The sequence below is a fragment of the Crystallibacter permensis genome, assembly GCF_025960875.1.
Classification (GTDB): domain Bacteria; phylum Actinomycetota; class Actinomycetes; order Actinomycetales; family Micrococcaceae; genus Crystallibacter; species Crystallibacter permensis.
Genome location: NZ_JAODLR010000009.1, coordinates 57,672 through 115,342 on the forward strand (window position 1 = coordinate 57,672; position 57,671 = coordinate 115,342).

Below are 57,671 nucleotides of genomic sequence, written 5' to 3' on the forward strand. Positions count from 1 at the left end.
GGCGAAGACGAAGCCGCCATCCGCCAGGACGTCCTGAAGGGCGCCATTGCGGTGAAGCAGGACGAACAGCTGGACACCGTGATCGAGGAAATCTTTCCGCGCGGCGCGGCGATCGACCGCGCCGTGGAAATGGCCACGGAGGCAGATACCGTCCTCGTTGCCGGCCGCGGACACGAGGTCTGGCAGGAGGTCAAAGGCGTGAACCTGGCCCTTGATGACCGGGTGGAGCTGCGGCTGGCGTTGCGCCGGCATGGATTCTATGCCCTTGGTGCTGACGCGGTAGAGTCCTAGATCGTCATGATTGAACTTACTGCAGCCGAAATTGCGGCAATTACACGCGGGCGCATCATTGGGGAACCGACAGATGGTTCGGCGGACACCGCCGCTGTGACGGTTAATTCCGCCGCAACGGATTCGCGGGAAGTGATTCCCGGAGCACTGTTCGTGGCGAAGCCCGGCGAGAAGACCGATGGCCACCTGTTCGTTCCCCGGTCCTTTACCGCCGGCGCCGTGCTGGCGCTGACCGAACGCGAAATAACCGACGACGCCGGCCGTCTGCTGCCGCAGGTCATCGTGCCTGACGCGGTGGAGGCCATGGGGGCCATCGCCGCTGACGTCGTGGCGCGGCTGCGTGCCCACGGACCGCTGTCGGTTGTCGGGATCACCGGCAGCGCGGGCAAGACCACCACCAAGGATCTGCTCGCGGGCATTCTGGCCCAGGCCGGTCCCACCGTGGCCCCGGTGGGCTCCTACAACGGCGAGGTCGGCGTGCCGCTGACCATTTTCAACGCCGACTTCGACACCCGTTACCTGGTGGTGGAAATGGGAGCCACCGGGCTGGGACATATCACGTACCTGACCGACATGGTGAAGCCTGACACCGGCGTCGTACTTGGTGTGGGTACAGCCCATGCCGGCGAGTTCGGCGGCGTAGACAACATCGCCCGCGCCAAGGGTGAACTGGTTGAAGCGCTCGGAGCCGATGGGACGGCCATCATCAATGCCGACGACCCGCGGGTACGCCAGATGGACGCCCGCACCACGGCGAAGCTGCTGTATTTCACCGCCGACGCCGGGTTCTCGCCGGCCGCTGCGGACGCTGAAGTTTTGCGTGCCACCGAGGTGCGCACCAATGCCGCCGGGCACCCGGAACTGACGGTCCGCTTCCCGGATGGAACCGAAAGCCGGATTGTTTCCGGGCTGATCGGCATCCACCATGCCACCAACCTGCTGGCAGCGGCCTCCGCAGCCTGGTCGCTCGGCATCAGCGCCGAACTGATCACCAGCGGCCTGAACGGCCGTGGCCCGGCCTCCCGTTGGAGGATGGAACGCACCGAGCGGCCGGACGGTGTGACGATCATTAACGACGCCTACAACGCCAACCCCGAATCGATGCGTGCCGCCCTGCGGACCCTGGCCGAACTTGGCCGCGGCGAGGGGCGGCGTACCTGGGCGGTACTCGGCGAGATGCTGGAGCTGGGCGAGGATTCCATCCACGAGCACGATGCGATCGGGCGGACTCTGGTCCGTTTGAACATCGCCAAGCTGATCGTGGTGGGCACCGGGGCTCGAGCCATGCACACCGGAGCCGTCATGGAGGGCTCCTGGGGCGATGAGTCCATGTTCGTCGAGACGCCGGAAGACGCCTACAAGGTGCTCCAACGGGACCTGCAACCGGGCGACCTGGTGTTGTTCAAGTCTTCCAACGGGGCCGGGTTACGGCACCTGGGAGACCGGGTAGCCTTGCGTGAGCCATCCCCAACTGCCCCGCCATCCGGCGTGGCAGAAACACCGATTCCTGCAGAGGGAGGTATCCAGTCGTGATTTCCCTGCTTATCGGCTCGGCAATGGCTCTGGTGCTTGCCCTCGTTGGCACGCCGCTGTTCATCAGGCTGCTTGTCAAAAGGGGCTACGGCCAGTTCATCCGCGATGATGGTCCGACCTCCCACCACACCAAGCGCGGCACGCCGACTATGGGCGGTACAGTCATTGTCGGCTCCGTCGCCATCGCCTATTTCGGCACGCACTTGCTCGAATGGATGATGAACCAGAACCACCCCGGTCCGACCGTTTCCGGCGGCGTACTGCTGCTGCTGATGGCCGGTATGGGCCTGATCGGTTTCCTGGATGACTTCCTGAAGATCTCGAAACAGCGCAGCCTGGGGCTCCGGGCCTGGTCCAAGATTGTGCTCCAGGGCATCGTCGGCGTGCTGTTCGCCATCCTGGCACTGAACTTTCCGGATGAGGCCGGGCGCACTCCGGCGTCGATGAACATCTCCGTGGTCCGGGACATACCGTGGCTGGACCTGGCCGCAGGCGGCACCGTGCTCGGCACCATTCTGTTCATAATCTGGTCCAACCTGATCGTGACCGGAGCCACCAACGGCGTGAACCTGACCGATGGGCTCGACGGACTGGCGGCCGGCGCCTCCGTCATGGTGTTCAGCGCCTACATGCTCATGGGTATCTGGCAGTTCAATCAGGCCTGCGGTTCGATCAAGGTGGCGGGGGAGGTTTGCTACGAGGTCCGGGACCCGATGGATCTTGCCCTGCTGGCCGGGTCCCTCTGCGGCGCCCTGATCGGATTCCTGTGGTGGAACACCTCGCCTGCCAAGATCTTCATGGGCGACACCGGATCGCTGGCCCTTGGCGGCGCCATCGCCGGTTTCGCCATCCTCTCGCGCACTCAGTTGCTGCTGGTTGTACTGGCAGGCCTGTTTGTCCTGATTGCCCTCTCGGTCATCATCCAGGTTGCGTTCTTCAAACTCAGCGGCGGCAAACGCGTCTTCAAGATGGCACCGCTGCAGCACCATTTCGAACTCAAAGGCTGGGCCGAGGTGACAGTGGTGGTCCGGTTCTGGATCATCGCCGGCCTGTGCGTGGCTGCAGGACTGGGAATCTTCTACGCTGAATGGGTTGTTGGGCTGTGACCATGAACGAACGGCTGGATTCGCTGACGTCCTGGGACGCCGACTGGTCCGGACTGCGGGTGGTAGTCACCGGCATCGGCCTGTCCGGCTTCTCCGCGGCAGACACGCTGATTGAACTCGGTGCCAAGGTGGTGCTGGTCGATGCCCAGGACACCGAGGAAAACCGCGCCAAGGCGGACACGCTGAACATTGTCGGTGCGCATCAGGTACTGCTGGGGCCCGGGCACACCCAATCGCTTCCGCTGGTTGACGGCGAAGCGGCCGAGCTCGTGGTTACCTCGCCCGGCTGGAGTCCGCAGCAGCCCCTGTTGGCCGCTGCCGCAGCAGCAGGGATCGCCATCTGGGGCGATGTGGAGCTTGCCTGGCGGGTACGCGAGCGAGCCGGGCGGCGGACCGCCGAATGGGTTGTCATTACCGGGACCAACGGAAAGACCACGACGGTGGGCCTGGCAGCGTCGATGCTGCAGGCAGCCGGGCTGCGGGCCATCGCTGCCGGCAACGTGGGCACCCCTGTGCTGGACGCCATCCGGGACCCGCTGGGCTACGACGTGCTCGCCGTCGAACTCTCCAGCTTCCAGTTGCACTGGTCCTATTCGCTCTCGCCGTTGGCCAGCGTCTGCCTCAACGTTGCCCAGGACCATGTGGACTGGCACGGCTCGTACGAGAACTACCTCGCGGACAAAGCCAAAATCTATGCGAATACCAAGATTGCCTGCGTCTACAACGCTGAACAGCGTGAGACCGAGGCGATGGTGGAAGAGGCCGACGTCGTGGAGGGCTGCCGTGCCATCGGCTTCACCACCGGCATGCCGGCCGTGAGCATGGTCGGCGTGGTGGAGAATCTGCTCGTTGACCGCGCGTTTATCGAAGCACGTAAGGACTCGGCCGCCGAACTGGCGGCGTTGACGGACCTGGGCGAGCTGGCCCCACGGCATCTGGTTGCCAACGCGCTGGCGGCCGCAGCACTGGTCCGTGCCTACGGGGTGGAACCGGCCGCGGTCCGCGACGGCATCCGCAACTACAACCCCGGCGCGCACCGAATCCAGAAAATCGCCGACATCGATGGAGTGCTCTGGGTCAACGACTCCAAAGCAACCAACCCACACGCGGCGGCGGCTTCGCTGGCGGCATTCTCCTCGGTGGTATGGATCGCTGGCGGATTGTCCAAGGGCGTGGACTACAGCGAACTCGTCGCTGCACACAGCAAACGGCTGAAGGCCGTCGTCGTTATTGGCCAGGACAGCACGGAACTACTGGCCGCGTTGGAGCGACACGCACCGGATGTTCCGGTGATCACGGTCCCGGCGCGAGACACTGATAACGGACAGCCCGTGGGCGGAGGCGAACCTGTCACCGGCGGGAAGATCATGGCTTCAGCTGTGGCCGCGGCAGCACGGATTGCCGTAGACGGGGATACCGTGCTGATGGCTCCGGCGGCTGCCTCCATGGACCAGTTCACGTCCTACGCCCATCGCGGCGATGCCTTCATCGAAGCGGTCCATGGCATCCAGGAAGGTCAGGCGTAGAGCCCGTAAGGAGCAGTAATGGTCAACACGCCCAACCGGGAAACATCCCGGAAACCGGCGTCGAAGGCGTCTGCCCGGCCGGCCGGTGCCGCTGCCGGGAAGCTCCGAAATCCGGAGGAAGACCCCGAGGGCAGCAAAACCGGGCTGCGGGTCAAAACCAAGGCACTGCTCGACAGGATTGAAGGAACCGGTCAGGAACCGACGGGTTTCAGCTACTACCTCATCCTGGGTTCGGCTTTTGCCTTGACCGCCATCGGCCTGCTGATGGTGCTTTCATCCTCCGCGGTGGAGTCAATTGCCGACGGCGAATCCCCGTTCGAATTGTTCGTCAAGCAGGGAATTTTCGCCGTGATCGGCCTGGTGCTGATGCTGCTGCTGTCCAGGTTGAACGTGCCCACATTCAAGAAACTCGGCTGGCCTGCGCTGGCACTGGCGCTGGCGCTGCTGGTACTGGTGTTCACGCCCCTGGGTATCGACGTCAATGGTAACCGGAACTGGATTCAGCTCGGACCCGGCGTCACGGCACAGCCATCGGAGGCGGCCAAACTCGCACTGGGTCTTTGGATGGCCTGCGTACTGGTCCGCAAGGGCCCGTTGCTCGGCGAATGGAAGCATGCGGTGGTGCCCGTACTGCCGGTTGGCGGCCTGGTGATTCTGCTGGTGCTTCTTGGCAACGACCTGGGCACGGCCATGATCATCATGCTGATTATTGCCGGCGCGCTTTACTTCGCCGGCGCCCGGATGAAACTCTTCCTCGTGGCCGGCGGCGCTGCCGTGGTGGGCGTGCTGCTGCTGGCAATCACGAGTCCCAACCGCGTCGCGCGCATTACCATGTGGCTGGACCAGAGCTGCGAGGTCACCACAGGACTTAATATGCAGTCATGCAACGGGCTGTTCGCGCTGGCGTCGGGCGGCTGGTGGGGCGTGGGCCTCGGACAGAGCCGGCAGAAGTACAGCTGGATTCCCGAGGCGCACAACGACTACATTTTCGCCATCATCGGTGAGGAACTGGGCTTGCTGGGCACCCTCGTTGTGGTGGCCCTCTTCGGCATTCTGTCGGTAGCGATCGTGCGCACCGTCATGCGCCATGACGATCCCTTCGTCCGCATCTTCGGCGGCTCCATCATGGTCTGGATCATCGGCCAGGCGTTCCTGAACATGGGTGTGGTGACAGGGCTGCTGCCCGTCGTCGGTGTTCCGCTGCCGTTCATTTCCTACGGTGGCTCGGCACTGACCATCACACTTGCCGCGGTCGGGGTACTGTTATCTTTTGCCCGGCCTGATGCCCGGGCGGGCAGGAACCGAGCCAGGAAACGAGCCAGAAACCTGGCACAGCGGAAGGCCCCGGAGCCAGCCGGAAACATCAGCAAGTAATGACCGAGGCAGAAGGTACCAGTACTTTTATGAAGACCCATGAACCGTCCGTGGTTCTCGCCGGCGGCGGCACCGCCGGACACATCAGCCCTCTGCTGGCCATCGCGGGAGCCATCCGGGAGCTCGCACCGGACGCCGGAATTCTGGCCGTCGGCACGGCTGCAGGCATGGAAACCAGGCTGGTTCCCGCAGCCGGCTACGAGCTGGCCACGATCGAGCGGGTTCCATTCCCCCGGCGCCCCTCGCTGGACCTGCTGAAGCTGCCGTTCCGGTTCGGCACCGCGGTGAAGCAGGCCCGCCGCATCATCGAACGCGCGGGAGCCGATGTCGTCGTCGGTGTTGGCGGGTACGTCAGTACGCCCATGTACATCGCAGCCAAGCTGGCCAAGGTGCCGCTGGTCATCCATGAGGCGAACGCCCGCCCGGGGCTGGCCAACCGGGTCGGGGCCCGGCTAACCGATGACGTGGCGGTGGCGTTCCGGAGTACCAAGCTGCCTGACGCCACTTGGGTTGGGATGCCCATGCGCCGGGAGATTTCAAGCCTGGACCGGGCGGCCACGCGTGCCGCGGCGAGGGACCGGCTGGGCCTGGAACAGGATAAGCCGACGCTGATCGTCACGGGCGGTTCCTCCGGCGCCGCCAGCATCAACCGCACTATCCGGGCGTCGTTGGAGAAGTTTGCGGCGGCGGGTATCCAGACCCTGCATATAACGGGCAAAGGGAAAGAGCTTCGCGAGCCCGACGGCAGCTTGGTCAGCGTTCCCGGTTATCACCAAGTCGAATTCGTGGACGGCATGGAAAACGTCTACGCCGCAGCGGACCTGCTGCTGGCCCGGGCCGGCGCAGCGACTGTCTGCGAGATCGCCGCCGTCGGCCTGCCGGCCGTTCTTGTCCCGCTGCCGCATGGCAACGGCGAGCAGGCACTGAACGCCGCGGACCTCGTCGGGGCCGGGGGAGCGGTGATGGCCAAGGACGCCGACTTCACGCCTGACTGGGCAACGGCAGAGCTGCCTGCGCTGCTGCAGGACCACAACAAGCTGCAGGCCATGGCAACGGCGGCTGCCGGGCTGGGCATCAGGGACGCAGATACACGGATGGCGGAAATGGTTTTCCGAGCCACAGGGAGGCAGCAGTGAAAGCGGTTGATTTCCATACAACCCGGGAGCTTGCCTTTGAGGACCTGGGCAGCGTCCACTTTGTCGGACTGGGCGGTGCGGGCATGTCCGCGATCGCCCGTATCCTGTTGGCCCGGGGCGTTAATGTCTCCGGTTCCGACAGCCGCGACTCCAAGGTTCTGGGCCAGTTGAAGCAGCTGGGGGCGAAGGTCTACATCGGACACGACGCAGCCAATGTAGCGGACGCGGACACCCTGGTCGTCTCAACGGCCATCCGTCCCGATAACCCCGAGCTGCAGGCGGCGGTCTCCGCGGGGCTGAACATCATCCATCGTTCAGTCGCGCTGGCCGCTTCGATTGGGTCGCAGGAGCTGATCGCCATTGCCGGCACACACGGCAAAACAACGACGACGGCGATGGTCACCGTCATGCTGCGGGCCGCGGGCAAAGATCCGTCGTTCGCCATCGGCGGGGACGTGGCCGCGCTCGGGGTCAATGCCGCCTACGGTGCCGGTGAACTGTTCGTGGCCGAAGCTGATGAATCGGATGGCTCTTTCCTGAACTACCGTCCGAAATTCATTGTGGTCACGAATGTGGAGGCCGACCACTTGGACCACTACGGTTCTGCGGAATCCGTTTACGAATCCTTCGACACGTTCGCTGCCCTCCTATCGGAGGATGGAACACTTATTGTCTGCGTAGACGACCAGGGGGCGCGCAATTTGGCGGACAGGGTCCGGGAATCCGGTGCCCGGCACCGGATCCTCGGCTACGGGTATTCGCCTGACGCCGACGTGCGGATTGAAGAAAGCGGTTTTTCCGCCGGGACCAGCAGTAGTTGGATTGTCATCGACGGGCAGCGGCACGAACTCCGGCTCCAGGTGCCCGGCGCACACAATATCCGCAATGCGACGGCCGCCTTCGCCGTCGGGCTTTGCACCGGGGTTGAACCGGTCGCTGCGGCGGACGGACTGGCGGGCTTCACCGGAGCCGCACGCCGTTTCGAGGCGAAGGGCGAGGCGGACGGTGTCCGGGTATTTGACGACTATGCCCACCATCCGACGGAAGTGCATGCGGCGTTATCGGCGGCGAAAAAGGTTGCCGGCGGCCATGGAGTCCATGTGCTTTTCCAACCGCACCTTTTCTCCCGGACGCGGGAATTTGCCGCCGAGTTCGCGGAGGCCTTGTCGCTGGCGGACTCGGTGACTGTGCTCGATATTTATCCGGCACGTGAGGATCCCATTCCCGGCGTGACCAGTGAGCTGATTACGTCCCGGCTCCAGCGGCCCGGCGGGTATGAGCAAGACCCGGACCGGGCGCTGAGATCCGTGGTCGACCGGGCTCGGAAGGGCGACATCATCATGACCGTGGGTGCCGGGGACATCACTCAATTCGGCCCACAGTTGGTCGACCGCCTCACCCAGCGGACTGCGGACGGCGCGGCTTGATGGTTAGCAGGAAGCCGCGCAGACCCGTGACTCCTGCTGGCTCCCGGAAAGAGGCTCCGCTGTCCCATCCGGTCGAGTCCGTCAGACGGGAGGACGAGGCGCTTCAACGCCCGGTTTCCGGTGCTGCCGAACGGCACGCGGCTACCCAAATAGCGCGCGGAAACGTGCGGGTCAATTCGGGCAAAGTCGGTGTTCTGCCGGCGGAAACGGGCACGAAGGCAGCCCCAGCGGCAAAAGCGGCACTACCGAAGGGGCGCAAGAAGAGCCGTGCCACGTCCGGCGCGGCTGGATCCGGGTCCGTTCCGGAACCGAAGGATGGGCCTGCTCGCAGTACAACAGTCGTAGCATTTCCGGAACCTCCTGGCAGGAAACTGCGCCGCCGGATCTGGATCGGTGCTGCAGCAGCAGCGGTAATGGTGGTGGCCCTGATCCTGGTACTGGTGTTCTCGCCGGTCCTGGCGATCAAAACCATTACGGTCACCGGCACAGATTTGACGTCGAAGAAAACGGTTGACGAGGCACTTGCGCCGCTGAAAGAGCAACCGTTGCCGCAGGTTGGCGACGACGACGTGCGGCCGCTGCTCGAGGGGCTGCCTGCCGTTTTGGACGTTACTGTCGAAGCTCGGCCGCCGTCGGAACTTGCCGTGGAAATCACGGAACGAATTCCTGTAGCCGTCCTGGAAACGGGCAAGACTTTCGCTTTGATCGATGCAGAAGGCAAGCGGATCGGCTCGGTGAAAGAGCGCAAGTCCGCCGAACTGCCCTTGATTGACGAAAGCGCTGCCAGCAAGGACCAGGACATATTCAGGACCATCACGGCTGTTCTCAGTGCGCTTCCGGCGGATGTTTTGGCCCAGTTGGAACATGCTTCGGCCAAATCAATCGACTCAGTTGAACTGCAGCTGACCAACGGACAAAAGGTGCTGTGGGGCAATGACAGCCAGCTTGAGTTGAAGGCCAAGGTTTTCGAAGCGCTACTCAACGCGCCCGAACCAGAGGTCGAGGTAGAGGTTTATGACGTTTCCACACCTACCATGCCGGTCACGCATTGAGACAACGATCGAGACAGATAAGCGACACGCGGCAACGGTCGTTGCATGAGACCGGGGATGCGCCTAGCGTCTCGGAATAGAAGTTACTTGACATAACTCTAACCCTCAAGTTGAGGGTTAAGGTTACCAAGTGAACCATTGGGCCGGTGTCCGATCCGGCCTGGCGGAATTGATCAGTGCACAGATTCGAACAAGGGACACAGGACGTGGCAGCACCGCAAAATTACTTGGCCGTCATTAAAGTCGTCGGCATCGGCGGCGGTGGAGTTAACGCCGTCAACCGAATGATCGAGGTAGGGCTCCGCGGCGTGGAGTTCATTGCCATTAATACTGATGCGCAGGCTCTGCTCATGAGCGATGCGGACGTCAAGCTTGACGTGGGGCGTGAACTTACGCGTGGACTGGGCGCAGGCGCTGATCCGGAAGTTGGGCGTAAGGCCGCCGAAGACCACGCTGAGGAAATCGAAGAAGTGCTTCGCGGCGCCGACATGGTTTTCGTAACTGCCGGTGAGGGCGGTGGCACCGGTACCGGTGGCGCTCCGGTGGTGGCACGTATCGCGCGTTCTTTGGGCGCGCTGACCATCGGTGTCGTTACCCGTCCGTTCACATTCGAGGGCCGCCGGCGGTCGAACCAGGCCGAGAGCGGTATCGAGACGTTGCGTGATGAAGTGGACACGCTGATCGTGATTCCTAACGACCGGCTGCTCTCCATCAGTGACCGCAACGTGTCGATGCTCGACGCGTTCCGCTCGGCCGACCAGGTCCTGCTTTCCGGCGTCCAGGGCATCACCGATCTGATCACGACACCGGGCCTGATCAACCTGGACTTCGCAGACGTGAAGTCCGTCATGCAGGGTGCCGGGTCGGCCCTGATGGGTATCGGTTCGGCCCGCGGTGAGGACCGTGCGGTCAAAGCCGCCGAACTGGCGATCGCGTCGCCGCTGCTGGAAGCATCCATCGACGGCGCGCACGGCGTGCTGCTGTCCATCCAGGGCGGCTCGGATCTTGGCCTGTTCGAAATCAACGAGGCCGCCCGCCTCGTACAGGAAGTGGCCCACCCGGAGGCGAACATCATCTTCGGTGCGGTCATCGACGACGCCCTCGGCGACGAGGCCCGCGTGACTGTGATCGCCGCCGGTTTTGACCAGGTGGATGTCACGTCCGCAGCGCAGCCTGCGCAGAAGCCCGCGAACGCCCCGGCAGCGCCGGCAGTCCCGCCGTCGCAGCCAGCAGAACACGCGCAGGTCCCGGCAGCCGCACCTGCGGCTTCCAGCGGCACCTGGGGGCAGATGCCGCAGCGTTACGACGTCCCGGCGGATGCAGGCTTCGACGTAGACCTCCCAGCCGTCGTCGAGCCGGACCTGACTGCCGGCCGCACGGATGACCTGGACGTTCCGGATTTCCTCAAATAGAACCGACAACGCGACAACAGACAGGATTGCCGGCAGTGTTTTGGTGGCGTGAACAGGTCGGCGACGGCCTGTGGGTAGCGTTCACTGACAACGCTGCCGGCAATCTTGCTTTGCACGTGGGCGATTCACCTGCGGCTGTCCAGTCCAGACGCAGCTCGATGGAGACTGAACTGGGTGTGGCACCTGGCTCGCTGCGCTTCATGAACCAGGTCCATTCCGCCAACGTGGGCGTGGTATCGACAGCACAGCCGGCGCCTCCGCCTGAGACGGAAATTGATGCCCTCGTATCACCTCAGGCGGACGTGCCGCTTGCGGTGATGGTGGCCGACTGCCTGCCGGTCGTCTTCGCCGGTTCCGCCGCTGGCGGAGGGCGGGTGTCCGCTGTTGCGCATGCAGGCAGGCGGGGGTTGCTGGATGGGGTTCTGGTGAACACCGTGTCGGCACTGTGGGCCGCAGGAGCTTCGGGCATCCGGGCGTGGGCAGGGCCCTCGATCTGCGGACGCTGCTACGAGGTCCCCGAGAAAATGAGGACAGCATCCTGTGAGCAACTGCCGCGGTTATACTCTGAAACCTCTTGGGGAACGCCGGCTTTGGACCTGCCGGCCGGTGCGGAAGCCCAACTGGAAACGCTGGGAGTGGAAACGCGGCGGCTGGGCGGATGCACCCTTGAGGATTCCCGGCTGTTCTCGTACCGGCGGAATCCGCAGACAGGCCGCTTCGCCGGCCTCGTATGGAGGGAACAATGACTGATACGGACAGGACTGAGGAGCTTCGCCGGAACCTGGCGAAGGTGCGGACGAGGATTGGGGACGCTGCTGCCCAACACCCCGGTCCTGCTCCCGAATTGATTGTGGTGACGAAATTCTTTCCCGCCGCCGATGTGGCCGCGCTAGCGGCACTCGGTGTTACGGACGTGGGGGAGAACCGTGACCAGGAAGCTTCGCAAAAGGCTGCGGAACTGGCGGACACGGCCGCGGGCGAGTCCCTTCGCTGGCACTTTATCGGGCAGCTGCAGAAAAACAAGGCCAAGTCCGTGGTGCGGTACGCGCACGCCGTACATTCGGTGGACCGTTCCTCCCTGATCGGCGCGCTGGCTAAAGCGATGGCTGCTGAGCAGGAACGCCGCAAGGGTGCCAATCAGGCTCCGCGGCCGGAACTGCTGTGCTTGATCCAGGTCGACCTGGATGAGCGCACCGAGGTGCCCGAAGCGGGCGAGGTGGCCGGCCCACGCGGAGGCGCGAAACCCGAGCAGATCGAGGAACTTGCACGAGCCATTGATGCAGCAAGTGGGTTGCGGCTGGGCGGTTTGATGGCCGTCGCACCGCTCGGAACGGATCCGGTTCCGGCCTTTGATCGGTTAATGGATTATTCGGCCAAGCTGCGCGGAATTTTTCCGGACGCGTCGATGGTCTCCGCTGGCATGAGCCAGGATCTGGAAGCGGCCATAGCGGCCGGTGCGACACACCTGCGTGTCGGCTCAGATGTCCTCGGACCGAGACCCCCTTTGAGGTAGCGTTTTTGGCGAGAGCAGTGTTGAAGACACGATAGGAGCTAACCATGGCCGGCGCTTTGCGCAAGACAATGATCTATCTTGGGCTCGCCGACGGTGACGAGCACTACGAGTCCGAAGAAAACGAGACGCTGAACAGGGAACCCCAGAACCGGGACGAGGACCAGCGTGTGGAACAGAGCCGTGAGGAGCGCCGGGTGGAGAGCACGCCGACGCCCGTGAAGCCCGTGGCGGAGGAATACCGTGCTCCCGTCACGCCGATCAAGCGTGCCCCGTCGTCCCGTGAGGAGTCATCCGTGCTGCGTCAGATCACCACAGTCCATCCCCGTTCCTATAATGACGCTAAAATCATTGGTGAAAGCTTTCGCGACGGGATTCCCGTGATCATGAACGTAACCGACATGGGTGAGGCGGACGCCAAACGTCTGGTTGACTTCTCCGCCGGGCTGGTTTTTGGACTGCATGGCAGCATTGAACGGGTCACCAACAAGGTGTTCCTGCTCTCGCCGTCGACGATGGAAGTGCTCGGCGAGGATAAGCAGGCCAGCGACCACCAAGCGACATTCTTCAACCAGAGCTAGCGGAGCATCCTGCCCATACGGCAGTATGCTCATTTAACTGCTCGTCTACCGCTAGGAATCGTGGAACCCGCGTGTCCATTATTTTCGCTCTGCTGTATTTAGTGCTCATGCTGTTCCAGCTGGCGCTGATTATCCGCATTGTTTTTGATGTTGTCCAGACTTTTGCCCGGCAGTGGCGCCCGCGCGGCGTCGCTTTGGTGGCTGCATCGGCGATCTATGCTGTCACTGATCCGCCGTTAAGGGCACTGCGTCGGATGATTCCGCCGCTGCGCATCGGCGGCTTCGCCTTGGACCTGGCGTTCCTGGTCCTCTTCATTCTGACCAGCATTGCGTTGTTTATCGTTGCAGGCCTTGCCTAGGGACTGACCTGCTCCAGACGCGGTTAGTTTTCAAGATCGAAAAGATATACTCTGATTCAGATATCCCTAGTGAATGTAAATCGTCATGGCGATTATTCGCTACCGTTGTCATGAGTGCATTGGCACGAATTCATGATCCACAAGAACCAGTATGAGGTGACCACATGGCTCTGACGCCCGAAGACGTTGTCAACAAGCGGTTCCAACCGACGAAGTTCCGTGAAGGATACGACCAGGATGAGGTCGATGACTTCCTTGATGAAATCGTCGTAGAACTGCGCAGGCTGAACCAGGAAAACGACGAGCTCCGTAAGAAGCTCGGCGAAGCCACCTCGGGCCAGTCATCCGCTGGCAACGTCCCGGCCCCTGTTGCAGCCGCTCCGAAGGCCGAGCCGGCCAAGGAAGAGGCCCCGCAGCAGGAGGTCAAGGAAGAGCCTAAGCGCGAGAAGCCTGCAGCGGCTGTTCCCGCTACCGCCGCCGCTCCGGTGGTCAGTGCTCCGGCTCCCGCCGCTCCAGCAGCAGGTGGCGGCCACACGGCCACTGCCGAGTCCGCTGCGGGCGTTCTGGCCATGGCGCAGAAGCTTCACGACGAATATGTCAACGCCGGTGTCGAGCAGCGCGACAAGATCATCGCCGAAGCTCAGATGGAAGCAAGCACTCTCGTCAACGATGCGCAGGAGAAGAGCCGCAAGACGCTGGGCTCCCTGGAGCAGCAGAAGGCTGTGCTGGAGCGGAAGCTCGAGCAGCTGCGCGGCTTCGAACGGGACTACCGTTCACGCCTCAAGGCCTACATCGAAGGCCAGCTGCGCGATCTGGAAGCCCGTGGATCCTTCGCGACTCCGGACGTCAAGGAGAGCTAGAGTCCTCAGCTTGACCCAGTTTTGAGCCCTTGTTCAAGGGTAAGGATGGCCGGTGCCGGGAATTCCCTGACACCGGCCATTTCTCTAGCCGGCTTCCGTGCCGCCATCCGCTATTGCCGTTAGAAAAGAATCATGTCTGAACCATCTTCCGCGGACCAGCCCGCGGACAGCAGCATTGAAAGCCAGCACACCGGTGTCCGCGGCCGGCGCGCCTCTGGTTTTGTCCTGATCCTGGCGGGCTGCGCCGTATTTGCCTATCTCTTCGATCAGCTGACCAAATGGTGGGTCGTCAGCACCATGACGGAGGGCGATATCATTCCCGTGCTGCCCCCGCTGCTGCACTGGCATTTCATCCGAAATTCCGGCGCGGCGTTTTCGATCGGCCAGGACTACACGTGGGTCTTTACGATAGTGATGGTCCTGGTGTCCGGTGCCATTATCTTCTACGCGCGCAAGGTCCGTTCAGCCTGGTGGTCCGTCGCCCTCGGCCTGCTGCTTGGCGGTGCATTGGGGAACCTGACGGACAGGCTCTTCCGTGAGCCGTCTTTCGGTGTCGGCCATGTGGTGGATTTCATCGCGTTCCCCAATTTCGCCATCTTCAATATTGCGGACTCTGCTGTGGTCGGCGGTGTGATTCTCTGGTGCGTTTTGACCTTCAGGGGCATTGGTATTGACGGAGAACGCATACCGTCCGGTAAACAACCGCCGAAAGACGGCAGCCCGGAGCAGCGCGGTGCCTGATCAGCTCCACCAGCTCTGGCTGGACCCGGAGACGGCGGGCAAACGTGCCGACGCTGCCATAGCGGGCCTGCTGGATATTTCGCGCTCGGCGGCTGCGGCGTTGTGCACCGCGGGCCATGTCACGCTTAACGGCAAGGTTGTGGGCAAATCAGACCGGCTGCCGGACGCTGGAGAACTTGAAATCCGCAGATCCGAAGAGCGGGATCCGTTGGAGATCGTCGTCGAAGAGGTGGAAGATTTGAAGGTTCTCGGTGACGATGATGACTTCGTCGTGATTGATAAGCCTGTGGGAGTGGCTGCCCACCCCTCGCCCGGCTGGGTCGGCCCCACCGTGGTGGGTGCATTGGCCGCACTGGGATACAGGATTTCCACGTCCGGGTCGGCGGAGCGTGCGGGCATTGTGCATCGGCTCGATGTCGGTACGTCGGGCGTCATGGTGGTGGCGAAGACGGAGCACGCGTACACGCTGCTCAAACGGGCCTTCAAGGAACGTACGGTCGAGAAGGTCTACCACGCACTGGTGCAGGGCCTGCCGGATCCGCTCGAAGGAACCATCGACGCTCCCATCGGCAGGCACCCGGGCTACGACTGGCGCTTCGCCGTCGTGGAGGACGGACGGAACTCGGTCACCCACTACAAGGTGATTGAAGCGTTCGGAAAGGCCTCGTTGGTCGAAGTTCACCTGGAAACGGGCCGGACGCACCAAATCCGCGTTCATTTCGCCGCACTTCGGCACCCGTGCGCAGGCGACCTGACTTACGGGGCAGACCCGAAGCTCGCGGCCGAACTGGGCCTGACCAGACAATGGCTCCACGCCAAAAAACTCGGTTTCGACCATCCGGTCACCGGCAAATGGGTGGAGTACGAAAGCGAATATCCCCAGGATCTGGCCTACGCACTGGAAGCGCTGGCCGAACACCGGGTCTGATCTGTACGACGGCGGGACCGCGGCATAAGACGCTGCCCGCCTAGAATGAAGTGGTGGCAACTGTGACTAGCTCGATTTCCGGTACCGATTCGTTTGTACATCTCCACAACCACACCGAATACTCCATGCTCGACGGCGCAGCACGCCTGACGGACCTCTTCGAACATGCCCATGAACTCGGCATGGACTCCGTGGCCACCACGGACCACGGTTTTGTCTTTGGCGCCTTCGATTTCTGGAACAAGGCCAATAACGCCGGCATTAAGCCGATCGTCGGGGTGGAAGCCTATTTGACGCCCGGCACGGCGAGGTCGGACAAGACCCGTGTCCGCTGGGGCGACGGCGGCCGCGGCGACGTCTCGGGCGCCGGCGCATACACGCATATGACCATGTGGGCCGAGACGACCGAGGGCATGCACAATCTGTTCCGCATGTCGTCCCTGGCGTCACTGGAGGGGTACCTGTACAAGCCCCGCATGGACCGGGACCTGCTGCAGACATACGGCAAGGGCCTGATCACCACCACGGGCTGCCCATCGGGCGAGGTGCAGACGAAGCTGCGGCTGGGCCTCTACAAGGAGGCAATGCAGGCCGCCTCGGATTTCCGGGACATCCTTGGGCCGGAGAACTTTTACTGCGAATTGATGGACCACGGCCTGGACATCGAGCGCAATGTCCAGGCGGATCTGCTCAAGCTGGCCCGCGAGCTGCAGCTGCCGTTGGTGGCAACCAACGATCTGCACTACACACATGCCGAGGACGCGAAGGCCCACGCGGCCCTGCTGTGCGTCCAGTCCGGCTCGACGATGGCCGATCCTAAGCGCTTCAAGTTCGACGCCGATGAGTTCTACCTGAAATCTCCGGCCGAGATGCGGGCCATTTTCCGCGACTACCCGGAGGCCTGCGACAACACACTGCTGATCGCCGAACGGTGCAACGTCGAGTTCAACACCCAGGCCAACTACATGCCGCGGTACCCCGTTCCGGAAGGCGAGAACGAGGAGTCCTGGTTCATCAAGGAGGTCGAGAAGGGCCTTCATTACCGCTACCCGGCGGGTATTCCCGACGACGTCCGCAAGCAGGCGGATTACGAAGTCGGTGTCATCCTCCAGATGGGCTTCCCCGGATACTTCCTGGTCGTGGCCGACTTCATCAACTGGGCTAAGAACAACGGGATCCGGGTCGGGCCCGGCCGTGGCTCGGGCGCCGGTTCGATGGCGGCTTATGCCATGCGCATTACGGACCTGGATCCGCTCAAGCACGGTCTGATCTTCGAACGGTTCCTCAACCCGGACCGCGTGTCCATGCCTGACTTCGACGTCGATTTCGATGATCGGCGCCGATCGGAAGTCATCAAGTACGTCACGGAGAAGTACGGCGACGAGCGGGTGGCCATGATTGTCACCTACGGCACCATCAAGGGCAAGCAGGCGCTGAAGGACTCCTCGCGGGTCATGGGTTATCCCTTCTCGACGGGAGAGCGGCTGACCAAGGCGATGCCGCCGGACGTCATGGGCAAGGGCATTTCGCTGCAGGACGTGCACAATCCGGAGGCCAAACGCTATAGCGAGGCCGAAGAGCTGCGGGAACTGCTCAAGTCGGATCCGGATTCAGCCAAGGTCTTCGAAACGGCGCTCGGACTCGAGGGCCTGAAGCGGCAGTGGGGTGTCCACGCAGCCGGTGTGATCATGTCCTCGGATCCGCTGATCGACATCATTCCGATCATGCGCCGTGAACAGGACGGCCAGGTCATCACGCAGTTCGACTATCCGACTTGTGAGGGCCTCGGCCTGATCAAGATGGACTTCCTCGGTCTGCGGAACCTGACGATCATCACGGATGCCCTGGAAAACATCCAGATGAACCGGGACTTCGAGTTGGTGCTCGAGGATCTGACTCTGGATGATCCGGACTCGTACGCCCTGCTGGCCCGCGGCGACACTCTGGGTGTTTTCCAGCTCGACGGCGGTCCGATGCGGTCCCTGCTGAAGCTGATGCGGCCGGATAACTTCGAAGATATTTCCGCGGTCCTTGCGCTGTACCGTCCCGGGCCGATGGGCGCTAACGCGCACAATAACTACGCGCTGCGCAAGAACGGGCTGCAGGAGATCACCCCGATCCACCCGGAGCTTGAAGAGCCGCTGGCCGAAATCCTCGGCGGCACCTACGGCCTGATCGTCTACCAGGAGCAGGTTATGGCGATCGCGCAGAAACTGGCCGGGTATTCGCTCGGCCAGGCAGACATTCTTCGTCGTGCCATGGGCAAGAAGAAGAAGTCGGAGCTGGACAAGCAGTACGCCGGCTTCGAAAAGGGCATGCAGGACAACGGCTATTCTGCCGCAGCCATCAAGACGCTGTGGGACATCCTGCTGCCGTTCTCTGACTACGCGTTCAACAAGGCCCACTCGGCCGCGTACGGCGTCGTGTCCTATTGGACGGCGTACCTCAAGGCGCATTATCCGGGCGAATACATGGCTGCGCTGCTGACCTCCGTCGGTGACGACAAGGACAAGCTGGCGATGTATCTGAACGAGTGCCGCCACATGGGCATTACGGTGCTTCCGCCGGACGTCAACGAATCCAGCCTGAACTTCACACCCGTGGGCAAGGACATCCGGTTCGGCATGGGTGCCATCCGCAATGTCGGCGCCAACGTGGTCCACGCCATGGTCGCCGCCCGCGAGGAGAAGGCGCACTTCAGCTCGTTCAGCGATTTCCTGCAGAAAGTTCCCGCGGTCGTCTGCAACAAGCGGACCATCGAATCATTGATCAAGGCCGGCGCGTTCGACTCGCTCGGCGATCCGCGCCGTGCCTTGGCCATGATCCATGAAGAAGCGGTCGACTCCGTCATTGTGCTCAAGCGCAACGAGGCAGCCAATCAGTTCGACCTCTTCAGTGCCTTTGACGACGGCGGTGAAACCTCCGGCGGACTGGCGGTGGAAGTTCCGGATCTGCCGGAATGGGACAAGAAGGACAAACTGGCGTTCGAGCGAGACATGCTCGGCCTGTATGTCTCGGACCATCCGCTTCAGGGCTTGGAAGGCCTGCTGAGCCAGCATGCTGACCTGACCATTACCTCCGTCATCGGCGAAGACGGTCCGGCGGACGGTGCCATCGTCACCATTGCCGGAATGATCACCTCCTTGCAGCGCCGGATCGCCAAGAACAGCGGAAACGCGTATGCCCGTGCCGAAGTGGAAGACCTGGGCGGCTCCATGGAAGTGATGTTCTTCGGCCAGGTTTACGGACCGATCTCGACAATCCTGGCCGAAGACCTGATCGTCGTGGTTCGCGGCCGGCTGCAGCGCCGTGATGACGGCGCGGTAACGCTGAATGCCCAGGAGCTGACGGTTCCCGACCTCAGCGATGGCCATTCCGGGCCGGTGGTGATTTCCATGGCCAGTTTCAAGGCGACCGAGACCGTGGTGTCGTCCCTTGGAGACGTGTTGCGGACACACCCGGGAACCACCGAAGTCCAGGTGCGGCTGAACAGCTCACGGAAAATTGAAGTGATGAAGCTTGGCGTCGATCTCCGGGTCAACCCCACGCCGTCGCTCTTTGGTGATCTTAAGGTGCTGCTGGGCCCGGCCTGCCTCGACGTCTAACGCCTCCGGGGATTAGATCTGGTATTCGAGCGGGCTCGGGCGGACGTAGGATCCGCTGTGGTACAGCAGCTGCGTCGCTTCGTCACCGAGCGAGCCTTCCACTACCTCGACGATCACCACAGCGTTGTTTTCGAAGGACACGCGCATCTGGATCTTGCCGACCAGATAGGCATGTACGTCCTTCAGAAGAGGCACCCCGTAGGGACCTGCTTCCCAATGGTCTCCGCTGAAGCGGTCCTTCGTGCGGGCGAAACGGTCGGCGAGCCCCCGGTTGTCCTGGCCGAGGATGTGGACGCCAATGTAGTTCGAGTTTGCGACGGCGGGCCAGGAAGAGCTGGAGCGGGCCATGTTGAAGGTGAAGCGCGGTGGCTCCGCCGACAGGGACGCCACCGAGGTAGCCGTGAAGCCAAAAGGCTTGCCCTCGTGTTCAACGGTGAGAATCGCCACTCCGGCAGCGTGCCGCCGGAAGACCTCCCGGAAGGTGGTTCCCAGCAGCTGCTCGGCAGGCGTGACAGATTGTGCTGCTACGGATTCGGCACTCACAACAATGTTTCTCCAGAACTACTCGGTGTGGCAGAAGACAGTCTGACCCATTCATGTTCAGCGTATTCCGGCACCTGGCGGCGCGGGGCATTGTGTTAAGTTGTGCTAAATTTCCCGCCTGCCCAGCCATCGCCGTCGTCAACGGGAAACGACGGGGCCGGGCTCAGTAGAATGGAAACGTGAATCCTGCTTCGAACCTCGAATCCTTTTCCCAGTTTCCCCTCCTGGACCTGCGCGGGCGCCATTTGGATACTGCCGAACTGAAGGCCGCCATGCCCAGGGCAGAGACGACTTTTGACGTTGCCTCGCATGCGGTGGAGGAAATTATCAGCAAGGTGCGAAGCGACGGGTTCACCGCTCTGGCAGAACTGGCTTCGCGGTTTGACGGCGTACAGCAGCAGCACCCCCTCGTGCCGCAGGAAGAACTGGTACGCGCGCTGGAGGCACTCGATCCGGCGGTCCGTGCCGCTCTGGAAGAATCCATCGCAAGGGCGCGGGTCTTTACCGACGCGCAGAAGCCGGCCGATGCCACGGTGCAGATTGCCGCAGGCGCCACGGTCACCCACAAGTGGGTACCGGTTTCGCGGGTGGGCCTGTATGTTCCCGGCGGGCTGGCGGTCTATCCTTCGTCTGTGGTGATGAACGTCGTTCCGGCGATGGCCGCCGGCGTTGGATCGATAGCCTTGGCCTCGCCGCCGCAGAAAGATTTCGGAGGCCTGCCGCACCCCACCATTCTGGCCGCGGCCCGTCTGCTCGGTATCGACGAGGTCTATGCCATCGGCGGCGCGCAGGCAGTGGCGGCATTTGCCTATGGTGTTCCCGCCAACGACTTCGGCCCCGCGCTTGCCCCGGTCGATGTAGTCACCGGTCCCGGTAATGTTTTTGTTGCCACGGCCAAGCGCCTGGTCAAGAGTGTGGTGGGTATTGACGCGGAGGCAGGCACCACCGAAATCGCGATCCTTGCGGACAACAGCGCAGAGCCGGCTTTCGTCGCGGCGGATCTGATCAGCCAGGCGGAGCACGATCCCCACGCCGCGTCCGTGCTGGTGACGCCCTCGGCCGAACTGGCGGAGGCCGTCCGTCGGGAACTTGCTGTCCAAATTGGCAGCACCAAGCACGCGGAGAGGGTTCGCGAGGCTCTTTCCGGACCGCAGTCCGGGGTGATTATGGTCGACGACGTCGAACACGGCATTGCGGTTTGTGACGCCTATGCGGCGGAGCACCTCGAGATCCACACCGAGAATGCCTCCGCTATTGCCGCGCGCATCCGTAACGCCGGCGCAGTGTTCGTCGGCAACTATTCACCGGTGAGCCTGGGGGATTACTGTGCCGGCTCCAACCATGTCCTGCCGACCAGTGGAACCGCCACATTCGCATCCGGCCTCAATGTCACCACGTTCCTGAAAGCAGTCCAGATTATCGACTACGACGAGCGCGCGCTGCGCGAAGTAGGCGGGCACATCGTTTCGCTCGCAACGGCGGAAGACCTGCCCGCTCATGGAGATGCCGTCACGGTCCGGTTCCCGTCGTAACCTTCCCGCCGCTGCAGCCGCGGTACAGACACAAGATGTAGTAATCACATGCTTGTAATTCGCAAGATGTAGTTTTATGATTGACCAGTTGATGTCTGGACAACGAAGGGATCCGGTATGTACTGTCCGTTCTGCCGTAATCCTGATTCCAGAGTCGTGGACAGCCGCCTGACCGATGACGGCTCAGCGATCCGCAGGCGGCGGCTGTGTCCTGAATGCGGCCGTCGCTTCACCACCCTCGAAACCACCAGCCTGAGCGTCCTGAAGCGTTCGGGGGTGGCGGAGCCGTTCTCCCGGGCCAAGGTCATCAACGGCGTCCGCAAAGCCTGTCAAGGCCGGCCCGTGACGGAGGACGACCTGGCCATGCTGGCGCAGGAGGTGGAGGAATCCATCCGGTCCAGCGGGGCAGCGGAAATTGATGCCCACGAGGTCGGTCTTGCCATTCTGCGGCCGCTGAAGAATCTGGATGTGGTGGCGTACCTGAGATTCGCCAGTGTCTACCGGGCCTTCGACACCCTTGAGGATTTCGAGGCAGAGATAGACCGGCTGCGGCTTGAAGGGGAGGCCGCCAAGAAACAGGGCCCGTCAGGTACCCAGCGGCCGTTGACCGCACAGTAACAACACCACAGTTTCCGGTGGTGGCCACGGAGGGGAAGCCGAGGCTGCCACCGGCTCTTTACTTGAAGTACTTGAAACTGAGCGCTGCCTGCAGGGCTCCGCCCACAATGCCGGCGTTGTTCTTCAACTCGGCGGGAATGATCTTGGTCTTGAGGTCGAGTTTGGGCAGGAAGTCCTGGCTGCGCTTGGAAATGCCGCCGCCGACAATGAACAGTTCGGGCGAGAACAGGAACTCAACATGGGAGAAATAGCGTTGCAGACGCACCGCATAGGCGTCCCAGTCCAATCCATCGCGTTCGCGCGCGGTAGCTGATGCCTTGGACTCGGCATCGAAACCGTCGATCTCCAGATGCCCGAGTTCTGCATTGGGCACGAGTTTGCCATCGTGGATGAACGCCGAACCGATGCCGGTCCCCAGGGTAATGACCAGTACGGTCCCGTCAACCCCTTCACCAGCTCCGTAACGTGCTTCCGCCAGCCCGGCGGCGTCGGCATCGTTAATGACCTGGACTTCCCGTCCCAGCTTTCGCGTGAGCAGCGCATCGACGTCTGTGTCCACCCAGCTGGGATCCACGTTCGCGGCGGATTTGGCAACCCCATGGCGGATGATGGCGGGGAACGTGACACCCACCGGGCTGCCCGCCGCCGGAGCTTCCTCGCGGGAGGAGAGTTCTTCCACGATCTTCGCCACGACGTCGGCCACTGCTTCAGGGGTGGAGGGACGGGGTGTGTCAATGCGGAAACGTTCGCCCAGCAATTTGCCCTTTTTCAGGTCGACGATGCCGCCTTTGATGCCGGTTCCGCCGATGTCAATGCCGATGACGGACCGGGCAGCCTTTTTGGCGACCTTCTCGTCGGCGCTGCTGGGCATGGGATCTCCGCACTGTCGTTCGAATACATCTGTCCAACAGCCTACTGGCGTCTTAGGGCAAAGTCAGGACTTCCGCTCCGGAGTCGGTGACCACGAGTGTGTGTTCGAACTGCGCGGTCCGCTTACGGTCCTTGGTCACGACGGTCCAGTCGTCGTTCCACATGTCCCACTCGACGGTTCCCAGCGTCAGCATGGGCTCGATGGTGAACACCATGCCAGGCTCCATGGCCGTGCTGTAGGCGGGGGCGGCGTCATAGTGCGGGATAATCAGGCCGGAGTGGAAGGCTTCGCCGACGCCGTGGCCGGTAAAGTCCCGGACCACGCCGTAGCCGAAGCGCTTGGCATAGGACTGGATGGTCCGGCCGATGACGTTGATCTGCCGGCCCGGGGCCACTGCTTTGATGGCTCGGTTCAGCGATTCCTGGGTGCGTTCAACCAGGAGCCGGGACTCCTCGTCAACGTCACCGACGAGGAAGGTGTAGTTGGTATCCCCGTGGACGCCGTTGATGTAAGCGGTGATGTCGATATTAATGATGTCCCCGTCCTGCAGCACCGTGGTATCCGGTATGCCGTGGCAGATGACTTCATTCAGGGAAGAACATAGGGACTTAGGGAACCCGCGGTAGCCAAGGCAAGATGGGTAGGCCTTGTGGTCAAGCAGGAATTCGTGACCCACTTTGTCCAGTTCGTCGGTGGTGACGCCGGGACGAATATGCTTGCCCACTTCGACAATCGCCTGCGCGGCAATCTTGCTCGCCACCCGGATTCGCTCGATCGTCTCGGCGTCCTTGATTTCCGAGCCGGTGAACTTGGCCGGGGCGGGTTTCCAAACGTACTCGGGCCGGGGAATCGACGTCGGAACGGGCCGGACTGGACTGACGGTTCCCTGGACAAGGGTGCCCAGGGGTGCTGTTGCTACGTTGTGGGGCATACCATCGATCTTATAACCCGGTCCGCTATCGGGCGCTAATCCGAACGGGCCGAGCAACCGCAACGTAAGGGAGTAGCCAAATGCCGGAGTTCTGGTACAACGTCGTCACCCATGAAGTCGAAGTGGGGGCACAGTCCGACTGGACGCAGCTCATCGGCCCCTATGAAACCCGCGAGGAAGCGGAAAAGGCGCTCGAAAAAGTGCAGCGGCGCAACGAGGCCTGGGACGCGGACGACGACGAATAGCGCCTGCCAGCGCGTGGAACCGCTGGTGTGCGTCTAGAAGGAGTGCTCCGGGCCGGGAAAGGAACCGCTGCGGACGTCGTCCGCGTAGGCCTTGGCGGCATCCGAAAGCGTTGCCCGTATGTCGGCGTACTGCTTGACGAACTTCGCGAGTTTGCCGCCCCGCAGCCCGGCCATGTCCTGCCACACCAGCACCTGGCCCGTCGTGGAAGCGCCGGCGCCGATGCCGATGGTGGGAACGCGTAGCGCCTTGTCCACCTCCGCGGCCGCCGGGGCCGGGACCATTTCCATCAGTACCGCAAACGCGCCGGCGGCTTCGAGTGCCAACGCGTCGTCAACGACCCGCTGCGCGTCCTCGCCCCGGCCCTGAACCCGGTAGCCGCCCAGCGAATGTTCGCTTTGCGGGGTGAAGCCGACGTGAGCCATGACGGGGATGCCGGCCTGGACCATGGCGCGGACGTAGTCCGCGTAGAAGGCGCCGCCTTCCATCTTGACGGCGTGGGCGCCGGCTTCCTTCATGAACCGTACGGAAGTCTCGATCGCCTGGGCAGGGGAGACTTCGTAGCTGCCGAACGGCAGGTCCACCACAACGAGGGCACGTTTGGCAGAACGGCTGACTGCGCGGCAGAGCGGAATCAGCTCATCGACGGTCACCGGCAAGGACGTCTCGTTGCCGTACACGTTATTTGAGGCGGAGTCGCCGACAAGCAGGACTTCGATACCTGCTTCATCGAAGATTTCGGCGGTGTACTGTTCGTACGCGGTGAGCATGGCAAAGCGCTGGCCGTTGTCCTTGGCCTGCTGCAGGTGATGGGTGCGGACACGGGACACCGGTTTGGAGCCGGACTGCCGATTAGCGCCGGCACCAGCTCCGTACGGGGCAGGCTGTTCGGCACCAGAAGTCTGTGAGGTCATGGGTAGAGCCTAATGCCGTAGCCTTTGTTCACTCCAGCCGCACCCGTCACTGTTGCACTTCACAAGAGCCCGGGCGCATTAGGCTAAGTACAGTAGTAAGCAGGCAGGCCGGAGGCTTTGCCGTGGCCAGGGCGCGGAAGGATATCCATGGACCGTCAGCAGGAATTTGTCCTGAGAACCATCGAAGAGCGGGACGTGCGCTTCGTCCGTCTCTGGTTCACCGACGTCGTCGGTTCGCTCAAATCCGTGGCGCTGGCTCCCGCGGAAGTCGAGGGCGCCTTCGAGGAGGGACTTGGCTTCGACGGCTCGTCCATCGAGGGGCTGGCCCGGGTCTTCGAGTCCGACATGCTGGTCCAGCCGGACCCTTCGACTTTCCAGATCCTGCCCTGGCGCGGGGAGGAGGAACAGACATCGCGAATGTTCTGCGACGTTCTCACGCCCGACGGCGAACCGTCCGTCGCGGATCCTCGTAACGTGCTCAAGCGGGCCCTGCGCAAGGCCGGCGACATGGGCTTCACCTGCTACACCCATCCGGAAATCGAGTTTTATCTGCTCAAGTCGCAGGAACTCGGGCCTGACGGTGTGCCGGTTCCGGTAGACCGCGCAGGATATTTCGACCATGTGCCCGGCGGCGTGGCGCAGGATTTCCGCCGCACCGCGGTGACCATGCTGGAGAACGTCGGCATCTCTGTGGAGTTCAGCCATCATGAAGACGGTCCCGGGCAGAATGAGATCGATCTTAGGTACGCGGATGCCCTGCAGACCGCCGACAACATCATGACGTTCCGAACCGTGGTCAAAGAAGTAGCGCTGATGGAGGGCATCTACGCAACATTCATGCCCAAGCCCTTCTCCGACCACCCCGGTTCGGGGATGCATACGCACTTTTCCCTCTTCGAAGGTGATTCCAACGCCTTCTTTGAGGCCGGCGCCGAATACCAGCTCTCCAAGACCGGACGCCAGTTCATGGCGGGCATCCTGAAGCATGCACCCGAATTCACCGCGGTGACGAACCAGTTCGTGAATTCCTACAAGCGCCTCTGGGGCGGCGGCGAAGCTCCCAGTTACATCTCCTGGGGGCACAACAACCGCTCCGCACTGGTCCGCATCCCGCTGTACAAGCCGAACAAGGGCCAGTCCGCCCGGATGGAATACCGCGGGATCGATTCGGCGGCGAACCCCTACCTGGCCTATGCGGTCTTGCTGGGCGCCGGCTTGAAGGGCATTGAGGAAGGCTACGAGCTGCCGCCTGCCGCGGAGGAAGACATCTGGAGCCTCAGCTCCGCCGAGCGCCGGGCGCTGGGCCACGACCCGCTTCCCTCGAGCCTGCACGACGCCATCCGCGCGATGGAAGAGTCGGAGCTGGTCGCCGAAATCCTCGGTGAGCAGGTCTATGAGATCTTCCTGCGCAACAAGCGTGCCGAATGGCACGACTACCGCATCCAGGTGACGCCGCACGAGCTCAAGCGGAACATCGACATCCTCTAAGGTGAGGCCATGAGTCTGAACCGGCGGCTGATCTCCAACGGCTTCAACGATTTGGAGAAGAGCACACGCTTTCTCGAATCGTCCGAACTCGATGGGGTGGACCAGCACCGGCTTTTTGCCGGGTTTGCTTACGCCGCCGATCCGGACCTGGCCCTCGTATCCTTGGTCCGGCTGCTGGAGCGACATCCTCAGCTGGCCGAACTGGTCAACGCCGGGGAGGACGAGAGCGAGGCGCTGTTCCGGCTGCTCGGTTCCTCGGAGGCATTGGCCGAATTTCTGCTGCGCCGGCCGGAGCATCTGGACGTTCTTTCGGCCAAGGTCAGCCCTGAACCGGGAGCGGTGCCGGCAGACAAGCTGCGCGCCTCACTGCTGAAGTCCGTCGGAGCCGATCCGTCCGCCGAACAGCCGCTGGCCGCCCTGAGCGGCAAGGAGGCCTACAGCCTGCTGCGGTCCACCTACCGGCGGCACTTGGCCGAACTGGCCATCCGGGATCTCGGCGCGGCCTCTCCGGTGGACTATATGCCCTCCGTGGGACGCGAACTGGCGGACCTGGCCGCTGCGGCGATTGAAGCCGGGTTGGCTGTCTCCCGCGCTGAACTGGCCGCGCGGTTCGACCCTGAGGAGATCGCGGCCGTGCGCCTGGCCGTGATCGGCATGGGCAAATGTGGCGCCCGCGAACTCAACTACATTTCCGACGTCGACGTGGTCTACGTGATCGAAGCCGACGGGATGGACGAGGCCCACGCCTCCACCATCGGCACGGCCTTGGCCGCCGGGATGAGCAGGGCCGTCTTTTCCGCCGGACCGGAGCCCGGCCTGTGGGAAGTGGACGCCAATCTCCGTCCTGAGGGCAAGGAAGGCCGGCTTGTCCGCACGCTCGAATCCCACCTGACTTACTACAAGCGGTGGGCCCAGAGCTGGGAGTTCCAGGCGCTGCTGAAGGCGCGCGCCATCGCCGGGGATTCAGACTTGGGCCGCCGGTACGAGGAGGCCGTAGCACCGTTGATCTGGAACTCATCGGAACGGGATGGCTTCGTCGAGTCCGTGCAGGCAATGCGCGGACGGGTGACGGAGAACATTCCGGTGCATGAGCGCGGCCGCCAGCTCAAACTCGGCCGCGGTGGGCTGCGTGACGTGGAATTTACCGTTCAGTTGCTCCAGCTCGTTCATGCCCGGGTGGACGAAACCCTCCGGGTCCGGGATACCACTACGGCCATCGCGGCCTTGAGCGCGGCTGGCTACATTGGCCGCTCCGATGCCCGGGAGTTCGACGAAGCGTACCGCTATTTGCGGGTGCTGGAACACCGCATCCAGCTGGTCCAGCTGCGCCGGACGCATTTGATGCCCCAGGCCGACAATGCCTTGCGTGCGCTGGCCAAATCCTCGCTCGGCTCGCTGGAAACGCAGCGGCCCGGCCCCGAAGCCCTGCTCCAGAGGTGGCAGCGGACCAAGCGCCGGGTACGCGAACTTCACGAACGGATTTTCTACCGTCCGCTGCTGGTCTCCGCCGCCAACCTGAGCGCGGACGAAGTCCGGCTGACGCCCGAAGCCGCCCAGGCCCGGCTCGCCGCATTGGGATACGTAGATCCCCGCGGAGCGATGCGCCATATCGAGGCATTGACCGGCGGAATCAGCCGGCGGTCCCAGCTGCAGCGCCAGTTGCTCCCCGTCCTGCTGGAATGGATCGCCGACGGTGTCGACCCGGACTCCGGCCTGCTCGGATTCCGGCGGCTGAGCGAGGCGCTGGGGGAGTCGCACTGGTATCTGGGCATGCTCCGTGACTCCAGTTCGGCAGCGGAACGGCTTTGCCACGTCCTTTCCAGCAGCCGCTTCATTACTGACCTGCTGGAAGTCTCGCCCGAGTCTGCGGCCTGGCTGGGCTCCGACAAGGACCTCGTTCCGTGGTCGTTCGACGCGCAGTGGTACGAGATCCGGCACAAACTGGCCCGCCATCAGGACCCCAAGGCGGCCATGCGCCTGATCCGGCTGATCCGCCGTCGCGAAACGCTGCGGATAGCCATCGCGGACAGCTCAGGCCTGCTGGATCAGCGGCAGGTCGGCATTGCGCTCTCCGACACGGACCGGGCGGCCGTTCTCGGTGCCCTGCACGTTGCCGAGGCAGCTGTCTTCGCCGAGGAGGACCAATTGACCAACCTCCTCGTCGTCGCCATGGGACGACAAGGCGGCAGGGAGATCGGTTACGGCTCGGACGCCGATGTCATGTACGTGCACAAGCCGCTGCCCGGCGGCGACAACGATGCGGCCCAGCAGCAAGCTATGAAGATTGTTTCGCAGATTTCGGCCCTGCTCCAGCAGCCGTGCAGTCCGCCCGTGCTCGCCGAGCGCACCCTCGAGCTTGATGTGTCGCTGCGTCCGGAGGGGAAGAACGGCCCGATCGTGCGTTCGCTGGACTCGTACCGGGAGTACTACCAGCGGTGGTCGCTGATCTGGGAGGCGCAGGCCCTGTTGCGTGCCCGGCCCATCGCCGGCGACGACGACCTCGCGGCCGAGTACATCGCACTGATCGATCCCATCCGTTACCCGGCAAACGCCGGCCCGGACGACGTCCGCGAGATCCGCCGGATCAAAGCCAGAGTGGAATCGGAGCGCCTGCCCCGCGGCGCGGATCCATCCCGGCACCTCAAGCTGGGCCGCGGCGCGCTGAGCGATGTGGAGTGGCTGGTGCAACTGCTCCAGCTGGAACACGCGCACCGGATACCTGAGCTACGGACAACCGGCACCTTGGAGGCGCTGGAAGCGATCAGCGAGGCAGACCTGCTCCCGGATGCCGATGTGCTCACGCTGCGCCAGAGCTGGTCCCTGGCGAGCCGGATCCGTTCGGCAAACATGATCTGGAGTGGAAAGAACGCGGACCTGCTGCCATTTTCGCGGCGCGATCTGGAAGCCGTTGCCCGCTGGTGCGGCTACAGTCCGGGACACGCCGGTGCCATCGAGGAAGACTATCTGCGGATTACCCGGCGCACCCGCGGCATCTTCGAACGCTACTTCTACGGCTACGGGACCTAACTTGCAGAGTTTCCGGTTCGAGGGACTAGGCTGGTGCACAACTGCGACAACAGGAGTATTCGATGACCGAAATTGACGTCCTTGCCAAGGAACACCTTGCCGCAGCGATGGAAGCTACGCACGGCCGCAGCGCCGCGATGGTGGCCCAGGACGGTCCGCTGCGCCAAACGGTGCTGGCCCTGCGGGCGGGAGCGGCCCTGGGCGAGCACAATGCGCCGCTGGCCGCCAGCATCTATGTCCTGGAGGGCTCGGTCACCGTAGTCTCGGCCGGCGGGCGGCTCGTCGTTAATGAGAACCAGCTCGAAATCATCCCGCAGGAACGCCACTCGGTCGAAGCCAACGAGGACTCCGTTTTCCTGCTCACCGCTGTTACCGAAACCCACGTGGACTCCGGCGCCGGTAAAGGATAACTACTTCGCCTCAAGTAGGTGCCGTTCGTCTTGAACGCTGATGGCGTAGGCAAAGAGCGCTTCTTGGTGTTCGCGGTAGTGGTGGGCACACCAGGAGAGCATGCCGCCGGTGTCGAGCATGACCTGGACGTAGGCGGGGGCCCCGCATCGATCACACAACATTTCGCCCTCCTGGCAGTGATGCAACTGGCGTGTATCTCCAGTGTGCCCCTCTGTGCTTGGGGTGGGCTTGGGATGAATGTTCGGTGAACAAAGCAGAGTCCGCACGCGCTGCCGCCACCGAAGTGTTGGCCGCTCGTGCGGACTCTCTGCAGACTAACCGCAGTTCTGCCGCGGGATCTGGCTAGCAGCCGTAGTAGAGCTCGAACTCGTAGGGGTTCGGGCGCAAGGCCAGCGGCGCAATTTCGTATTCGCGCTTGTAAGCGATCCAGGTGTCGATCAGGTCCTGGGTGAACACACCGCCGGCCTGCAGGAACTCGTTGTCGGCCTCCAGTGCCTCCAGCGCTTCCTCCAGGGAACCCGGAGCCTTCTGGATGTCCTTGGCCTCTTCGGCAGGCAGCTCGTAGAGGTCCTTGTCGATCGGGTCGGCCGGCTCAATCCGGTTCCGGATGCCGTCAAGGCCTGCCATCAGCTGGGCGGCGAAGGCCAGGTAGGGGTTAGAGCTGGGGTCCGGGGCGCGGAATTCGAGGCGCTTGGCTTTCGGGTTGGAACCGGTGATCGGGATGCGGATTCCGGCGGAGCGGTTGCCCTGCGAGTAGACCATGTTTACCGGCGCTTCGAAGCCCTTGACCAGGCGGCGGTAGGAGTTCACCGTCGGGTTGGTGAAGGCCAGCACGGCCGAAGCGTGCTTGAGCAGGCCGCCGATGTACCAGCGGGCGGTGTCGGACAGTCCGGCGTAGCCCTTTTCGTCGTAGAAGAGCGGCTCGGAGCCGTTCCAGAGCGACTGGTGGCAGTGCATGCCCGAGCCGTTGTCGCCAAAGACGGGCTTGGGCATGAAGGTCGCGGACTTGCCCCAGGCATCCGCCACGTTCTTGACGATGTACTTGAACTTCAGCAGATCATCGGCGGCATGGGTCAGCGTGGTGAACTTGTAGTTGATTTCCGCCTGGCCGGCGGCGCCGACCTCGTGGTGGGAGCGCTCAACTTCGATGCCTACCTCGTCCAGCTCGACACAGATGGCGTCGCGCAGGTCGGCCTGCTTATCGGTCGGGGCAACGGGGAAGTAGCCGCCCTTGACGGGGGTCTTGTAGCCCTGGTTGCCGCCATCTTCCTTGCGGCCGCTGTTCCAGTAGGCCTCGACGGAGTCCACCTTGTAGAAGGAGTGCTCCGGGCTGGACTGGTAGCGTACGTCGTCGAAAATGAAGAATTCGGCTTCGGACGCAAAGTAAGCGGTGTCCGCGATACCGGTCGATGCCAGGTATGCTTCGGCGCGCTCGGCAACGCCGCGGGGGTCGCGGTGGTACGGATCCCCGGTACGCGGGTTCACGATCGAGAAGTTCAGCGCAAGGGTCTTCTCCACGCGGAAAGGATCGATGAACGCGGTGGTGACGTCGGGAATGAGCTGCATGTCGGACTCGGCGATGCCCTGGAACCCCCGGATGGAGGAACCGTCGAACAGCTGGCCGTTGACAAAGAATTCCGCGTCAACGGTCTTGGCCGGCACGTTGAAGTGCTGCTGGACGCCTGGCAGGTCTGTGAATCGGATGTCGACGAACTTTACTTCTTCGTCGGCGATGTACTTGAGGACCTCGTCCGCATTCTTGAACATCGGGTCATGCTCCTTACGCATTCATGGGGGTACCTGCCGGCCGCAACACAGGCGCCAGCAACAGTTACTAATGTAGAAGCAGGGAATTTCCCTTTGGTGTCGCGATTGTTTCCGGCAGGTTACTTAATCGATGTGCCCCTAAGCCTAGCGCGGTGATAGCGTGCGCACCCAGACGACGTTACACAGGTCACTTCCGGCGGCCGTCACGACCAGGTCCCGCGCGGAGGTCGGTAGGCTAGAGGAGTGGTAAGCAGAAAAGACCTTGGTTCCTGGCTCGAGGGGCCGCCTCCCTCCAAAGAGCAGCAGTGGCCCGGCCAGCGGTTGGGGCTGCCCCAGCGCGGCCCTGGCTCGATCGCCCGCCTCGGCCGGCGTGTCATTGCCCTGATGATCGACTGGATCCTGTGCTATCTCATCGCCGCCTGGCTGTTCGACGGCAACGAGCTGAGCATTCTGCTGATCTTCGCCATTGAACAACTGCTGCTGGTCAGTACGCTCGGCTACAGCATTGGCCACCGCGCAGTTGGCATCCAGGTGCGCAAGCTGGACGGGTCTGCCGCCGGACCGCTCGTGGCCGTTGTCCGTACCGTGCTGCTCTGTCTGGTTGTTCCCGCCGTAGTCTTCGACGCCGATCAGCGCGGCCTGCACGACCGCGCGATGGGCACCGTCCTGATCCGCATGTAGTCCGAAAACCTTGACAAACGACGCCGGCGCCCCACCTTGGAAAGGTGAGGCGCCGGCGTCGTTATTGGCTTGAAAGGGTCAGCGGCCGCGCATTGCCTTGCGGTCCGGGCGGGCCTTGAACGGGTCGACGCCCTTCGGGATGGGAAGTTTGTTACTGCCGAGGGCCTGCAGTCGCTTGTCCACCGCATGCACTTCCTGCTTGGTCAGTTCCTTCTTGAGCTTCTGGACCTTCTTGGCTACCTTGCTCAGTTCAACCTGGCCCTCGCCGCGGCCGGTTTCGATGACGTGGACCTTCACGTTGGGCAGGATGCGGTTCAGCTTCCGGCGCTCGGAGTCCACCAGGGTCTTGACCCGGTTTGAAGGGCCTTCGGTCACGAGGATGACGCCGGGGCGGCCGATCGCACGGAAGACGGCATCCTGGGTCCGCGGGTTGACTGCTACAGGCTGTTCCTGCAGGATCCAGCCGCGGCGAAGCACGCTCAGGGCCGCTCCGGAAGCACCCGGCTGGCCCTCGATCTGGGCAAAGGCGGCGCGTTCGGCACGGCGGGAGAGGATGAAGGTCGCCGCCAGCAGGCCCAGCGGGACGGAGATGATCAACAGGGTGACCCAGTTGTTGATCAGGAACCCGATGAGCAGGCCAATGGCTACGATGCCCAGGAAGGCCAGCAGCATGAGCCAGACTACGTTGGGATCGTTGCGCCGGGTCATCTGGAAGACCTGGCCGATCTGCTTCAGGCGCCCGGGGCCTTTTTTCGCCTTGGCAGGCTTCTCGGCTTTGGGCTTGCGTGAGAAGAGACCACGCTTGGTATTTGCGTCGGAATCGGTGCTATTGGCCATAATGACTCAATTCTATCGTGAAGCCGGCCGGAATTTTGGCCGTGGCGCGGGCACAGCGAGAGGGCCCGGCGCTGCGGCGTCCGGACCCCCTCGGGTGAAAAGTTGCAGCCGGGCGGCGCTACCGGGAAATAAGGCTGGCGGCTTCCTGCCGGGTGGCGCCGGAATCTTCGATGCCTTCGGCGATGTGGGCGAGTTCCGGGGGCAGCTCCCGTCCCTTCTTGCGCATCGCGGTGGCCCAGAGCCGGCCGGCCCGGTAGGACGAACGCACAAGCGGGCCGCTCATGACACCGAGGAAGCCGAGTTCGAGGGCTTCTTCCTGCAGTTCCACGAACTCCTGGGGCTTGACCCAGCGTTCCACCGGGTGGTGGCGTTCGGTGGGCCGCAGGTACTGGGTGATGGTGATCAGGTCGCAGCCGGCCTGGTGCAGGTCGCGCAGCGCTTCGGAGATTTCTTCGCGGGTTTCGCCCATGCCCAGGATCAGGTTGGACTTGGTGACCATGCCGTGCTGCTGGCCCTGCGTGATGACGTCCAGGGAGCGTTCGTAGCGGAAGGCTGGGCGGATGCGCTTGAAGATGCGCGGCACCGTCTCCACGTTGTGGGCGAACACCTCGGGTTTGGTCTCGCAGATGGCGCTGATGTGCTCGGGCTTGCCGGAGAAGTCCGGGATCAGGATTTCGACGCCGGTGCCTGGGTTCAGCTCGTGGATCTTGCGGATGGTTTCCGCGTAGAGCCAGACGCCTTCGTCGGCCAGGTCGTCGCGGGCCACGCCGGTGACGGTGGCGTAGCGCAGGTTCATCTGCTGGACCGACTGGGCCACCTTGGTGGGCTCCAGGATGTCGATGGGGGAGGGTTTGCCGGTGTCGATCTGGCAGAAGTCGCAGCGGCGGGTGCATTCGGAGCCGCCGATGAGGAAGGTGGCTTCGCGGTCTTCCCAGCACTCGAAGATGTTGGGGCAGCCGGCTTCCTCGCAGACCGTGTGCAGCCCTTCCTTCTTGACCAGGTTCTTCATGCTCACGTATTCGGGGCCGATGTTGACCTTGGCCTTGATCCAGTCCGGCTTGCGCTCGACCGGGGTAGCCGCGTTCCGGGCTTCGACGCGCAGCAGACGCCGTCCTTCGGGGGCGAGAGTCACTTCAGGGCTCCTTCGGGCTGGCTGATGCCAGCTGTGTTGGCGGTGTTCTCGGGCAGCCCGGCCGGTTTGACCAGCGATGCCTCGTACTTGTTCAGTTCCTCTTCGACCCGGCCGGCAACATCGGCGGGGGAGATGTTGCGTCCCGCTTCCACACTCATGCTGGTGGTTCCGGCGTCGGTGATGCCGCAGGCGATGATCTGCGCATAGGGGGCCAAGTCATTATTGCAGTTCAAGGCGAAGCCGTGCATGGTCACGCGGTGGTTGACCCGGATGCCGATGGCGGCAATCTTGCGGTCCTGCCGGTCGCCGTCGCCCTTGATCCAGACACCGGAACGGCCTTCGATCCGGGACCCGTCGATGCCGAAACCGGCGAGCACGTTGATCAGGACCTGCTCCAGAATATCCACGTAGTCGGCAACCTTGGTGGGGTCCGGCAGGGCGAGGATCGGATAACCGACCAGCTGCCCGGGGCCGTGCCAGGTCAGCTTGCCGCCGCGGTCCACATTGATGATGGGCGTGCCATCGAACGGCTTCTCATGTTCTTCGGTCCGCTTGCCAGCCGTGTAAACAGGGCTGTGTTCCAGCAGGAGGACTTTGCCCTCAGCGGTGCCGGCAACCACATCACTGTGGATTCGACGCTGCAGGTCCCACCCTTCCTGGTAGTCGACGAAGTCGGGGGCAAACCCTATTCGGGAAAACTCAAGGCTCATGGCGACAGCCTACGCCTTGTGCCCGTGGTGGCTCCATTTGTGTGAAGGGCCCCTGGCTGTGGATAACTTCTGCAGCGGAACGGCGGCTGTAGTAAATCTGGACCATGATGCTTCAGCACCCGTCACATGTCGGCGACAGCAGCCCTGCAGATGAGCCGGCCCGGCCGCAGGTACCCGGATTCCGGGTGCAACGCTGGCTCGGCAGGGGTTCTTCGGCCGCCGTGTGGTTGGTGGCGGAAGAATCCGGCGGCCACGAATACGCGCTGAAGGTCTTTAATCCCGACGCCGATGCCCGTCCGGAAGCGGATCGGGAGCGCCTGCTGACCGACGGACTGCGGCATGACCATCTGCTGCAGGTCTTCCGAAACGTGGAGACGGACGCCGGACCGGGATTGCTGCTCGAATACGCCGCGGGTGGATCGGTGTCGTCGGTCATTGCCGCCCGGGGCCCCTTGTCCGTGGCCGAAACAGTTACGGTGCTGACGCCGATCGCGCAGGCCCTGGCGTTTCTACATGCGGGCGGCCGGACCCATGGCGATGTTTCGCCCGGCAATGTCCTCTTCACCTCCATGGGCAAACCGCTGCTGGCGGACTTCGGCATTGGCCGTGCCCTGGGCAGCCATCGGGCCGACGACGGCGGGACGCCGGGATTCCGTCCATCGTCGCCGAGGCGGGGCGATGCCGGGCAACGGCTGGAGCCGGAAGCGGACATCTACGCCCTGGCCGCGTTGGGCTGGTTTATGCTCACCGGACGGGTTCCGGCCGCCACTGCCCAGCGCCCGCCGCTGAATGTCATGGTGCCGGAAGTGCCGCTGCCGTTGGTGGAGTTGCTCGAAGCGGCACTGGCGGATGCTGCCGCACAGCGGCCGGAGGCGGAAGAGTTTGCCCGCCGGGTTTACCGGACCGCGGACCCGGCACCGGTGGACCTGTCTGCCGCGGTACACCCGTCGGTGGCCCCGCAGTTGCTGACCCGGCGGATTGCCCGGGACAGCAAGAAACGGAAGGCTTTCGGAGCCAAGCTGCGCAAGCCGCTGGCGGTAATAAAGCCGGGCAGCCTCCGGAAGCCGCAGGTAGTCGGTGCCGCTGCCGTGTCGGCCCGCGGGGGCAAAGCTCCCCTTGGCCGCGTCCTTGTAGCTGTTGCTTCCTTGGCGATCGCCCTGGCGCTGGCCGTTTTTGCGGGAAACCTGCTCGTCGGGCCCGGGGCAACTGACATTCCCGGAGATCCGGCTGCGCAGGCCGCAGCAGCGGCGGCCCCGGGCGGGGCCACAGCCAACGCAACGGAGCCGCCGGCCGCTCGGCCGCTGCCCGAAGAGCTGGTGCAGGCAGCTACAGCGGAAGATCCAGCCGTTGCCGTTGCTGCCTTGGCCTGGTTGCGGACGGAAGCACTGCGGAGCAGGGATGTGTCCCTGCTGGACGACGTCAACGTCGCCGGGTCCGCTCCTATGGCGGCGGACACGGAGATCATTTCCACGCTGGCCTCGCTGGAGCATTGGTTCAGCGGGCTCGCAACCAAAGCGGAGGACGTCCGGACGGTGTCCCATACGGGAACTTCAGCGATGGTCGAAGCCACGATCAGCACCTCTCCCTTTGAGCAGCGCGATGCCGGCGGTGGTCACGTCCGGTCCGTGACGGAGGCGAAGAGGCAGCCGCTGGTGCTGGTGCTGGAACGCCAGGACGGCAGGTGGCTGATTAATGAAGTCCGCGACGGCGACTGACACGGCGGGGTCCAGCCGACTCAGCCGCGGCGGCCCAACTCGTCGTGGATCCAGCGGACGGCGTCCTGCAGGTTTGCCTGGCCGAACTCGAACCCTGCTGCATCAAGACGTTCCGGGAGCATGCGTTGGCTCGCCAGGATAATGTTCTCAGCCAGGCCGGGCAGAACCGTGGTCAACACCTGCTGCGGGACGCGGATCATCGAGGGACGGTGCAGTTCGGCCGCCAGGACGGACACCAGCTGGTCCACCTGGGCCGGAGCCGGCGCGCACACATTGACGGGGCCGGTCAGCCCCGATTCGAGCAGGAAAGCCAAGGCGCGTACTTCATCGGCAAGCGTGATCCACGGCCACCATTGCCGTCCGGAACCGAGCGGGCCGCCCAGGCCCAATCTGAGCGGCAGCAGCAACCGCGGGAGGGCTCCACCGTGGGGTGTCAGCACCACGCCGGTACGGGTCACGATGGTGCGACACGAGGCCTGCAGTGCGGCCTCTTCCCAGCGCCGGCAAACATCCGCCATCACGGGCGAACTGCCGGCAGCGGATTCTTCCGTGAGGACCTCATCGCCGCGTTCCCCATAGATTCCGGAACCGGATTGGCTGATAAAGACCTTTGGTGGGTTCTCCAGTTGGTTAATGGCTCCGGCGAGGGTGCGAGTGCTGGCAATACGGGAGGAATACAGCTGCTCTCGCGATGACCTGGTCCAGGGTCGTGCCCGCAACGGTGAACCGGACAAGTTGACCACGGCGTCGTGGCCGGCGACGACCCTCGGATCAAGACGGCCGCCCGCCGGATTCCATTCGAACTCGCCCTCACCGCGCGGCGGGCGACGGACCAGCCGGCCAACTCGGTGTCCGGAGGAAACCAGGTGCCTGGCAAGCGCCTTGCCGATCAGTCCGGACGCGCCGGAAATGAGGATCTTCATCTGCCCATCACATCATCGAATAACCAGTTGGGGAACGGCCTGCGGCAAGTCACCGACCGGACTGCCGCAGCGGGATGGTTAAGATCGAAGCATGACTTCATCGAGTTACTTCCGCTATCCGCACGTCCACGCCGAGCTGGTCACCTTCGTGGCCGAGGACGATGTGTGGGTGGCACCGCTTCAGGGCGGCCGGGCCTGGCGGATCTCGTCGCTGGGGCTTCCTGCCCGGAACCCGCGTTTCTCACCCAATGGCGGGCATATTGCGTGGAGCGTGGTGCAGGGCAGCGCGCCCGAGGCTGTCGTAGCGGCCGTGGACGGCGGCGGCTTCCAGCAGTTGACGTACTGGGGCCACGCCTCCACCCGGGTCAAGGGCTTTACCGCAACCGGCGACGTCATTGTCACCAGTGCCCACCAGCGTGAAGAATCCCGCCATACCTGGGCGCACGCGGTGCCGTTGGACGGCTCCGTCGCCGAGGTGCTGAAGTTTGGTCCGGTCGATTCGATTGCCTTTGGGCCCGTCGTCGGTGACGAGCGTCCCGTGGTGATCGGCAGCGTGCTCTCCCGCGAGCCTGCGTGGTGGAAGCGCTACCGCGGCGGCACCGCCGGCAAACTCTGGATCGACCGGGACGGATCGGACGAATTCCAGCGTCTGGCGGCGGAATTGGACGGCAGCCTGACGGACCCCCTGTGGATCGGCGGCCGCATTGCTTTCCTCAGCGACCATGAAGGCTACGGCAACCTCTACTCCGTCGCGCCGGATGGTTCCGGTCTGCGCCGGCATACCGATCACGAGGAGTTCTACGTCCGGCACGCTTCCACCGACGGACAACGGATTGTGTATGAATCCGCCGGCGAACTCTGGCTGGTGGAGTCGCTCGGTGATGAACCCAAGAAGCTGGACATCAGCCTCGGTTCGGCATCGACCTCGCGCCGTCCGCGGCCGCTGGACGTTGCTCGGCACCTTGCCGCCGCCGTTCCCAACCAGGACGGTACGGCCTCGGTTGTGGAAAGCCATGGAACCATCCACTGGCTCACCCACCGCGACGGACCCTCGCGCGTAGTCGAAGCTACCCCCGGCGTCCGCGCCAGGCTGGCTCGCCCGCTCGGTGCGGACACGGTGATTTACGCCGCAGACCACGACGGCGTCGAGGCGCTCTACCTCCGCCGCGTATTCGAGGATCTCCCTGTCGCCACTCCGGGGGAGTCCGCGAAGCCCAAAGCGCCCGAACCGGAAGCGGACGCAGCCCTGCCCCGGCCGGTCTCCGCCTCAGCCGTGGTGGCGGACCCCCAGACGGCATCGCCGTCGTCGTCCATTTCTACGGATGAAACAGCGAACGACGGCGGAACGCCGGCTAAGCAGGCAGCCAGCCGCCTCAGCGGAACTCGGCGCATCGACTTTGCCGCCCCCACACGCGTGAGCACCATTTCCGCCAGCCCCGATGGCAAGCTGGCGGCCGTGGCGACCGAATTCGGCCAGCTCCTGGTGCTTGAGGCAGAATCCGGCGAGCTGCGCGAAGTAGCTTCGACGGGCCATGGCGCGATCAACGAGGTGGTTTTTTCACCCGATTCGCGGTGGCTCATGTGGACCGAACCGGTGTCGTCCGAGGGCAGCCGGACCAAACTCAGGCTGGCGGAGGTCACCACGTCCGGTGGCGACGGCGTCCTGGACATCACCGACGGCCGCTTCCGGGACCACGGACCGGCCTTCAGCCCGGACGGCAAGTTTGCGGCGTTCCTCTCGGAGCGCAGCTTCGACCCGGTTTACGACACGCACAGCTTCGACTTGAGCTTTCCGCAGTCCACCAAACCTTTCCTGGTGGCGCTGGACTCCGCGACCCCGTCGCCGTTCGGCCCGGCGGTCCACGGCACCGTACCCGAGCCGGCGCCGGAGGTCGGCGCAGAGCCTGACGGGCCGGCCGGCATTCCGCCGGTTGTTGTCGACCCGCTGCAGCTGCCGGCGAGGATCGTTCCCATCCCGGTGCCGCAAGGCCGCTACAGCAGCCTGAGCGCGGTTGACGGTGCACTGCTCTGGCTGGCCACGGACGCGGCGGGGGTCACCGGTGAAGGCCGGGCATCCGCGGAAGATCCCGACCAGCCGAACAGGCTGGAGCGGTTCGACATCTCACGCCGGGAGGTAAGCGTTTTAGTACCGGCGCTGGAATCCTACGCCGTGTCCGGGGACCGCAAGCACCTGGTGTATCTGAACAAACAGCAGGTCCGGGCCGTGCCGGTAGCCGCCAAGGTCGAGGACGACGCGCCGGACAGCGTCCAGGTGGACCTGAGCCGCATCCGACTGCTGCTGGATCCGCTGAAGGTGTGGGGCCAGGCCTTCGACGAGGCCTGGCGGCTGCAGCGGGACTTTTTCTGGGCCGAGGACATGGCGGGCCTCGACTGGGACGGGATCCACCAGCAGTACCGTCCGCTGGTGGAACGCCTCGGCTCGCACGATGACCTGGTGGACCTGCTGTGGGAGCTCCACGGCGAGCTGGGTACGTCGCACGCCTACGTCACTCCCGCACCCGTGACCGAGCCCGGGGCCGGCAAGCAGGGGCTCCTCGGCGCAGATATCGTCAGCACGGACGCCGGGTGGAGCGTGCAGAACATCCTGGCAGGTGAGTCATCGGACCCGCTGGCACGTTCCCCGCTGAATGCACCCGGTGCCGGGGTCAGGAACGGCGACATTATCGCCGCCGTGGACGGCATTGCGGTGGACCGGCGCAGCGGTCCGGGGCCGCTGCTGGTGGGAGCCGCGGGCAAGACGGTGGAGCTGACCATCATCAACGGACCCGAGACGCAGGAACGTGGCAAACAACGCCGGATCGCCGTGGTGCCCGTAGCGGATGAAGAACGGTTGCGGTACCAGAACTGGGTGGCCGGAAACCGGCGGACCGTGCGTGAGGCTTCCAGCGGGGGCTTCGGCTACCTGCACATCCCCGACATGGTGGCCCGCGGCTGGTCGCAGCTGCACCGGGACCTGGATGTGGAGACCACCAGGGACGCGCTGATCATCGATGTACGCAGCAACCGGGGCGGACATACTTCCCAGCTCGTGGCGGAGCTGATCGGACGCAAGGTCACCGCCTGGAACCTTGCCCGGGGTGAGCAGCCGGGAACGTATCCGGCCCACGCCCCGCGAGGCCCCGTCGTCGTACTTACGGATGAATATGCCGGTTCGGACGGGGACATCATTACGCAGGTCGCCAAGCTGCGTGGCATCGGCCCGGTGGTCGGCACACGGACGTGGGGCGGCGTAGTGGGAATCGACGGCCGGTTCTCGCTAGCCGACGGCACCGGCGTCACCCAGCCGCGGTATGCCTTCTGGTTCACGCAGGATGTGGGCTGGAGCGTGGAGAATTACGGAGTGGAACCGGACATCGAGGTGCCGTATCCGCCGCACGCCTACGCCGCGGGGGAGGACCCGCAGCTGGAGCACGGCGTGGGTATCCTCAAGGAGATGCTGAAAGAACTGCCGACCGACCGGCCGCCGGCGCTGTCCGGGTACCGTTCGCTCCGGCCCGGCAAGCTGCCGCGGCGCCCGCAGGACGTCGGCTGAAAGCCGCTCTGAACAGTGAAGGACCCCGGTGCAGATTGCGCACCGGGGTCCTTCAGTTAATGCGCTAAAGCAGCAAGCTAGCTGGCCAGCGTTGCTTCGACGGTGATGCTCGGAACCGAAGCCAGCGCACCCGATACCGGGCAGGTGTCCTTGGCGCCGGTGGCCAGGCGCTGGAAATCGTCGTTGCTGATGCCCGGGACGGTTGCGTCCACGGTCAGGCGGATTTCGGTAATCCCGGTGCCCGGCAGGAAATCCACGGCAGCCGAGGTCTTGATGCTCTCGGCGGTGGTGCCGTTTTCCTTGAGCATGTTGCTGAACTGCATCGAGTAGCAGGTGGCGTGGGCAGCGGCCAGGAGTTCCTCAGGGCTGGTCTTGCCTTCCGCCTTTTCCGCGCGGGCGTCCCAGGTCACGTCGTAAGTGCCGAGGCCGGAGGTGTCCAGGGACGTCTGGCCGGATCCGGTGAAAAGGTCGCCCTTCCATACGGTGTGGGCCGAGCGGGTTGTAGCCATGTGCACTCCTTGGGTCGGAACTGATTCGGATGATCCTACTGTGCGGGCAGCGGCCACTGGCCGGTGCCTTCGTCTTCATCCTAGGGTGCGGCAGAATCGTTTGCCACCACGTTGCGTCCCGGCGTGGAACGCAGCGACGGACAACGGAAAAGTTACGGCCGGCATGCCAACGGCCGGCATCCCCAGAGGGAGGCCGGCCGTTGGATAAAGCCCTTGGATCAGTTCCAGAGGGTGGCGAGGGCTATGTTGAGCAGGGCCAGACCGCCTACTGCATGTGCCAGGCCGGTTGAGATGGGTTCATTGGCCTTGTACTTGCGGCGGCCAATGAAGGCCAGCACACCGACAACGAGGGCGATGACGAGCTTGATGCCGAGCTTGACGTAGTTGGCATCCATGTCCAGAGCCGGGATAAGTCCCATCATGATGACGCCGGTGATCAGTTGGAGCATGGCGCCGTCGAACTGGCGCGGGTGGACGGTCGGCTTCTTCATGTTGCCGATCCAAATGCCCACGATCATGGCCGCACCTACGATGTGCAGAAAGACAAAAATGCTGTAAAGGATCTCCATGGCATTTAGCCTATCGGCTCTGAGCAGGGATTACGTCGCGCCACGGAGCAGCAGCAGTCAAATTTTCTACGAACTGTAGTAAGAACCCATCAGAACCACGGCCGTTAAGCCGACTACGGCGGCGGGTGACGTTCGTTGGAACGCCACCCGCCGCCGTCGTTGTCCGGACCTTGCTAGAGACCCAGGTCAGCCTCGAAGGCTCCCTCTTCCAGACGGGTGCGCAGCGTCTGCAGGAAGCGTCCTGCGTCGGCGCCGTCGACCAGGCGGTGATCGTAGGTCAGCGACAGGTACATCATGGAGCGGATGGCGATCGAGTCGTCGCCGTTCGCGTCGGAGACCACCACCGGGCGCTTGACGATCGCACCGGTGCCGAGGATACCTACCTGCGGCTGGTTGATGATCGGGGTGTCGAACAGGGCACCCACGCTACCGATGTTGGTGATGCTGAACGTACCGCCGGACAGCTCGTCCGGGCCGATCTTGTTGGTCCGCGTGCGGTCCGCAACATCGGCGATCTTGCCGGCAAGACCTGCCAGGTTCAGGTTTCCGGCGTCGCTGATGACCGGCACGAGCAGGCCCTTGTCCGTGTCCACTGCAATCGCCAGATGCTCGGCGTTGTGGTAGGTGATTTCCTGCTTCTCTTCGTCGTACGAAGCGTTCAGCTTGGGGTGCTGCTTGAGCGCTTCCGCGACTGCCTTGGCGATGAACGGCAGGAAGGTCAGCTTGGCGCCGTTCTGCTCCTGGAAGGAGTTCTTGGCCTTGGCACGAAGCTTGGCAACCTTGGTCATGTCCACTTCGTGGACCTGCGTGAGCTGCGTGGAAACGTCCAGCGACTCGCGCATGCGGCGGGCAATGACCTGGCGGATGCGCGGGGCCTTCTCCACCGTGCCGCGCTTGCCGGCACCGGCAGCAGCCGGAGCGGACGCCGCGGCCTTGCCTGCCGACGGGGCGGCCTGGGCTGCAGGTGCCTTGGACGACTCGGCAGCGGAGAGCACGTCCTGCTTGCGGATACGCCCGCCGACACCGGTGCCCTTCACGGAGGACAGGTCGATGCTGTGCTGGTTGGCCAGCTTGCGCACCAGCGGAGTCACATACCCGGCGTCGGATCCGCCGGCAGCTTCGGCAGGCTCGGCCTGGGCGGGGGCTGCCGGTGCCTTCTCAGGAGCGGGGGGCGCTGCCTGCTTGGCGGGAGCTTCTTCCTTGGCCGGAGCGGGCTGCTCGACCGGCTCTTCGCGCTGCTGCGCAGGTGCGGCGGCAACGGGCTCGGCCTCTGCCGGAGCGGCCTGGGCGGGGGCGCCTGCGCCGGAGCCGATGACGGCGAGGACGGAGCCGACCTCGGCGGTCTCGTCCTCGTTCACCCGGATCTCCTGCAGCGTACCGGCTACCGGGGAGGGAATTTCGGTATCAACCTTGTCCGTGGAGACCTCAAGCAGCGGCTCGTCGACGGCTACCTCATCGCCGACCTGCTTCAGCCAACGGGTGACGGTGCCTTCAGTGACGCTTTCCCCCAGCGCGGGGAGCGTGACCTCGGTGCCCTCGCCCGAACCGGACGTGCCCTTGGCGCCGGACTCGGCGGCCGGAGCAGCCTCCTGCTTCGGAGCCTCTTCGGCGGGAGCTTCCTGGGCCGGTGCCTCCTGAGCCGGAGCTTCCTGAGCCGGAGCGGACTCGGCCGGGGCAGCGCCGGAACCTGAACCGTCGCCGATGCGGACCAGTGCGGCGCCGACGTCGGCAGTTTCGTCTTCGGCGACGAGGATTTCCTCGATGACACCCGCAACCGGGGACGGGATCTCGGTATCGACCTTGTCGGTGGAAACTTCGAGCAGGGGCTCGTCTACTTCTACCCGGTCACCGACCTGCTTCAGCCAGCGGGTAACGGTACCTTCGGTGACACTTTCACCGAGGGCGGGCAAGTTCACGGTTTCAGACATTTCGTCCCCGTTCTCCTTAAATCTGTTTTCTCCGGTCCAGCTCTGGTCGGGCTGGGGAATCTTGTTTTGAGCTTAGTGCACCCCGCCTCAGGACGGAGCGCACTAAGCAGGGGACTGGCTAACCGTGAAGCGGCCGGCCGGCGAGGGCCATGGCGGCCTCGCCGAGGGCCTCGTTCTGGGTCGGGTGTGCGTGGATCAGGGCCGCGACGTCCTCGGGGTAGGCTTCCCAGCTCACGATCAGCTGCGCTTCACCGATCTGCTCGCCGATGCGGCCGCCGATCATGTGCATGCCGACGATGGGGCCATCCTTCTGGCGGACCATCTTGATGATGCCGCTGGTGCCGAGGATGGAACTCTTGCCGTTGCCGGCCAGGTTGTACTCGGCAGTTTCGACGTTCTCCTTGCCGAACTTCTCTTCAGCCTGCGGCTGGTTGAGCCCAACGGAGGCGATCTCGGGTTCGCAGAAAGTGACCTTCGGGATATTGATGTCTTCAACGATGGCCGGGTTGTTGCCGGCGATTTCCTCGGCCACGAAGATGCCCTGCTGGAACCCGCGGTGGGCCAGCTGGACACCGGGAACGATGTCGCCGACGGCGTAGATATTGCCGACGCCGGTGTGGCAGCGCTCATCGGTGATGACGAATCCGCGGTCCACGGTCAGACCGGCTTCCTCGAAGCCCAGGCCGGACGTGCTCGCCCCGCGGCCAACGGCCACGAGCAGCAGGTCGCCGTCGAAAGTCTTGCCGTCGGCGAGGGTGACGACAACGCCGTCGTCGTTCTGCTCTACCTTTTCGAAGAAGACGCCGGTGTTGGACTTGATGCCGCGCTTCTTGAAGGAACGCTCCAGGACCTTGATGATCGACGGGTCCTCGTTCGGAACGAGGGAAGGCAGGCCTTCGACGATGGTGACATCCACACCGAACGACTTCCAGACCGATGCGAACTCGACGCCGATGACGCCGCCGCCGAGGATGACTGCCTTCTTCGGCAGTTCCGTCATGTCCAGGGCCTGCTCCGAGGTGATGACCTTGCCACCAATTTCCAGGCCGGGCAGGGTCTTCGAGTAGGAGCCGGTGGCGAGGATGATGTTCTTGCCGGTGTAGGTGGTGCCGTTGACCTCAACGGTGTCCTTGCCGGTGAGCTTTCCCTCACCCTCGATGACGGTGATGCCCTTCATCTTGATGAGTCCGCTCAGGCCCTTGTATTTGCCGGCAACGACGCCGTCCTTGTAGGCCTTAACCGCACCCAAATCAATCGAATCCAAGGTCACGTTCACGCCGTACTTGGCGGAATCGCGGGCATGGTCGGCCAGTTCAGCCGCGTGCAGCATCGCCTTCGTCGGGATGCAACCCCAGTGCAGACAGGTACCACCCAGCTTGCCCTTTTCAACCAGGCCTACCGTGAAACCCAGTTGTACGGCACGCAAAGCGGCGGCATATCCACCGCTGCCGCCGCCGAGTACCAGGATGTCGAATTCTTGCGCAGTTGCCGAATCGGCCACGTGAACGCTCCCTCGGGGTGTCAGGACGTGCGTCCGCACGTCGACTTTGATTGGGTGAAGTGAATTTCTAGGTGTTTTCTGATCACCTTAGCGTCACTCAGCTACCATCATCTACTCGGTGAAGGTGAATCCGGACCGCAATGTGCGCGGATTCACTCCACTGTGTGATTGACGAATAGCGGCAGGGTGACGCCTGTCAAAAAGGTGACCCGTTTAGCGGGCTCTTGCCACCACGTCTTCCGCATAAGCTACCAGCGTCCGGACTGCGACGCCGGTACCTTCCTTCGGCGTGTAGCCGTACGCCGCGCCCTCGTTGAATGCGGGGCCGGCGATGTCCAGGTGCGCCCACGGAATCTTTTCCCCGTTGACTTCGCCGACGAATTCGCGCAGGAAGATGGCCGCCGTGAGCATGCCGCCGAATTTTTCGCCCATATTGGCCAGATCGGCCACCGGCGAATCCAGGCTGGAGCGCAATTCCTCGGGCAGGGGCATCGGCCAAAACAGCTCGCCCGCCCGGTCCGCCGCAGCCTTGACTGCGTCCCGCACACCGTCCTCGCCCATCACGGCGGAAACCCGGCTGCCGAGCGCAACCATCTGTGCACCGGTCAGCGTGGCAACGTCGATCAGCGCATCCGGCGCCTCCTCGCTCGCCGCAGCGAGTCCGTCGGCCATCACGAGCCGCCCTTCGGCGTCGGTATTGAGGATTTCGACCGTCTTGCCGCCGTACACAGTCATGACGTCCGAAGGCCGCTGGGCATGCCCGGACGGCATATTCTCGGCCAGGCACAGCCAGGCGGTAACCTTGACCGGCAGGCCCAGTTCGGCAATGGCCAGCAATGCGTTAAGTACGACGGCGGCACCCGCCATATCGCACTTCATCGTCACCATGCCGTTGGCTGGCTTGAGCGACAGACCGCCGGAGTCGAAGGTGATGCCTTTGCCGACAAAGGCGAGTTTGATCTTCGCCCGGGCAGGGGAGTACTCCACCTTGACCATGCGTGGCGGACGGGCAGAGCCCTTGCCGACGCCCACGAGTCCGCCGAAGCCCTCGCTTTCCAGCTTTTTCTCATCCATCACGGTCACCTTTACCGGCAGATCCTTCGCCAGCGCCGTGGCGGCATCGGCGAACGTTTCCGGGTAGAGGTGGCTCGGCGGCTGGTTGACCAGGGTGCGGGTGGCATTGACTGCACGGCCGATGATCTGCGCACGTTTGACGGCTGCAGTCACGCTCTTTTCGCCGGCCGCAGGGCTCAGCACGGTGACCGTTTCGACATGTTCGGGCCGTTTCCCGGACGCGGAGCCGCTGCGGTGTTCGTTGTATGAGTAGGCGCCCAGCGCCGCGCCTTCTGCCACGGCAGCCGCGGCGGCCGGTGTCTCGGCAGGCAGGGCCAGGGCCACACTGGAGATCCCGCCGAGCTGGCGCACCGCCGATCCGGCGGCCCGGCGAAGAGTCTCCTCGGACAGGGGGAGACCATCTTCCATCTTCCCCAGACCGGTCAAGACCAGGATTTCGGCATTGAGCTCCGGCAGGCCAGGCAGCCTGCGGACTTCATCGGTGGCGCCCGTGATGCCCAGTACCGCCAAGGAGTCGTTCAGTGCCTGGGCTGCTTTGCCATGGAGCGGACTGCCCACCAGGACCGGCCCGGATGAATCTTGGGCCACCCCCACCACCAGTGCATCGCACTGGATCTTTCGGACGTCCTTGGCCGTGGCATTGATCCTGGGCTCGGTGGTTCTGATCACGAAGTGCTGACCTCACTTGTCTTGAGTAGGAGTCCGGCGGGCCAACCCCGGCCGATGCGTCCATTCGTAGCGTTGTGTCTACAGTAGTCCGTAGAGGCTTTGATGCGCCGGAACTTGACGGAACGGCGCTGATTCCGATGCGGGCAGCTCCGGTTCCGGCCGCTTCGGCAGAGCCACGGAATTATTTCGCCAGCGGCTGCGCTGATACAAAAGATAGTTGCGCCACTGCGCGCCCAATCCGACCAATCAGAACGGAGGACAGGATGCTCGATGCTAATTCATTGTTCAGCACAAATGCCGAACTGATTGGTTCGCCGGAATTGCGTGGTCTCAACCTGGTCATGGGGTTTACCGGAATTGCCGAAGCCGGCCATGTCGTGTCCCAACTCGCGGAAGAACTGCTGGAGCAGTTGGATTCCGAACTCATCGCGTCCTTCGATGCGGACCAGCTCATCGACTACCGGAGCCAGCGGCCGCAGATTTCCTTTGTGGGCGACCATTTCACAGACTACGAGCGGCCGAAGATCGAGCTGTACCGGTTGCACGACGGGATGGGCCAGCCGTTTCTCCTCCTGACTGGTGCCGAGCCGGATTTGCAGTGGGAACGCTTCACGCGCGCCGTGATCGCCCTGGTCGAAAGGCTTGAAGTCCGGCTGGTGACATGGGTTCAGGCGCTCCCCATGCCCGTGCCCCACACCCGTCCGCTCGGTGTGACGGTCCACGGAAACCGGCCGGAGCTCATAGACGGTATTACGGCTTGGAAGCCAACCGCCCAGCTGCAGGCAGCCATCGGCCCCCTGCTGGAGGTGCGCTTGATTGAAGCCGGGCATGATGTCACGGGTTATTCCGTCCACGTCCCGCACTACCTGGCCGAGGCGGAGTATCCGCAGGCTGCCGTGACGGCGATGGAGTATCTGGGCGCAGCTGCTTCGCTGGTCCTGCCCACCGACCGGTTGCGCGAGACCGGCCGCGAGGTGGAGGCGCAAATAGCGCGGCAGGTTGATGAATCTGTCGAAGTCCAGCACGTGGTTAGCAAACTGGAAAAGCGCTACGACAAGTACGCCGAACACGAGACGCGTCGGTCACTGCTGACCAAGGATAATGACGAGCTTCCGGATGCCGAAGAGCTCGGTGCCGAAGTAGAAGCCTTCCTCGCCGGCCTTTCCGATACCTACCGCGGCCCTGAACCGGGCGCTGACTCCGCCGACTGAGGCTCGTTCGGTAATTAGTCTTCTGCCCGGAGCGCATCAATAATAAGAGGCATGGATACGCGGCGCGCCTGGTGGATATGGGGAACAGGCGTCTTCGCCTACCTCGTCGCCATCACCCAGCGCACCTCCTTCGGGGTCGCCGGCTTGCACGCCACTGAACGTTTTGATGCCACCGCCGCGGCGCTGTCCACGTTCACCGTGGTGCAGCTCCTGGTCTACGCAAGCCTGCAGATCCCCGTGGGTCTTATGGTAGACAGGTTCGGACCTCGGTTCATGATTACCGGGGGTGCTGTTCTGATGTGCGCTGGCCAGGTTCAGCTCGCATTTGCTTCCTCCGTTCCGGAAGGGCTGGCGGGCCGGCTGCTGGTGGGCGCCGGTGACGCGATGACCTTTGTCTCGGTGCTGCGGCTGCTGCCGATCTGGTTCAGCGGAAAACGTATCCCTTTGCTGACCCAGCTCACCGGGCAGCTGGGGCAGCTGGGCCAGCTGCTCAGCGTTATTCCATTCGTGGCCCTGCTGAATCTGCAAGGCTGGCAGACAGCGTTCCTCTCCGTGGCCGCTCTGTCGGTTTTGTCCGTCGTCCTGGCGGCTACTGTCATCCGCAATTTCCCCTCCGGGGTGGAGCAGGACCTGCCGCCCACGCTTCGGCAGACCGGTGTCTCTCTGGCGCAGGCGTGGAAACAACCGGGAACGCAGCTGGGGCTTTGGTCGCATTTCACGGTGCAGTTTGCCGGGAACGTCTTTATTTTGACCTGGGGATTTCCCTTCCTGGTTTCCGGTCAGGGGTTGGAACCGGCTGCAGCTTCGGCACTGATGACTGTTTTTGTGGCGGTGGCACTGTGCAGCGGCCCGTTTTTTGGACGGTGGGTTGCCCGCCATCCGCTCCGCCGTTCCTCGCTCGTATTGCTGATCATTGCCGCGACGGCAGCCGTCTGGCTAGCCGTGTTGCTGTATCCCGGGAGAGCGCCTTTCTGGCTGCTGGTCGCGCTGGTTCTTATTCTGGCGGTAGGCGGCCCGGGGTCGATGATCGCCTTCGACTTCGCCCGGACGTTCAATCCGGTCAGCCGGGCCGGTACCGCAACCGGAATTGTCAACGTCGGCGGTTTTGTCTCCGCGCTGCTCGTGATGTTCTGTGTTGGAGTGGTGCTGGATGCGCTGTATGCCAGCGGTTACTCGCAGGGGGAGCTCTACGCCCTGGACTCGTTCCGTATTGCCTTGAGCGTTCAGTTCCTGTTCCTGGCGGGCGGCACGGCGGCCATCCTGTTCATCCGCAGGAGGGTCAGAGCCAAAATGGCTGCCGAGGGCCAGGATGTGCCGCCGCTGCGGGTGGCACTGGCCCGACAACGCCAGTTGCGCAAACGACGCCGGGACCGCCGCCGCGATGCCGGCACCGGCCGGCGCTAAAGCACAAACGCACCGCCGGATGTGATCCGACGGCTCCTGTACGGCATGCGTACGGTCCGCATGGCCCTTCCTCCACAAGCGGAGCACGATGCCGGCTGCTCCACATCGCGCCGTGGATCTCTGGCTGACGGCATCGGGCCCGGCCAGATTGGGGGAATGAACAAACAAACAATTCATGTGTCCCGGCCAGAAGACATCCTTGGCTACATACCCCACGCACTGGAGTTCCAGCCACGGCAAAGTCTGGTGCTGCTGTCCCTGAACGGCAAACGGCTAGGGGCTACCCTTCGCCTGGATCTCCCGACGGACAGCGGCGAGGAGGAACTGGCGCGTTTTGCCGACGCTGCCAGCGCTTACCTGCGCAAGGACAGCCGGGCGGACAGCTCGCTGCTGGTGTTGTACACCGATGCCTTGGAAAGGTCGGTGCAGTTTCCCCCATATGAAACCCTCTTGGACTTGCTCCTGACCTCACTCGATGGTGCCGGCCTGCCCGTCCGGGACGGGTGGGTTGTGGGTCCGGAACATTTCCGCTGCCTCCACTGCAAGGGGCCTGGCTGCTGCCCGGCCGGCGGCCACCCGGTGGAGCGCATCGCTGAAAGCACCATCAACGCGGAGATGATTTTCCGGGGGAGCAGCGTCGCCCCGTCCGTGAGCCAGGCCGTCGCTCTCCGGCGTTCGGGAGCGGTCGTCGCGGAGTCTGCAACTGCAATGTGCAACGAGAGCAGCGAAATCCTCCGGATGCTTGAGGGAAGCTGGCATGCACCTGAAGTGTTCCGGCGGACCCTGCTCTGCTGGGACGCGGCCATCCGCTCCGGGCCCGGACCGGAGCGGATTCCCTTCCTGCTGGCGAGCCTGACTTCGTTTCATGTCCGCGATGCGGTGATCGTGCTGATCTGCCGCGGGCTGGACGCTGCTTACGGAGGCGCAGTGAGCAGCGGCGTGCTGACCGGTACCGAACCGCCCGGCATGGATGTACCTCTGACGGGCCCGTTTCCTTGTGCGACGTGGAAACCGGGCAAGACTCTGGATGCCTACAGGCGCATCTTCGATGCTGTGCTGCTCGGGAATTCCTCCCAGGCGCCGCAATGGACCAGAGTGGACCGGGCAGCGGATCTCCTGGTACGTCTTTATTGCGGGTCGGAGGGACCGTCCAAGGCCGCAGCCGGAACTCTGCTGGCCTGGATTGAATGGGCTCGCGGCCGCGGATCTATGGCGCACGAGGCATTGGAAATGGTTCTGCAGGAGTTTCCGGACTACAGCCTGGCCCGGCTGCTCAATGACTTCGTCGAGACCGGCATCTTGCCTGTTTGGGCTATGGACCGCGATTCATCGTGGTCCGGGTCAGGGGAACGAGCGGCCTGACCGAGGGTCGCGGGCACGGTGAAAGCCAGCACAGCACGGCCTCCCGCCATCTCCTTATGGTCGCAGCAACATAGGGCGAGGAAGGCAAATGTTCGTTCACGAGCGGGGTGAAAACGTGAGACAATGGGAACCGAGACCCGGTCGGGTTCGTGTTGCAAGTGGGTATGCCCAGTATGGGAATACCTGCGGCGCAGAGCAGGTTATGTATCGCAGACCCTGCATCTGTGGCTTTTGCTTGAAATCAAACACGGACTTGACAGGGTCATAGTGGTGTTACCCACAGGTATCATCACAGACCGCCCGTATGAAAGGTTCTCTGTGTCACCTGAGAAGAAGACTGCTGCAGTTCCCGTGGAGGAGACTGCTACCGCCACGACGACTTCTGCCTCTCCCGCCGCGCCCAAGCGCCGCGGTCGCAAGCCAGGTGCAGCCGCAGCCAAGAAGGGCCCCGCAGCCAAGAAGACCACAAAAGCCGCCGAGGACCAGACTGACGCAGACGTCGAGGATGAGGACGCCGAGCCGGACGCTATTGACGAAGCCGACGAAGCTGACGAAACCGCAAAGCCTGCCGGTAAAGAAGGCGGCTTCGTCTACTCCGACGCGGACGATGATGATGCCCCCGCCCAGCAGGTAGTTTCGGCCGGAGCCACTGCGGATCCGGTTAAGGACTATCTGAAGCAGATCGGTAAAGTCGCGCTGCTGAACGCAGAGCAGGAAGTCGATCTCGCGCTGCGCATTGAGGCCGGTCTTTTCGCCGAAGAGAAGCTGGCCAAGGACGACGGCAGCATGGAAACCCGCCTGCGCCGTGACCTGGAGCAGGTTGTCCACGACGGCAAGCGTGCGAAGAACCACCTGCTCGAGGCCAACCTTCGTCTGGTCGTTTCGCTGGCCAAGCGTTATACGGGCCGCGGCATGCTTTTCCTGGACCTGATCCAGGAAGGCAACCTGGGCCTGATCCGTGCTGTGGAGAAGTTCGACTACACCAAGGGCTTCAAGTTCTCGACCTACGCCACCTGGTGGATCCGTCAGGCTATTACCCGAGCCATGGCCGACCAGGCCCGTACCATCCGTATCCCCGTTCACATGGTCGAGGTCATCAACAAGCTTGCCCGCGTACAGCGGCAGATGTTGCAGGACTTGGGCCGCGAGCCTACGCCGGAAGAACTGGCACTGGAACTGGACATGACGCCTGAAAAGGTTGTCGAGGTCCAGAAGTACGGCCGCGAGCCGATTTCCCTTCACACGCCCCTTGGCGAGGACGGCGACTCCGAGTTCGGTGACCTGATCGAGGACTCCGAGGCCGTTGTCCCGGCGGACGCGGTCAGCTTCACTCTGCTGCAGGAGCAGCTGCACTCCGTCCTGGACACTCTGTCCGAGCGTGAGGCCGGTGTCGTTGCCATGCGTTTCGGCCTGACCGATGGCCAGCCTAAGACTTTAGACGAAATCGGCAAGGTCTACGGCGTGACACGGGAACGGATCCGCCAGATCGAATCCAAGACGATGTCCAAGCTGCGCCACCCGTCGCGTTCCCAGGTGCTGCGCGACTACCTGGACTAATCTCCACGGCCAATAACAATGGCGCCGGTCCCCCGAAAGGAGGACGGCGCCATTGTTATTTATGCAGTTATCGGCTGTGCGACAGACGAACTGCTGAAGCCTATTCCGCTGCCATGGCAGGCGTCTCGCGAAGCCGGCCGGTTTCGTCCTGCCATTCGGCAGCCTTCGAACGCAACTGCGGTTCGTGCTGGCGGGCGTGGTGTCCGCAGAAAAGCAATTCTCCCCCGGAGGACTCCAACACAACTCGGACGTAGGCCTGGGCCCCGCAGCGATCACAACGATCCATTGCGGTCAGTTCTCGGGTAGCTACTGCTGTTGTCATGACGACCTCCTTACAAATGTGTATGTCCATACAACCACTGCATTGGGTGTTTTCTTCGCACCTTTCGATCACTTTCGCTGACCGCGTATCACATGTACGTAACGGGCAGGATCTGCTGTGATCCCCGACGCGCTGGTCGACGAGGTGCACATCCGTGCTGCTAAAGGGGACTAGCCTAGTAACGGTCCTTCATTTTGCAAGCGGCCGCCGGGGAACCCCGGGATGTTTGAGTTCACTTTTCGTATGGCCAAGGAGTTCCTAGTTCAGTGGCGCCACCGAGTTCCGATTACACAGCCCGCCATCTTTCCGTCCTCGAGGGACTGGAAGCTGTCCGCAAGCGCCCAGGCATGTACATCGGGTCCACGGATTCGCGTGGGCTCATGCACTGCCTCTGGGAAATCATCGACAACTCAGTGGATGAGGCCTTGGCCGGGTTCGGCCAGAGCATCACTGTCATCTTGCATCCGGACGGGTCAGTGGAAATCCACGATGACGGCCGCGGCGTTCCTGTTGACGTTGAACCGCGGACCGGCCTGACGGGCGTCGAAGTAGTTTTCACCAAACTGCACGCCGGCGGAAAGTTCGGCGGAGGTTCTTACACAGCATCCGGCGGTCTGCATGGGGTCGGCGCCAGTGTAGTCAACGCCCTCTCAGCGCGCTTGGATGTCCAGGTGGACCGCGGCGGCAAGACGTACCAGATGTCCTTCCGCCGGGGTGAGCCCGGGCATTTCGCCGACACGGGCAAGCACCTCAGCCCCGATTCGAAGTTCGAGCCTTTCCTGCAGAGCTCCACGCTCGAAGTGGTGGGCAAAGCCAAGCGGGGCGTCACAGGTACACGGATCCGTTACTGGGCGGACCGCCAAATATTCACAGCTGATGCCAAGTTCTCCTATGAGGAACTGCAGGCCCGTGTGCGGCAGACGTCCTTCCTGGTTCCCGGACTTCGAGTCACTCTGCGCGACGAACGCCAGTTGCCCGGTACGCCGGGAGAAAACGGGCCGATCGAAGAGGTCTTCCAGCACGACGGCGGGATCGCCGAGTTCGTCGATTATCTCTCCAACGACAGCGCGGTCACCGATATTTGGCGGGTCCACGGCTCCGGCAAATTCAAGGAAAACGTGCCGGTGCTGGACGAAAAGGGCCACAGCCGGATGGCGGAGGTTGAACGGGACTGCGAGGTGGACATCGCCCTTCGCTGGGGCATTGGCTATGACACAAGCGTCCGCAGCTTCGTCAACATCATTGCCACGCCGAAGGGCGGCACGCACCAGGCCGGTTTCGAACAGGCCCTGCTGAAAACCTTCCGCAAGGTCATTGAAGCCAATTCGCGCAAGCTTAAGGCCGGCAATGACAAGATCGAAAAGGATGACGTCTTCGCAGGCCTGACTGCCGTGCTGACCGTTCGGCTGGCCGAACCGCAGTTCGAAGGGCAGACCAAGGAAATCCTCGGTACCTCAGCTGTCCGCAATATCGTCTCGCGTGTGGTGGAAAAGGAAATCCAGGCGAAGCTCACCTCCACGGCGAGGGGAGACAAGGCCCAGTCTGCGCTGCTGCTGGAAAAGGTTGTCAGCGAGATGAAGTCACGCATCTCCGCGCGCGTGCACAAGGAAACGCAGCGGCGCAAGAACGCCTTGGAAACGTCCTCGATGCCGGCGAAACTGTTGGATTGCCGTACGGATGATGTGGCACGCTCCGAGCTGTTCATTGTCGAAGGAGATAGCGCCCTGGGGACCGCGCGGCTGGCCCGTTCCTCGGACCATCAGGCGCTGTTGCCGATCCGCGGCAAGATCCTTAACGTCCAGAAAGCCTCGGTGGGTGACATGCTTGCCAACGCCGAGTGCGCCGCGTTGATCCAGGTGGTGGGCGCCGGTTCGGGCCGCAGTTTCCAGCTTGACGCCGCCCGCTACGGCAAGGTCATTCTGATGACCGACGCCGATGTCGACGGCGCGCATATCCGTACGCTGCTGCTGACGCTTTTCTTCCGCTACATGCGTCCGCTGGTTGAAGCCGGCCGGGTGTACGCCGCGGTACCACCGTTGCACCGGGTGGAAGTAATCAATCACGGGTCAAAGGCCAACGAGCTCGTCTATACCTACTCGGAGAACGAACTAGTGCGCCTGCTGGCCGAATTGGAGAAGAGCGGCCGGAACTACAAGGAGCCAATCCAGCGGTACAAGGGCCTTGGCGAAATGGACGCCGACCAGTTGGCCGAAACGACCATGGACCCGCGGCACCGGACCCTGCGGCGTGTCGGCATCGAGCATGCCGAGGCTGCCGAGCGTGCTTTTGACCTGCTGATGGGTTCGGACGTGGCGCCGCGCAAGGAGTTCATTGTTGCCGGTGCGGCCATGCTGGATCGCGAGCGGATCGACGCCTAACGAAGGTAAGGCCTGCAGCGGGGAAGCCTCCTGCGGGCAACCTGGAGCGGAGCCAGCGTTCTGCTGCTATCCCGCGGCCAGCCCCGGGGCCAGGAGCAGGACGGTCGGCACGGCCAGCAGCAAGGCCGAGCAGCCCAGCACCAGTGCTTGCGCTGGCTTGCCCAGGGGCGGCGACGGCGACAGCAGCCGGTGCAGCCGGTGGGCAGTACTCAGGGCCTCAGACTCTTCCGGGGTCAGCAACTCTTTGGCCGGAGCGCCGACGCCGGATGGCCGTTCGCCGCTAGCCACCACGGCCACGGCGCGGATCAAGGTTTCCCTGTTCGCGGTTCTCAGTGCCCCGTCATCCGCAAGCATCTCGATCAGTTCGTTGACGGCCCGCTGCGCGAGCTGCGATGTCGGCAGCCAGGGAAGCGCGGAGCGCCAGGCAGCAAAGGCCCACAGCAGTAGGTCGTGGCGCTGGTTCAGATGGGCGCGCTCATGGTTTAGAACCGCCTCGAGTTCTTCGGGCCGAAGCAGCTCCAGCAGACCTTCCGAGAGCACTGTAACGGAGCCAGCTCCACCGGGGAGGCAATACGCCACCGGTGCGGGATGGCTGATCACCAGGGTCTTGGGAGAGTTTTTGACCGGCGAACTGAGCAGGTTCAGCAGGTCACGGTGCTTGTTGCGTTGCTTGCGGATCCGGTAATACGTCAGCAGCAGCGTAAAGACCAGATGTACGCCCAGCAGCAGGGCAGCGCTGAGCGCGAAGACATGGATCAGGTCCAGGCCCGGTGCCGGCGCGTAACTGACCAGCAGCCCTGCCAGCCCTTGAAGCCCCGCCAGGAGGTTCTCGCCCAGCGGTTCCAGCCCCCACGTCAGCATGGCGCCGATCATGGAGAGCCCGCCGGCCAGCGCGATGGCTTGCCACAGCACCAAGGCCGTGACGGGTGCTCGTGCGGTCCACTTTGCCCGGGCGAGCAAAACCGGCACCGGCCACGCCAAAATGACCGCCATGGCGGCCAGGAGGTACGAGGCCCAGAACACTAAGGGCTACGCAGTCAGCAGCTTACGCAGGGTTTCGGCTTCCTGTTCGGAAACGCTGCCGATGAATTTAGCGAGAACGGCCTCGCGGTCCGGCGCCGATCCAAGCACCTCGTTCATCAACTCCACCGTGTGTTCCTCACGGCTGGTCACTGCCCGGTAGCGGTGCGGACGGATGTCCCGTTCGCGCTGTACCAGGCCCTTCTTTTCCAACCGGGACAACACTGTGAGCACAGTCGTTACTGCCAGTTCCTTGCCATCCGGGCTTGAGGCCGTTTTCCGTGCCAGACGGTCGCGCAGGGCGTTTGCGGTAAGAGCGATCTCCGCTGGATCTTCCGAGTCGGACTGCCACAGCAGGTCCATAACCGCGCGTTCCAGCTCCCCAAGAGTTGCCATGTATTTCCTTCGTCCTACCAAACTAGCTGCTCGACCCGGCGGCGCACGCTGCCGGGATGTGGTCTCACTCTCTAATTTACCGCGTTTGTAGAAATTGTTCTACACTACGTAGAAACTTGTACTTCTACGGCTTGTAGAAATGTGTCCCGCCGACGCTTTAGCCTGTGCCGGCTCGTCCCGAAGGGGTATTTATCGTGGAAGCCCTGGAAATCGCCCGCTGGCAATTCGGCGTCACCACCGTCTACCACTTCCTGATGGTGCCGTTGACCATCGGTCTCGGCCTGACGGTGGCCGTAATGCAGACGGCCTGGTACCGGACCGGCAAGGACCAGTACCTGCGGATGACCAAGTTCTGGGGCAAACTTTTCCTGATCAACTTTATTATGGGCGTGGCCACCGGCCTGGTGCAGGAATTCCAGTTCGGCATGGCGTGG

The 57,671-nt window shown here is 63.5% G+C and carries 50 protein-coding genes (2 of these 50 cut by a window edge); 32 read left to right on the plus strand and 18 right to left on the minus strand.

The window, feature by feature from the left end:
• The 17 genes from B0G38_RS12135 to dnaE form a co-directional block, all read left to right on the plus strand.
• A protein-coding gene (locus tag B0G38_RS12135; RefSeq protein ID WP_264669700.1) for a UDP-N-acetylmuramoyl-L-alanyl-D-glutamate--2,6-diaminopimelate ligase crosses the window boundary here: on the plus strand, positions 1 to 291 show its final stretch. Its footprint begins 1,356 nt before the window's first position; 291 of the gene's 1,647 nt are visible here — the last part of the coding sequence; its start codon lies beyond the left edge, outside the window; its stop codon occupies positions 289 to 291.
• A gap of 6 nt (positions 292 to 297) precedes the next feature.
• The gene (locus B0G38_RS12140) at positions 298 to 1,824 is read left to right on the plus strand and encodes a UDP-N-acetylmuramoyl-tripeptide--D-alanyl-D-alanine ligase (protein ID WP_264669701.1); all 1,527 of its coding nucleotides are present in this window, start codon (positions 298 to 300) and stop codon (positions 1,822 to 1,824) included.
• Positions 1,821 to 2,930, plus strand: a complete 1,110-nt coding sequence (gene mraY / locus B0G38_RS12145; RefSeq protein WP_169994541.1) for a phospho-N-acetylmuramoyl-pentapeptide-transferase — start codon at positions 1,821 to 1,823, stop codon at positions 2,928 to 2,930. Before B0G38_RS12140 ends, mraY begins: the two co-directional genes overlap by 4 nt.
• A gap of 2 nt (positions 2,931 to 2,932) precedes the next feature.
• Positions 2,933 to 4,456 (plus strand): UDP-N-acetylmuramoyl-L-alanine--D-glutamate ligase, encoded by a 1,524-nt coding sequence (gene murD / locus B0G38_RS12150; protein WP_264669782.1) that lies wholly within the window; start codon positions 2,933 to 2,935, stop codon positions 4,454 to 4,456.
• An 18-nt stretch (positions 4,457 to 4,474) separates the two neighbouring features.
• Positions 4,475 to 5,830, plus strand: coding sequence for a putative lipid II flippase FtsW (ftsW, locus tag B0G38_RS12155; RefSeq protein ID WP_264669702.1), 1,356 nt, complete (start codon positions 4,475 to 4,477; stop codon positions 5,828 to 5,830).
• Positions 5,831 to 5,859: 29 nt separating this feature from the next.
• Positions 5,860 to 6,966, plus strand: a complete 1,107-nt coding sequence (gene murG / locus B0G38_RS12160) for an undecaprenyldiphospho-muramoylpentapeptide beta-N-acetylglucosaminyltransferase (RefSeq protein ID WP_264669703.1) — start codon at positions 5,860 to 5,862, stop codon at positions 6,964 to 6,966.
• A complete protein-coding gene (gene murC, locus B0G38_RS12165) occupies positions 6,963 to 8,393 on the plus strand; it encodes a UDP-N-acetylmuramate--L-alanine ligase (RefSeq protein WP_264669704.1) in 1,431 nt (476 codons plus the stop codon). The genes murG and murC overlap by 4 nt, the downstream gene beginning before the upstream one ends.
• A 413-nt stretch (positions 8,394 to 8,806) precedes the next feature.
• Positions 8,807 to 9,445, plus strand: a complete 639-nt coding sequence (locus B0G38_RS12170) for a cell division protein FtsQ/DivIB (RefSeq protein WP_264669705.1) — start codon at positions 8,807 to 8,809, stop codon at positions 9,443 to 9,445.
• Positions 9,446 to 9,651: 206 nt separating this feature from the next.
• Entirely contained in the window at positions 9,652 to 10,857 is a 1,206-nt protein-coding gene (gene ftsZ, locus B0G38_RS12175; protein ID WP_264669706.1) for a cell division protein FtsZ, read from the plus strand.
• Positions 10,858 to 10,892: 35 nt separating this feature from the next.
• A complete protein-coding gene (locus B0G38_RS12180) occupies positions 10,893 to 11,603 on the plus strand; it encodes a purine nucleoside phosphorylase YfiH/LACC1 family protein (protein ID WP_264669707.1) in 711 nt (236 codons plus the stop codon).
• A complete protein-coding gene (locus B0G38_RS12185) occupies positions 11,600 to 12,370 on the plus strand; it encodes a YggS family pyridoxal phosphate-dependent enzyme (protein ID WP_264669708.1) in 771 nt (256 codons plus the stop codon). The genes B0G38_RS12180 and B0G38_RS12185 overlap by 4 nt, the downstream gene beginning before the upstream one ends.
• Before the next feature lie 44 nt (positions 12,371 to 12,414).
• Positions 12,415 to 12,948, plus strand: coding sequence for a cell division protein SepF (locus B0G38_RS12190; protein ID WP_264669709.1), 534 nt, complete (start codon positions 12,415 to 12,417; stop codon positions 12,946 to 12,948).
• A 71-nt stretch (positions 12,949 to 13,019) separates the two neighbouring features.
• Positions 13,020 to 13,307, plus strand: coding sequence for a YggT family protein (locus B0G38_RS12195; RefSeq protein WP_074702604.1), 288 nt, complete (start codon positions 13,020 to 13,022; stop codon positions 13,305 to 13,307).
• A 164-nt stretch (positions 13,308 to 13,471) separates the two neighbouring features.
• On the plus strand, positions 13,472 to 14,167 hold the full coding sequence (locus B0G38_RS12200) for a DivIVA domain-containing protein (protein ID WP_264669710.1): 696 nt from the start codon (positions 13,472 to 13,474) through the stop codon (positions 14,165 to 14,167).
• A gap of 132 nt (positions 14,168 to 14,299) precedes the next feature.
• Complete coding sequence (lspA, locus tag B0G38_RS12205) at positions 14,300 to 14,908, plus strand: signal peptidase II (protein ID WP_264669711.1); 609 nt, start codon at positions 14,300 to 14,302, stop codon at positions 14,906 to 14,908.
• Positions 14,901 to 15,836 carry an RluA family pseudouridine synthase gene (locus B0G38_RS12210; protein WP_264669712.1) on the plus strand — a complete coding sequence of 312 codons (936 nt, stop codon included), beginning with the start codon at positions 14,901 to 14,903 and terminating at the stop codon, positions 15,834 to 15,836. Before lspA ends, B0G38_RS12210 begins: the two co-directional genes overlap by 8 nt.
• A 62-nt stretch (positions 15,837 to 15,898) precedes the next feature.
• Positions 15,899 to 19,441 carry a DNA polymerase III subunit alpha gene (gene dnaE / locus B0G38_RS12215; protein ID WP_264669713.1) on the plus strand — a complete coding sequence of 1,181 codons (3,543 nt, stop codon included), beginning with the start codon at positions 15,899 to 15,901 and terminating at the stop codon, positions 19,439 to 19,441.
• A 12-nt stretch (positions 19,442 to 19,453) separates the two neighbouring features.
• On the opposite strand, the gene B0G38_RS12220 is transcribed toward dnaE, so the two are convergent.
• A complete protein-coding gene (locus B0G38_RS12220) occupies positions 19,454 to 19,984 on the minus strand; it encodes a flavin reductase family protein (RefSeq protein WP_264669714.1) in 531 nt (176 codons plus the stop codon).
• A 179-nt stretch (positions 19,985 to 20,163) separates the two neighbouring features.
• Here B0G38_RS12220 and hisD point away from each other — a divergent pair, with 179 nt between their 5' ends.
• Together hisD and nrdR are read left to right on the plus strand one after the other, a co-directional pair.
• Positions 20,164 to 21,516: a histidinol dehydrogenase gene (gene hisD / locus B0G38_RS12225; protein WP_264669715.1), complete on the plus strand. Its 1,353-nt coding sequence runs from the start codon at positions 20,164 to 20,166 to the stop codon at positions 21,514 to 21,516.
• Positions 21,517 to 21,633: 117 nt separating this feature from the next.
• Positions 21,634 to 22,134 carry a transcriptional regulator NrdR gene (nrdR, locus tag B0G38_RS12230; protein WP_169994565.1) on the plus strand — a complete coding sequence of 167 codons (501 nt, stop codon included), beginning with the start codon at positions 21,634 to 21,636 and terminating at the stop codon, positions 22,132 to 22,134.
• A 58-nt stretch (positions 22,135 to 22,192) separates the two neighbouring features.
• On the opposite strand, the gene ppgK is transcribed toward nrdR, so the two are convergent.
• Entirely contained in the window at positions 22,193 to 23,005 is an 813-nt protein-coding gene (gene ppgK, locus B0G38_RS12235; RefSeq protein WP_264669716.1) for a polyphosphate--glucose phosphotransferase, read from the minus strand.
• A gap of 52 nt (positions 23,006 to 23,057) precedes the next feature.
• Positions 23,058 to 23,936: a type I methionyl aminopeptidase gene (gene map / locus B0G38_RS12240; protein WP_264669717.1), complete on the minus strand. Its 879-nt coding sequence runs from the start codon at positions 23,934 to 23,936 to the stop codon at positions 23,058 to 23,060.
• 80 nt (positions 23,937 to 24,016) lie between these two features.
• Between map and B0G38_RS12245 the strand changes: the two genes are divergently transcribed.
• Positions 24,017 to 24,181, plus strand: coding sequence for an SPOR domain-containing protein (locus tag B0G38_RS12245; RefSeq protein WP_169994571.1), 165 nt, complete (start codon positions 24,017 to 24,019; stop codon positions 24,179 to 24,181).
• 33 nt (positions 24,182 to 24,214) lie between these two features.
• Here B0G38_RS12245 and panB read toward each other — a convergent pair whose 3' ends face one another.
• Positions 24,215 to 25,093 (minus strand): 3-methyl-2-oxobutanoate hydroxymethyltransferase, encoded by an 879-nt coding sequence (panB, locus tag B0G38_RS12250; protein WP_264669718.1) that lies wholly within the window; start codon positions 25,091 to 25,093, stop codon positions 24,215 to 24,217.
• A 147-nt stretch (positions 25,094 to 25,240) separates the two neighbouring features.
• Between panB and glnA (B0G38_RS12255) the strand changes: the two genes are divergently transcribed.
• The 3 genes from glnA (B0G38_RS12255) (at position 25,241) to B0G38_RS12265 (ending at position 30,018) form a co-directional block, all read left to right on the plus strand.
• Complete coding sequence (glnA, locus tag B0G38_RS12255; protein ID WP_169994575.1) at positions 25,241 to 26,581, plus strand: type I glutamate--ammonia ligase; 1,341 nt, start codon at positions 25,241 to 25,243, stop codon at positions 26,579 to 26,581.
• A 9-nt stretch (positions 26,582 to 26,590) separates the two neighbouring features.
• On the plus strand, positions 26,591 to 29,608 hold the full coding sequence (locus B0G38_RS12260; RefSeq protein ID WP_264669719.1) for a bifunctional [glutamine synthetase] adenylyltransferase/[glutamine synthetase]-adenylyl-L-tyrosine phosphorylase: 3,018 nt from the start codon (positions 26,591 to 26,593) through the stop codon (positions 29,606 to 29,608).
• 62 nt (positions 29,609 to 29,670) lie between these two features.
• On the plus strand, positions 29,671 to 30,018 hold the full coding sequence (locus tag B0G38_RS12265) for a cupin domain-containing protein (protein ID WP_264669720.1): 348 nt from the start codon (positions 29,671 to 29,673) through the stop codon (positions 30,016 to 30,018).
• Here the strand turns inward: B0G38_RS12265 and B0G38_RS12270 are convergent, their stop codons facing one another.
• Positions 30,019 to 30,180, minus strand: a complete 162-nt coding sequence (locus tag B0G38_RS12270) for a DUF7455 domain-containing protein (RefSeq protein ID WP_169994581.1) — start codon at positions 30,178 to 30,180, stop codon at positions 30,019 to 30,021.
• Positions 30,181 to 30,361: 181 nt separating this feature from the next.
• Positions 30,362 to 31,786: a type I glutamate--ammonia ligase gene (gene glnA / locus B0G38_RS12275; protein ID WP_264669721.1), complete on the minus strand. Its 1,425-nt coding sequence runs from the start codon at positions 31,784 to 31,786 to the stop codon at positions 30,362 to 30,364.
• A 243-nt stretch (positions 31,787 to 32,029) separates the two neighbouring features.
• Between glnA (B0G38_RS12275) and B0G38_RS12280 the strand changes: the two genes are divergently transcribed.
• On the plus strand, positions 32,030 to 32,467 hold the full coding sequence (locus tag B0G38_RS12280) for an RDD family protein (RefSeq protein ID WP_264669722.1): 438 nt from the start codon (positions 32,030 to 32,032) through the stop codon (positions 32,465 to 32,467).
• 78 nt (positions 32,468 to 32,545) lie between these two features.
• On the opposite strand, the gene B0G38_RS12285 is transcribed toward B0G38_RS12280, so the two are convergent.
• The 3 genes from B0G38_RS12285 to lipB form a co-directional block, all read right to left on the minus strand.
• Positions 32,546 to 33,304, minus strand: coding sequence for a DUF4191 domain-containing protein (locus tag B0G38_RS12285; protein ID WP_169994586.1), 759 nt, complete (start codon positions 33,302 to 33,304; stop codon positions 32,546 to 32,548).
• A gap of 118 nt (positions 33,305 to 33,422) precedes the next feature.
• Positions 33,423 to 34,436, minus strand: coding sequence for a lipoyl synthase (gene lipA, locus B0G38_RS12290; protein ID WP_264669723.1), 1,014 nt, complete (start codon positions 34,434 to 34,436; stop codon positions 33,423 to 33,425).
• Complete coding sequence (lipB, locus tag B0G38_RS12295) at positions 34,433 to 35,146, minus strand: lipoyl(octanoyl) transferase LipB (protein ID WP_264669724.1); 714 nt, start codon at positions 35,144 to 35,146, stop codon at positions 34,433 to 34,435. The genes lipA and lipB overlap by 4 nt, the downstream gene beginning before the upstream one ends.
• A 104-nt stretch (positions 35,147 to 35,250) precedes the next feature.
• Between lipB and B0G38_RS12300 the strand changes: the two genes are divergently transcribed.
• Entirely contained in the window at positions 35,251 to 36,861 is a 1,611-nt protein-coding gene (locus tag B0G38_RS12300) for a protein kinase domain-containing protein (RefSeq protein ID WP_264669725.1), read from the plus strand.
• 20 nt (positions 36,862 to 36,881) lie between these two features.
• Here the strand turns inward: B0G38_RS12300 and B0G38_RS12305 are convergent, their stop codons facing one another.
• A complete protein-coding gene (locus tag B0G38_RS12305; protein WP_264669726.1) occupies positions 36,882 to 37,784 on the minus strand; it encodes a TIGR01777 family oxidoreductase in 903 nt (300 codons plus the stop codon).
• Positions 37,785 to 37,875: 91 nt separating this feature from the next.
• On the opposite strand from B0G38_RS12305, the gene B0G38_RS12310 reads away from it, so the two are divergent.
• A complete protein-coding gene (locus B0G38_RS12310) occupies positions 37,876 to 41,337 on the plus strand; it encodes a S41 family peptidase (RefSeq protein WP_264669727.1) in 3,462 nt (1,153 codons plus the stop codon).
• A gap of 77 nt (positions 41,338 to 41,414) precedes the next feature.
• Here B0G38_RS12310 and B0G38_RS12315 read toward each other — a convergent pair whose 3' ends face one another.
• The 5 genes from B0G38_RS12315 to B0G38_RS12335 all read right to left on the minus strand — a co-directional run bounded on the left by B0G38_RS12315 (position 41,415) and on the right by B0G38_RS12335 (position 47,587).
• Entirely contained in the window at positions 41,415 to 41,846 is a 432-nt protein-coding gene (locus B0G38_RS12315; RefSeq protein WP_264669728.1) for an OsmC family peroxiredoxin, read from the minus strand.
• A 218-nt stretch (positions 41,847 to 42,064) separates the two neighbouring features.
• Positions 42,065 to 42,415 carry a hypothetical protein gene (locus B0G38_RS12320; protein ID WP_139003734.1) on the minus strand — a complete coding sequence of 117 codons (351 nt, stop codon included), beginning with the start codon at positions 42,413 to 42,415 and terminating at the stop codon, positions 42,065 to 42,067.
• Between the two features lie 173 nt (positions 42,416 to 42,588).
• On the minus strand, positions 42,589 to 44,343 hold the full coding sequence (gene sucB, locus B0G38_RS12325) for a 2-oxoglutarate dehydrogenase, E2 component, dihydrolipoamide succinyltransferase (protein WP_264669729.1): 1,755 nt from the start codon (positions 44,341 to 44,343) through the stop codon (positions 42,589 to 42,591).
• A gap of 118 nt (positions 44,344 to 44,461) precedes the next feature.
• On the minus strand, positions 44,462 to 45,844 hold the full coding sequence (gene lpdA / locus B0G38_RS12330; protein WP_264669730.1) for a dihydrolipoyl dehydrogenase: 1,383 nt from the start codon (positions 45,842 to 45,844) through the stop codon (positions 44,462 to 44,464).
• 213 nt (positions 45,845 to 46,057) lie between these two features.
• The gene (locus B0G38_RS12335; RefSeq protein WP_264669731.1) at positions 46,058 to 47,587 is read right to left on the minus strand and encodes a leucyl aminopeptidase; all 1,530 of its coding nucleotides are present in this window, start codon (positions 47,585 to 47,587) and stop codon (positions 46,058 to 46,060) included.
• 263 nt (positions 47,588 to 47,850) lie between these two features.
• Between B0G38_RS12335 and B0G38_RS12340 the strand changes: the two genes are divergently transcribed.
• From B0G38_RS12340 to B0G38_RS12355, 4 genes are all read left to right on the plus strand, one after another.
• Positions 47,851 to 48,798, plus strand: coding sequence for a proteasome assembly chaperone family protein (locus B0G38_RS12340; protein WP_264669732.1), 948 nt, complete (start codon positions 47,851 to 47,853; stop codon positions 48,796 to 48,798).
• Positions 48,799 to 48,849: 51 nt separating this feature from the next.
• Positions 48,850 to 50,202, plus strand: a complete 1,353-nt coding sequence (locus B0G38_RS12345) for an MFS transporter (protein WP_264669733.1) — start codon at positions 48,850 to 48,852, stop codon at positions 50,200 to 50,202.
• Between the two features lie 156 nt (positions 50,203 to 50,358).
• Positions 50,359 to 51,564 (plus strand): DUF4192 domain-containing protein, encoded by a 1,206-nt coding sequence (locus B0G38_RS12350; RefSeq protein ID WP_264669734.1) that lies wholly within the window; start codon positions 50,359 to 50,361, stop codon positions 51,562 to 51,564.
• 318 nt (positions 51,565 to 51,882) lie between these two features.
• Entirely contained in the window at positions 51,883 to 53,121 is a 1,239-nt protein-coding gene (locus B0G38_RS12355; RefSeq protein ID WP_264669735.1) for an RNA polymerase sigma factor, read from the plus strand.
• 100 nt (positions 53,122 to 53,221) lie between these two features.
• On the opposite strand, the gene B0G38_RS12360 is transcribed toward B0G38_RS12355, so the two are convergent.
• Positions 53,222 to 53,443, minus strand: a complete 222-nt coding sequence (locus B0G38_RS12360; protein WP_074702574.1) for a DUF7455 domain-containing protein — start codon at positions 53,441 to 53,443, stop codon at positions 53,222 to 53,224.
• Positions 53,444 to 53,709: 266 nt separating this feature from the next.
• On the opposite strand from B0G38_RS12360, the gene B0G38_RS12365 reads away from it, so the two are divergent.
• Positions 53,710 to 55,821 carry a DNA gyrase/topoisomerase IV subunit B gene (locus B0G38_RS12365; protein WP_264669736.1) on the plus strand — a complete coding sequence of 704 codons (2,112 nt, stop codon included), beginning with the start codon at positions 53,710 to 53,712 and terminating at the stop codon, positions 55,819 to 55,821.
• A 66-nt stretch (positions 55,822 to 55,887) separates the two neighbouring features.
• Here B0G38_RS12365 and B0G38_RS12370 read toward each other — a convergent pair whose 3' ends face one another.
• Together B0G38_RS12370 and B0G38_RS12375 are read right to left on the minus strand one after the other, a co-directional pair.
• Positions 55,888 to 56,844 (minus strand): M56 family metallopeptidase, encoded by a 957-nt coding sequence (locus tag B0G38_RS12370; RefSeq protein WP_264669737.1) that lies wholly within the window; start codon positions 56,842 to 56,844, stop codon positions 55,888 to 55,890.
• A 6-nt stretch (positions 56,845 to 56,850) separates the two neighbouring features.
• Positions 56,851 to 57,237, minus strand: a complete 387-nt coding sequence (locus B0G38_RS12375) for a BlaI/MecI/CopY family transcriptional regulator (protein WP_264669738.1) — start codon at positions 57,235 to 57,237, stop codon at positions 56,851 to 56,853.
• A gap of 194 nt (positions 57,238 to 57,431) precedes the next feature.
• Between B0G38_RS12375 and B0G38_RS12380 the strand changes: the two genes are divergently transcribed.
• A protein-coding gene (locus tag B0G38_RS12380; protein WP_264669739.1) for a cytochrome ubiquinol oxidase subunit I crosses the window boundary here: on the plus strand, positions 57,432 to 57,671 show its 5' portion. 1,347 nt of this gene lie beyond the right edge of the window; 240 of the gene's 1,587 nt are visible here — the first part of the coding sequence; its start codon is at positions 57,432 to 57,434; its stop codon lies off the right edge, out of view.

Excerpts from the sequence above, each read along its gene's own strand:
- B0G38_RS12140 (WP_264669701.1), top strand. The coding sequence starts at position 298 with ATGATTGAACTTACTGCAGCCGAAATTGCGGCAATTACACGCGGGCGC.
- murD (WP_264669782.1), top strand. The coding sequence starts at position 2,933 with ATGAACGAACGGCTGGATTCGCTGACGTCCTGGGACGCCGACTGGTCC.
- ftsW (WP_264669702.1), top strand. The coding sequence starts at position 4,475 with ATGGTCAACACGCCCAACCGGGAAACATCCCGGAAACCGGCGTCGAAG.
- murG (WP_264669703.1), top strand. The coding sequence starts at position 5,860 with ATGAAGACCCATGAACCGTCCGTGGTTCTCGCCGGCGGCGGCACCGCC.
- B0G38_RS12170 (WP_264669705.1), top strand. The coding sequence starts at position 8,807 with ATGGTGGTGGCCCTGATCCTGGTACTGGTGTTCTCGCCGGTCCTGGCG.
- B0G38_RS12185 (WP_264669708.1), top strand. The coding sequence starts at position 11,600 with ATGACTGATACGGACAGGACTGAGGAGCTTCGCCGGAACCTGGCGAAG.
- B0G38_RS12190 (WP_264669709.1), top strand. The coding sequence starts at position 12,415 with ATGGCCGGCGCTTTGCGCAAGACAATGATCTATCTTGGGCTCGCCGAC.
- B0G38_RS12200 (WP_264669710.1), top strand. The coding sequence starts at position 13,472 with ATGGCTCTGACGCCCGAAGACGTTGTCAACAAGCGGTTCCAACCGACG.
- lspA (WP_264669711.1), top strand. The coding sequence starts at position 14,300 with ATGTCTGAACCATCTTCCGCGGACCAGCCCGCGGACAGCAGCATTGAA.
- nrdR (WP_169994565.1), top strand. The coding sequence starts at position 21,634 with ATGTACTGTCCGTTCTGCCGTAATCCTGATTCCAGAGTCGTGGACAGC.
- ppgK (WP_264669716.1), bottom strand. The coding sequence starts at position 23,005 with ATGCCCAGCAGCGCCGACGAGAAGGTCGCCAAAAAGGCTGCCCGGTCC.
- map (WP_264669717.1), bottom strand. The coding sequence starts at position 23,936 with ATGCCCCACAACGTAGCAACAGCACCCCTGGGCACCCTTGTCCAGGGA.
- B0G38_RS12245 (WP_169994571.1), top strand. The coding sequence starts at position 24,017 with ATGCCGGAGTTCTGGTACAACGTCGTCACCCATGAAGTCGAAGTGGGG.
- panB (WP_264669718.1), bottom strand. The coding sequence starts at position 25,093 with ATGACCTCACAGACTTCTGGTGCCGAACAGCCTGCCCCGTACGGAGCT.
- glnA (WP_169994575.1), top strand. The coding sequence starts at position 25,241 with ATGGACCGTCAGCAGGAATTTGTCCTGAGAACCATCGAAGAGCGGGAC.
- B0G38_RS12260 (WP_264669719.1), top strand. The coding sequence starts at position 26,591 with ATGAGTCTGAACCGGCGGCTGATCTCCAACGGCTTCAACGATTTGGAG.
- B0G38_RS12265 (WP_264669720.1), top strand. The coding sequence starts at position 29,671 with ATGACCGAAATTGACGTCCTTGCCAAGGAACACCTTGCCGCAGCGATG.
- B0G38_RS12270 (WP_169994581.1), bottom strand. The coding sequence starts at position 30,180 with ATGTTGTGTGATCGATGCGGGGCCCCCGCCTACGTCCAGGTCATGCTC.
- glnA (WP_264669721.1), bottom strand. The coding sequence starts at position 31,786 with ATGTTCAAGAATGCGGACGAGGTCCTCAAGTACATCGCCGACGAAGAA.
- B0G38_RS12285 (WP_169994586.1), bottom strand. The coding sequence starts at position 33,304 with ATGGCCAATAGCACCGATTCCGACGCAAATACCAAGCGTGGTCTCTTC.
- lipB (WP_264669724.1), bottom strand. The coding sequence starts at position 35,146 with ATGAGCCTTGAGTTTTCCCGAATAGGGTTTGCCCCCGACTTCGTCGAC.
- B0G38_RS12300 (WP_264669725.1), top strand. The coding sequence starts at position 35,251 with ATGATGCTTCAGCACCCGTCACATGTCGGCGACAGCAGCCCTGCAGAT.
- B0G38_RS12305 (WP_264669726.1), bottom strand. The coding sequence starts at position 37,784 with ATGAAGATCCTCATTTCCGGCGCGTCCGGACTGATCGGCAAGGCGCTT.
- B0G38_RS12310 (WP_264669727.1), top strand. The coding sequence starts at position 37,876 with ATGACTTCATCGAGTTACTTCCGCTATCCGCACGTCCACGCCGAGCTG.
- B0G38_RS12315 (WP_264669728.1), bottom strand. The coding sequence starts at position 41,846 with ATGGCTACAACCCGCTCGGCCCACACCGTATGGAAGGGCGACCTTTTC.
- B0G38_RS12320 (WP_139003734.1), bottom strand. The coding sequence starts at position 42,415 with ATGGAGATCCTTTACAGCATTTTTGTCTTTCTGCACATCGTAGGTGCG.
- sucB (WP_264669729.1), bottom strand. The coding sequence starts at position 44,343 with ATGTCTGAAACCGTGAACTTGCCCGCCCTCGGTGAAAGTGTCACCGAA.
- B0G38_RS12340 (WP_264669732.1), top strand. The coding sequence starts at position 47,851 with ATGCTCGATGCTAATTCATTGTTCAGCACAAATGCCGAACTGATTGGT.
- B0G38_RS12345 (WP_264669733.1), top strand. The coding sequence starts at position 48,850 with ATGGATACGCGGCGCGCCTGGTGGATATGGGGAACAGGCGTCTTCGCC.
- B0G38_RS12350 (WP_264669734.1), top strand. The coding sequence starts at position 50,359 with ATGAACAAACAAACAATTCATGTGTCCCGGCCAGAAGACATCCTTGGC.
- B0G38_RS12360 (WP_074702574.1), bottom strand. The coding sequence starts at position 53,443 with ATGACAACAGCAGTAGCTACCCGAGAACTGACCGCAATGGATCGTTGT.
- B0G38_RS12375 (WP_264669738.1), bottom strand. The coding sequence starts at position 57,237 with ATGGCAACTCTTGGGGAGCTGGAACGCGCGGTTATGGACCTGCTGTGG.